Genomic DNA, 57,671 nt, shown 5'->3' with positions numbered 1-57,671 from the left:
CGACAAAGATATCTACTTGCTCCAGAAACCCTTCTCAAAAAAAGAACTGTCGATAAAGCTGAAGGAGGTGCTGAACAATGCCGGAAGGCGGTAAGGGGCAACAAGCGTTCCGTTCCTTGCAGCCAGCTCGTATTAGTATCACCGGCTTTCCCCTGCTGGTTTCGGAGTGGTAATTTTTTTCTAACACCCTTCTTGCTCGGCAGACGGCTCTCTGCCCTCTCCGTCTTTTGCTCGGTCCGAATCCCCTTCCCAGGCAACTGCCAATTCACAACACCCTTGACTGAAAAAATTCCCAGCCTACCCATTCCGCTATCGAATGCGGCAAGAAGCTCTTGACGCGTGCCCGACAACCAGGTAAATAATATTTACCATTTGGTAAACATGGTGGCCACATCTTGTCTGTCAATTTAATTATATACCTGTATCAAGGTATTTTATTTCTATACCCCTTAGGTAAGTTATATTTATCTTCTCTCCATGGAAAATCTATCCACCAGCAACCCGCCTGGCAAAATGAAGATCATCGAGGCCATGCGCACCCTGCTCGACACCCGTACCTTCGAGTCCATCACCATTTCGGAGATAGCGGTCACCGCCGGTGTCACCGAGGGCCTCATCTATAAATATTTCAAAGACAAACGCGACCTGCTTCATCACGTCCTCAAGGAACACTATGAGCAGTTCCTGGTGCAGATCGACCGGGACCTGCAGGGCATCGATGGGGCGCTGAATAAACTGAAGAAGATCATCTGGTCGTCGATCGAACGCTATGCCAATCACCGGGTGTTTGCCAGGATCATCCTCCTTGAGGTGCGCAACTCCGATGACTACTTCCAGAGCGATGCCTATGCCCTGGTCCGACAGTTCAACCGGCTGATTATCGATATCATCAACGAAGGCATTGCCGGCGGTGAAATCAGGGAGGACATTCCCCCTTCCTACATCCGCAACGCCATGTTCGGCACTATTGAACATTCGTGCCTCAACCGGGCCATTTTTAATGAGGCGGTGTCGACAAACGATGCCGCCAAGGTCATAACCGAGCTGCTTTTTAAGGGGATCCGGAAATAGCTACAACCTTGCCTTAGCTACAGCGAAGACCGTATACAACGAACTCGAACCGGTGCCTTGGCGCCGAGCGGTTCGTTGTCAACATCGAACTCAACCAAGAGGATCAGAACCATGAAAGACGTAGTCATCGTATCCGGATGCCGGACCGCCATCGGTGCCTTCGGCGGCACCCTCCGTGACCTGAATGGCGCCATCCTGGCCAGCATTACCATGAAAGAGGCGGTCAAGCGAGCTGGCATCGATCCGGTATTGATCGACGACATCCGCTACGGCTGCTGCATGGAATCTGCCGACACCCTGAACGTTACCCGGGTGGGCTCGCTGCTCGCCGGATTCCCCGAAACCGTTACCGCCGTCACCGTCAATAGGGTGTGCATCTCCGGCATGGAGGCCGCCATCTCCGGCATGGCGATGATCCAGGCAGGTATGGCCGACATTATCCTCGCCGGCGGCACCGAGCATATGTCGAGCGTCCCCTATTCGGTTCCGGCGGCTCGTTGGGGCTGCCGCCTGCAGGACCAGGGCTTTGTCGACAATCTGATCCACGCCCTGCATTGCGGCTCGCACATCATCCCCCACCCCGAGGACGGTCCGGTGGACGCAACCAAGCCGCCGCTCAGCATGTTCGTCGGCAAGCCCTATATCATGGGCCATACCTCGGAATTCATCGCCCAGCATCTGGGCATCACCCGAGAGGAGATGGACGAGGTGGCGCTGCGCAGCCATAACAATGCCGAGCGGGCCACCCAGGATGGGTCCTTTGCCGACGAGATCGTACCGGTGGAGGTGCCGCAGCGGAAAAAGCCGCCGCTCATCTTTGACAAAGACGAACATTTCCGGCCCGGCATGACCATGGATATGCTCCGCAAACTGCCGCCGGCCTTCGTGCCTGAGATCGGCACCGTCACCGCCGGCAACTCCAGTGGCATCAACGACGGCTCGACAGGCATGGTGCTGATGTCGGCCGACAAGGCCAAGGAACTCGGCCTCCAACCCATCGCTAAGATCAAGGCGGTTGCCCGGGGTGCCTGTCACCCATCGGTCATGGGCTTGTCGCCGGTGCCGGCGGTGCGTAACCTACTGAAGTCTTCCGGCCTTACTCTCCATGATTTCCAGCTGATCGAGGTCAACGAGGCCTTTGCCGCCCAATACCTCGGCTGCGAAAAGGAGCTGGGCCTCAACCGCGACATCACCAACGTCAACGGCTCGGGCATCGGCCTTGGCCACCCGGTCGGCTCGACCGGCGCCCGGATCATGGTCACCCTGATGTATGCCATGAAAAAGCAGGGCAAATCCCTGGGTCTTGCCACCTTGTGCGGCGGCGGCGGTGTGTCCATGGCCTGCGCCCTGGAAATGCTTTAAACCTGAGAAGCGATGTGCCGTCGTTGTCGGGGTTATGGCAGTGCGGCATCTAGGTCCGGAAGATCCCGGACAGCCATTCTATGTTGAGGGAAACCACCATGATACGTGAACCACTCTCGGAACAGGACAAACTTCGCTACAGCACCATCAACCAGGAAAACATCAATTTTCTGATGAACCGCAACAACCGGATCAACCGCTGGGTCATCGCCGACATGATCCGCCGGACCCGCTATCACTATCCAGACAAAACGGCCCTCATCTTCGGCGACATGAGCCTTACCTATAGCCAGCTGGAAGACCAGTGCAACCAGGCGGCCAATGCCCTGGCGGGCCTTGGGGTGCAGAAATACGACCGGGTGGCCATCCTCGCCCACAACACCCACCACCATGTCCTCACCTGGCTTGGCTGCGCCAAGATCGGCGCGGTTTACCTGGCGGTCAATTACCTGCTGCGGGACGACGATATCGCTTTCTGCATCAATCACTCGGAAAGCACCGTCTTTATCGTCGAGGACAGCCTCTACGGCAACGTCAAAGGGGTGCTTGACAAGATGCCCGGGGTGCGCCACCTCATCTGGTCCAACCAGGGGGCAGGCCAAGCGGCAATAGACGGCTTCATCGACTTCAATGCCTGGTATACCAAGGCCCCGGCCACCGAGCCCGATGTCATCCTGCGCATCGAAGACCCGGTACAGATGACCTACACCAGCGGCACCGAATCCCTGCCGAAGGGGGTCATCATCAGCAACCAGTCGCTGATTGCCCAGTATATGGGCTGCATCATCGACGGCAAATATGAAGCCACTGATATCAATATCAACGCCCTGCCCATCTATCACTGCGCCCAGCGGGATGTCTTCCTCAACCCGATCTTCTGGATCGGCGGCACCAACATTCTGATGAGCCCGGATGTCGGCAAGATCCTCGCCGCCATCGAGACCTACAAGGCGACCACCTTCTTTGCGCCGCCCACCGTCTGGATCGGTATGCTCCGTCATCCGGAATTTGGCCGCTACGACCTGTCCAGCCTGACGAAATGCTACTACGGCGCCTCGATCATGCCGCGGGAAATCCTCAAGGAATTGCTGGAGAAATTTCCCAAGGCCGGGGTGTACAATTACTACGGCCAAACCGAGCTGGCACCCTACCACCTCATTCTCAAGGCCGAAGACGCCATGACCAAGATCGGCGCGGCCGGAAAAGGCGGGCTGCATATGGAGTCGCGCATCGAGGATGAAGACGGCAAGGAGATCACCGCCGTCGATGTGCCCGGCGAGATCTGTGGCCGCGGCCCGCATGCCATGACCATGTATTTCAAGGAACCGGAAAAGACCGAGGCGGCGATGAAGGGCGGCTGGTTCCACTCCGGCGACCTGGGGGCCCTTGATGAAGATCGCTATATTACCGTGGTCGACCGGATCAAGGACATGATCAAGACCGGCGGCGAGAACGTTGCCTCCCGCGAGGTGGAGGAAGCGGTGTATAAGCATCCAGCCGTGGAAGAGGTGGCGGCAGTCGGCCTCGACCATCCCCGCTGGGTGGAGGCAGTGGCGGCGGTAATCAAGTTGAAGGCCGGCGCGACCGCAACCGAGGCGGACATCATGGAGCATTGCAAGGCCCATCTTTCATCCTTCAAGATCCCGAAAAAGATCATCTTTGTCGATGCCCTGCCGAAAACACCGACCGGCAAGATCTTGAAACGGCAGATGAGGGAATCGTACAAGGGAATTTTCCGTTAACCGTCATCCCGGATGAAGTATCCGGGACCGTCAAGAGGTATGACTATGGGGAAGAAAATAATCAACGGCGGCGAGTACCTGCTGCGGGCAGTTGCCTGTAGCGAGGTGTTCACCCCCGAGGATTTCACCGACGAACACAAACAGATCGCCCAAACCACCGAGGACTTCGTGGCGGCCGAGATCATGCCGGTCAACGGCCGGATCGAGGCTAAGGACTTCGGCCTGGTACTCAGCAAGCTGAAGGATTGCGCCGAACTCGGGCTGATGATGATCGACGCCCCGGAGGAATACGGCGGCCTTGAGCTCGATAAGGCGACGAGCATGCTGGTCATGGAGAAGATGGCCTACGCCCTTAACTTCGGCCTGACCTATATGGCCCATACCGGCATCGGCATGCTGCCCCTGATCTACTACGGTACCGCCCGGCAGAAGGAACGCTATCTCGGCAGATTGATCAAGGCCGAGATGGTCGGTGCCTATTGCCTTACCGAGCCGGGTTCCGGCTCCGACGCCCTGGGGGCCACAACCACGGCCACCCTGTCTGCGGACGGCAGCCATTATATCCTCAACGGCACCAAGCAGTTCAGTACCAACTCCGGCTTTGCCGACCTGTTTACCATCTTTGCCAAGGTCGATAAGGTGCACTTCACCGCCTTTCTGGTGGAACGCAGCTTTGATGGTCTGGGGGTTGGTCCGGAGGAAAAGAAAATGGGCCTGCACGGCTCGTCGACCCGCCAGGTCATCCTGGAGAATGCCAAGGTGCCGGTGGAAAACGTCCTGGGTGAAATTGGCAAGGGCCATAAGATCGCCTTCAATGTCCTCAATGTCGGCCGTTTCAAGCTGGGGGCGCTGTGCGTCGGCCAGATGAAGTATGCCCTTGCCGAGGCCGCCCGCTACGCCAATGAACGCAAGCAGTTCAACACACCGATCGCAAGCTTCGGGGCCATCCGCGAGAAACTGGCCGATGTCACCGCCCTGGCCTTCGCCTCGGAGTCAGTAGTCTACCGGCTTGCGGGAATGATTGATGCCCGATTGGCAGGGATTGACCGCGCTATCGACAATTATTACGCAGAATATCAAAGAGGTATTGAGGAATACGCGGCGGAGTGTGCCCTGGCCAAGGTCTTCTGCAGCGAAGCCGCCGCCAGGAGCATTGATGAGATGCTGCAGGTGCACGGCGGTTACGGATATATTGCCGAGTACCCCATCGAGCAGCTGTACCGCGATGAACGGGTGCAGCGTATCTACGAAGGGACAAATGAGATTAACCGCTTGCTCATCCCTAGCTTGTTCATGCGCAAAGGGATCAACGGCGCAAAGCTTGATCCATCATTTGATGCCGAACCTACCGGCGAATACCTCGGGGAAAAACGCCTCCTGCAAGGGATGAAAAGGGCCTACCTGGCCCTGGCTGACAAGGCCCTGCAAATATTTGGCACCAAGGTTGCCGGCGAGCAGGAAATCTTGCTGACCTTGGCCGACGCCGCCATCCAGACCTTCGCCCTGGAAAGTGCCCTGCTGCGGGCTGAAAAAGCCGCCGTTTTGGCCGGCGGTGACAAGGTGGCACTCTATCAGGCAGTAGTCAAGGTGTGTACGTTTAGAGCAAAACAGCAGTTTGCCGATGCCGCTGAAAAATGTGCAGTCTACCTTGGTGACCAGGCATTGCTAACCACAATTACAGTTGAAATTACCTACAATTCAGGCGGTCTGCTGGCCGCCAAACGGCTACTCGCCGACGCCGTCAGTCAGGCGGAAAAATACATCTTCTAAAGATATCTCTCCTAGGTTTTCCTCAGTCGGGGCTCTCGGTTTTATTGCTGAACCGAGGCCCTCGGCTTTTCTCTCTTAGCAACCACAGACGGCGTGTGTGAGTACATCCACAACCCTATTCTGCTGTGTTTCGGTTATACCCACCCACAGAGGTAAACGAATCAAACATTCAGAATGCCGTTCAGTCACATCCAGTGTCCCATGGATCCTACCGTAACGTTTGCCGGCAGGTGATGAATGCAATGGCACATAATGGAAAACAGAGAAAATACCGCTGCACTTGAGTTCATCTAGCACCATCTGCCTGCTAATCTCGGGTGCAAGCAGTACATAATACATATGAGCATTGTGTTGGCAGCCTTCGGCCACAACGGGACGGCGAACGGCTCCTTTGGATTCGAGACGTTCAAGCAAATCATTATAGCACTGCCAGCTTGCTAGGCGCTCATTTGTGATTCGATCTGCTTCCTCGAACTGCGCCCAGAGAAAAGCAGCGATCAATTCTCCTGGCAAAAATGAAGATCCCATTTCCTGCCATGTATACTTGTCGACCTCACCCCTGAAAAACCGGCTACGATCAGTACCTTTTTCTCGTATAATCTCAGCTCGTAAGGCCATCTCAGGATTATTGACCAGTAACGCCCCGCCCTCTCCAGAGATCACATTCTTTGTCTCGTGAAAGCTGTAGGCACCAAGGTCCCCGGTACTGCCCAATGCACGCCCCTTATAACTTGCCATTACTCCTTGGGCTGCGTCTTCAACGACCCTCAAATCATGGCGCTTAGCAATTGCCATGATTTCATCCATTTCACAAGACACTCCCGCGTAATGAACAGGAACGATCACACGTGTTCGCGGTGTAATTGCATCCTCAATTAATCGCTCATCCAAATTCAGCGTATCACTGCGAATATCAACGAAGACCGGAACACCACCTCGTAACACAAATGCGTTTGCTGTGGACACAAAAGTGTAGGACGGCATGATGATCTCGTCACCTGGTTGAATATCCAGCAATAAAGCCGCCATTTCCAAGGCCCCAGTGCAAGAGTGGGTAAGCAAGGCCTTCTTGCAGCCAGTTCGTTTCTCAAGCCACTCGTGACAATTCTTGGTAAACGGACCATCGCCAGCCAATCGCCCATCGAAATGGGCCTCGGCTATGTAATACAGTTCCTTACCAGTCATGTACGGCCAATTAAATGGAATAGGTTTTTCACTCATCTTAATATCTTTATTTAATGGCCAAATTCTATTTGCAGTGTTTGCTCTGGAAAATCCACGCTTGGTAAATTCGATCCCAAGACTCTTTATAGCTTCTTTGCAACAACTATCCTTGATCCACCTATGGGGAAATTTACACCTTTTTGAATAAGGGCTAGTTCAGGACTCAATAATCTAGAAAAAAGCACATTAAGCCACAGTGAGATCTTCAATTCTGCGGAGGTATTTTCGAGTTTACCAGATACTCTTTTCTGCCAAAACCTTGAAATCATCATAACTGGAAGCAGCGTCGTTATAAAAGATGTGCTCCTGATTATTCTGAACCCTGCTTTTTCTACTTTTTTATGGATATCTGCGGCAGTATAACGTCTCACGTGAAAAGCATATTCATCTGTGGGACTCCACAGCCATTCATGCTGAGGAACGGTTAGCAACATTATGCCATTAGGTTTTAGAGCTGCATACATCTGCGTGAGAACATCTTCGTCTTCCTTAATATGTTCTAACACGTCGAATGCGCCAATAAGGTCAAATTCGTTCTCGAAAGGTATATTCCTGGCATCCATCTGCATAAATTTGGCGGAAGGCAGCCGGGCAGCGGCAAACTCCAGCCCCGCCACATAGATTTCACTGCCAGACAATTTGGCCTCAGGAAAACTTTTCGATATGCAAGTCAGGACATATCCAGTACCACATCCTATCTCAAGCAATAATTGAAACGTTGGATGATAGTGTTCAATAACCCACAATATTAATTTATTTCTATATTGGAACCAGAAATTAGCATTCTCTAGTTGAGCAAGTTCCGAAAAATAATTGGGGTTAAACCCACCTCCATCAAATGCTAAATTGGGTGCATATGCATCAAAACCGTGCACAGAAGCGTCAACAACCCCACACCGTTGACAATGGGGCATTGATGACAAATAGCGGGCATCGCAGGAGAGACAGCGTTTCATTTGCTCTCCATTATTGCTGGGTTTAGATCTATAAAGACAAAGAATTTTAATGCGATGAAGAGGAAGCCGGCAACAATGAAAATTGCTATAGCCTGAATCCATTGGTGCGAATACCCAAGATTATCCACGAAAATATATAAAAGAGCGAGGTTAATGCAATACCCTAAACAGTGGGCAACACAATAGCGCAATCCTGAACTTAGTACTCTCCCTTTATGCATAAAAGTCAGCTTCCGATTTCCAATAAATCCGACTGAAGCCCCTACTCCGTATAGAAGAGTCATGGTTAACTTGGGCGCTGCTCCAAGATAAGTGGCCATCAAATAAACAAGATACCCTAACAAATTACTAAGAACGCCGACGACTGCATAGCGGATTACCTGTCCAAATGAACGTATCATCTTTTCAGCACAGTAGTTATTCATAAATTGGTTTTTCAGGTCAACCCCATTGAGCAGTATCTATAACCGTCACTGAAAAGTTGTTACGGTTGATATGATGAGAAGATAGGAGCCTTTTGCAACATGACCGTTTTCATTGAAAATCAAGGCATATGAAAACTTTTATCTCAGGCACCTGTCTAATATTCCAAGGATATATCTGTCAGCATAACGCAAAGGTTGGTAAAAAAAGACCATTTCCAAAAAGGCTCAAGTATATTGGGAAACTTTGCCCCCTCGCATGTGAGCCGACTCTGCAATCCTTATCGTGTTCGACGCCGTCGGCCATTGCTTGTGGTACTGCCGACAGGATTATCAGTTTGTATTTTCATCTCTTTTTAATGGCAGGCATGCCCAAAACCAGTTCTAGTGAAAGTTGAGATCGGGACAATCACTCAAGTGCTATTCCTCAATTGTCAGTCATATACTCCGCAAATTCGTGCTTGATATTTCAGAACGTTCTGTGGAGGTACCAATATAAACACCACCAGGTTCTGTATCAGTAAGCAACAAGGTTCCAGCGCCAATTACGCATTTTTCTCCAATTTTTATGTGGTTACGCAACGTAGCATTCACACCCAAAAAGCACTGTTGCCCAATATCAACGCCACCCGAAACTGCCACTTGAGGCGCGATGAAGCAATGATCCCTGATTATGGAGTGGTGACCAATATGGCCACCGCTCCAGAGGGTGACATTATTGCCAATAACAACAAATGGTTGAATAATACAATTCTCAAGGATAAAGCAATTCTCGCCAATATAACCTTGATTTAGGACTGTTGCGTGGGGACTTATATAGGTCGCTATTCTAAAACCCAAGGATTTTGCTGCCAGATACTTTTCCTTGCGCACTGCATTGAGTTTTGAATACCCCAAAGCAACAAAAATCTCATAGTTCTTCGGGGAATAGTGCTTTGAGATTTCCTCAAAGGCAACGACAGGCAGGTTGCAAAAAGTCGTGTCTTTTATATAGGCAGCGTCAAGTGTAAATGCGACTACTTCGTAGTCTGTATCGGTAGTGAAATAAAAATGTGCTAGCTGCGCAACATCACCAATGCCGAAAATAATCAGGGGGGATTTCATGGCTGCTTTCTCACCAGGATTGTGAAGTCATACAAACCGTAATCATGGAGGAGTGCCACGTTTTGAGAATATCGACGTTTGCAAAAGTCAAAAAGGACACACGGGTCGGCATAATAGAGATAATCGCGCATTTTGTCTTCGTCTGAATAGGAAGTCAGGCAGTTGAACGCGAAACCAAATCGACTTGTTCTGTGAAGTAAATCCAGGGTAGTCTCAAGATAAAGTCGCCATTCGTCATTTGATCTGCCCAAACGAACATTAAAAATACCACTGGCTATACAAAAATCTGCAACTTGATCAGGTTCGCTGGAAAGTATAAAGCGTGCGTGAGGTTTGTCTTTATAACGCTGCATGGCAGCTCGAATCATACTTTCGGATACATCAATCCCGAGATAGGAAAATCTCTCGTATTTATTGGCAAGAAATTCATAGAGCGTTCCATAACCACAACCCAGATCATTTAATGAAAATTCATTAAGAGAATCAATTATTTTACAGAGTTGCTCAAAACGAAGTAGCTGACTCTCCTCACTATTCCAATCAATACCGCGCGGTGTTTCTCCATATTCCGCCAGTTTGGCATTGTAGTATTCTGCAACCTCTGTAAACAGATCACGATTGTTTTTTGGCATAAATCTGCCTTACGATGGTATAAGGACGTTGCTTCGTTTCTGAGAATATTTTCGAGAGATAAATTCCAACTACGCCTATAAATGAGATAATCATTCCACCCAGAAGCCAGATTGAAGCCATAACAGATGTCCAGCCACTTAAGGGCTTGGAAAGAAACATCCATTGCACACCCAAATATCCGATACAAAGAACTGCAATCATTGAGATCGACACGCCTACATAGAAAATACCAACCAACGGTGCATTGCTGAAAGAGGTAATTGAACTAACCATCAATGACAATTTTTTGCGCACAGTATAAGTAGTATCGCTGGTGTTGTGTTTTTTTACAACCAAAGGAAATTGATCAAAGCCTGTGATGAGCAAAAGACCAGCCATAAATACTTCTCGTTCCTTGTGACACAGCAGAGCATCAACGTATCGACGGGTCATTAATCGAGCAGTAACAATATTTTCAGGTAACGCTAATCCGGTTATGAATTTGAAGAAACGATAAAACCATTGACCACTCCAACGTTCAAACCAATTGCCCTTTCGATGATCTTGGATACCGTACACGACATCACAACCTTTTTTTTGCATCTGCTTAGCAAATTCTACCAACCATTCAGGTTCTTCCTCTAAATCGCTATCAATAAGCGCAATCAATTCCCCTTTTGCGTATGAAAGCCCAGTCATCATGGCCTTGTGATGTCCGAAATTACGGGAAAGGTCGACGACAACCATATGAAAGTCGCTTTCGGCAAGCTTCGCGGCCATTTCGAGGCTATTGTCAGGAGAGCCGTCATTCACTAGAATGATTTCGTAGTCTTCATTTGCAAGCTGCCTGGCTACAGCGCTCGCTCGTTGATAAAACTGAATGATGTAGGGGGCAGATTGATAGAGTGTTGCAACTATCGAAAGTTTCATGATCACACGTACCTCATATATCGGGGTGCTTCTTTTCCGCAACTAAATAATAAATCGAGAATAGTGACTCCATGAGTGAATTCACCCCAGAACTGGGAGTATTCGGGATAGCCCGAGTACTCGAACCAAGTCAACTTGATATTCGCGTGAGCAAACACGCCTTCATCAACGTAATTCTTTGCGGCAGGCCCCGAGACGTATTCTGACCCTCCCGCCTGTTTACACAGATCGACCAGTCGCTCTGTTTTGCCATCAATCAGAGTATAATCCCATGAATTGGTAATAATGGTCTTGATACCTAGATATTTACAGATCGCCTCAATAAAGCACCGATTCAGTTGCGAGATATAATTATATGAATTTGCGGCATATAGTGCCTCTAACCATCCAGCGACTTCTTCAAAATATGGGGCGCGACGATAATTCTGGTACAACGCTTTCCAGTGCGCCGCCGCCCAGTAATTGCCATCAATCTCGGTTTCCCGAATCTTCTGGTTGAATTTTCCTTTAACCATCACGGGAACCGTCAACCATTGTACTCCTTGCGGCGTCTTGATTTGATTACGATTGCGCCAATCACGACGAGTGTATTGCATGTCGTCGTAAAGGATAAATTCATCCACGGCAGCAATCATATCGAAGTATCCTTTCCAAGGGATATAATTCGATTGCGAAATTGCTATCTTTTTCATTTGAAATTTTTTTGAATCAGAGTTCAGCTAATTTACTCAAAGTAATCAACAATTTTATTAAGGACAGGAAAAGTCTGATGGACCAGATTTATAAGAAGGATCCTGTCTCCTTGATTGCAAAGTCGCCAGACATGGGCAAAAAGTACTCTTCATATAGCGCAAATCTACCTCAACAAGAAGCAAATCTCTTGACATCATACATTTTTGGAAACAAGAGCATAAGGTTCCAAGGTTAGGTATCACCGAAAATATTGTTTTGGTTTAGATCCGGGATATCTATCAAGTATTTCTCAAGAGTTGGTTAGTTTGTTGAGAGACCAGCATCGAAAACGGACATGCCATTGCTTGAAAAAGCAACGTTTTCCAGCGTTAAGTCCCACTTGGGTTTCTCTCCATTAGACAGCAAAAACCACCTAATTCCATTGGCTAGCATAAATTTTTGCGCATCAAGCCAGTTGTCAAACGACGAAAGCTCCTTTAATATTCTCAGACGATTAGGTACAATCTCATGGACATATCGAGGACCCCTACTTTTTATACCAGGGCGCGCGATAAAGGCCGGGACACCACTCAATGATATAATCTCAATAATTGAATTGCTTACAGTAGAATTCCCTACTGATTTGCCCCCCATTGCAAATACATCCCCATGTTTGGCATGTGTCTTAATATATTCAGCAGATTCAAATGCCCCTGGTGTTATTGGATTCATGTGGCAACTAGCAGCCCAAGGCATTGCGAGAATGTTTGGGCGTGACGGATTGGCATTCCAGTTTAATAAAATGGTTACTGAAAAAAAACATATAACGAGGGTATAATTAAACATCTCGAACTTATTTTTATTAGAAAATAAATTATTTGCCAAATTATAAGCATAGGTAATCGTGTAAACGGCTATGATTACATATAGCAAAAGGAAATGACGATGTTTGTATTCGGAATAGTCACCATTACGAGCTGCCGGTGAAAAAAGCATGAGGCCGATGAAACACACAAGCAGAAACAACGGAAGTGCGTCTATTATACTAAACCCAAATCGCTTTACACTTATCCCAAAAAACAATGGGTATAGAATAAAATAAACACCAAGTATCGCCACCAGGACAATAAAAAGTTGAACAAGAGATGTCAGAAGAGGATATTCAAAAATCGAAATTTTGGATCCGTAAAAAAGAGACCATTCCAAGGCCTTCTTCAAATAGACATGAGGATAACAAAGCTCGATCCAAAGCTTATGGAGGTTAGGAAAGCAATAAAGCGCTGCTATAATAATAAATAGCATACTAATCGAAATAATTATTAGTAGACGAATGTTTATAGAAAAACGGCGGATCAATACAAGGCTTATAACAACTGGGGCAAGCAGCATAAACATATGCACTCGTATTAATACCAAGGAGAACAACAGTAGCAGTGTAAGCCATGGCAATCTGTTGTCATTGTTATTAAAATCAATGACCATCAACGCGCACACAACCATCGAAACACCAATAGCATAGCCGGAACCTGGCGCTATAAATAAAAGCCAATAAAAATCAAACCATCCTGATTGAATAAAGACCGAGGATGCGGGGAGGCAAATGATTGCTGTTAAAGCAAGCAAACCACCAAGTCGCCCCCCTAACTCAACAGCAAATGCATAGCTCCCCAGAGCGGCGACAAGGAGGCCCAATGGCAAGAGGAGCGAGGTAGAAAGCGCCAAACCTGACATGCCAGAAACTACCTGAAATGCCGCTGGAATCATGAAGGGAGCATAGTGATAAAACCCGCGACTCTCTCCAGCGAGTTCCATATCAATACCGGTAGCAAACGGACTGCCAAAAGACGCTATTGTTGCCCCATGTATGAAATAATCGCTCCAAATTGGCAACACACCTGTGTTTAATAGCGTCGTATGGCTTGAGACGGGTACTTTAGCAAGCAAGCCGATAATTATTAAAAGAACGATTGTGATAGCCACGTCACCCCAATTATTCCGAGGACGCTCCATGACTTTTTTGAAACTAAATGCGTTTAGAATGAATAATAAAGCCGCGCTTATCGCAAATGCCGATAAGGCTGAGATGTTGAACATTGAGGTCAAAGCCACCATCGGTAATGAAATCGCAACAAATCCAGCTACAAATGCCGATGGCAACCTTGCTTTAATCGTAGTTAACTGACCAACTCTTAAAGTAAATTCTCCGGCCTTTGTCAAAACAATGCAAACCACTGTAGAAAACAAAATGAGCTCGAAAGACATTTTCCCGTTGCCAAGACACAACATTGCCAGGATAAATGTACTAATTGCCAAAATAAAAATATCTGTGGATCTTCTTTTCAGGTATGTCATTATTCATTCTTGATAGGTACATTTAGATCAACTTTGAGAATTCCAAGATCTCGTTACCATTCTTTGGAATTTCGCGCAATTGTCATTTTTTTGACCTCATGAGGATATCTGTTATTCTTGAACAGATGTGGCCCCGATCATTTCTCTTATAGAAGTTGCCAAACGAAGCCCTTTTCGGGTAATCCTCAAAATGAACATGGGACGCTACAGCCCACAAGGTTTTTCGCCCTTCTTCTATTACCGACAAAGCAAACGGCTTCGAACTACCGAATACAATACAGAGATTATGCCACCTACTAAAACAGCTGCAGAAAGCATGAAAAAAAAGCGGGTTTCCTCCGGAATAGCAGAACTCGACAGGCTCCTAGGTGATCTTTATATCGGCGACAATGTTCTCTGGTACGAAGATGCCGGTAGCTTTTCCGCGGTCTTCTGCTTGCATTTCATCAAGGAGTCCCTGGCACGCAAAAAGCCCCTGATCTACGTAACCTTCGATCGTTCTCCAAAAAACGTCGTCTCCTTTCTCGGGCCGCTTGCCGAAAGCCAGAATCTCACCATCCTCGACTGCTTCACCAACGGTAAGGGCGACCGGTCGGAGGTCTTCAATAAGTTTTATGAAAAAGATGGGGCACTCTGGCCCTATCAGGTTATCAAGGTCAACGATCCGACCAATCCGACCTTTGTTGGTGAGGCTATGTATGGCTTGCATAGCAATATGGCGGGCGATGTCCACTTTATCATCGATAGCCTAACCGGTATGCAGACCCTGTGGGGCAGCGAGGAACAGGTTGTGCAATTTTATGCCAAGACCTGTCCCCGCCTCTATGAACTGGAAACGATTGCCTACTGGCTCATCGAAAAAGGCGCCCATTCCAACCGTTTGAAGGCAAATATCAATAAGATTGCCCAGGTAGCCATTGACCTCTCGGTGCGGCGTGGCAAATCCACCCTGAAGATTCTCAAGGCTGAAAAACGCAATTCGAAATTTCTCAACGAGCAGCATGAATATATCTGCGAGGACTCAGACATTGTTTTTGAGAGCCAACGCCAGGTTAAGGGCAAATTTGACCTCGGGGCGAAAATCAAGAGCATCCGCCTGATGCGCGGCCTGTCGCAGAAGCATCTTGCCGACCTCACCGGGGTTACGCCGAGTACCATTTCCCAGGTGGAAAAAAATCTTATCTATCCTTCTCTGCCGGCGCTGTTCCGCATAGCCGAAAGTCTGACCATTGAGGTTTCGGCATTCTTCAAGGACCATGGTCTCGAAAAAAATCTCTTTGTTTATCCGGCAGATCAGCGATCAACGGCAGCCCTGGAAAAATTCTCGAAAGATGATGCCGAGGCACTTTGGCTGCTGCCACCCGATATCGACAGCCGGATCGAGGCAGTCGTCATCAAAATCAATCCCGGTAAAAAACTGACGGGTCACTTTTTCGCCCACAAGGGCGAGGAATTAGGGTATTTGCTCAGCGGTCGGCTGGAGATGGTTATCGACAACCACATCCATCAGGTCAATGCAGGGGATACGGTGTTCCTGCAAAAAAACATACCGGGCCAGTGGCGCAATGTTTCGGAAGGTGTCGCGGAACTTCTCTGGTTTAAAGTACAGGGGTAAATAAAGATAGGTTTTGACCCGGCTACCGGTTCGGAATCTGCCAAACCGGTAGTCGGTGTTTATTGAAGAAATCTATTGCCGCAAGAGTGGGTTTACAAATTTCTTGCGGCAATACCTAACAGCTAGCCAAGAAGGATGTTCTTGGCGCTTTCGTTTTTAGCATCGGTTATGTAGGTGATCCCGGTTTCCTGAGCGGTTTCCCGGTTGGCCGCATAAATGTCGTTGCGGGTAATCTGGGAGACGTTAAACTTCCTTGCACCGGCAAGCAGCTGCTGTACGCCGCAGGCAAGCTTGTCAGCCATGGTCCACATGGCAATGGCCCCATAGGGGATCTTCTTCATCTCTTCCTTGCCGATCTTCTTCTGTACATCGAAATAGGATGCAAAAATATCTTCAGGAGTATGGCCAATATCGGTGACCGACTTCGGCAGAGAGTCCCAGTTGCCGTGAATCGCTGCCCTGCGCTCCGGATTGAGAGCACCCTCGATGTTGGTGCCGAGGAAGCCCGGAATCATAATTCCCCGACCCATACAAATCATCTTGGCATAGGGTGCGCCTAGGGCCAGACCTTTGAAAATACTGTCTTCCAAGGCAAAACCGCCGGCAAAGGACAGATCGACTACCCTTTTGCCCTGGGCGGCCAGGATGCTGGCATACTCGTAAGCCTTGGCATGCAGGTTTATGGAGGGGACGCCCCAACTCTGCATCATGTTCCAGGGGCTCATACCCGTTCCACCACCGGAACCGTCGATGGTCAGCAGGTCGAGGCCCGCCTCGGAGGCGAACTTGATGGCCATGGCCAGTTCTTCCATGCCGTAGGAACCGGTCTTCAAGGAAATGCGATCAAATCCAAGACTGCGCAGGTAATCAACTGACTTCATGAAGTCTTCTTTCACCAGGGCAACGGTGTCGAGGTTGGTACCGCCAAGACGGCTATGCCGCGCAAAGGACTTGATGGCGCCTTTGGCAAAAGCCTCCTGTACCTCCGGTAAGGCCGGATTGGGATCAACAACATAGCCACGCTCTTTCAGGAAGAGGGCGTAGTCAAGACTGGTGACCTGGATTTCGCCGCCGATATTCTTGGCGCCCTGCCCCCACTTCAATTCGATTATGCACTTATTGCCATATTTTTCGGCAACATACTCGGCTACACCATTGCGGGTGTCCTCGACGTTCATCTGGACAATGATCGCCCCATAGCCATCAAAGTAGCGGAGATAGATATCGATGCGCCGGTCAAGTTCCGGTGATTTTCTGATCCGGCCACCGGTGATAGTCGACTCTTTGTCAACGCCGACAACGTTTTCACCGATAACAATTGGGATACCGGTGAGGGCGCAACCAACGGCAAAGGAATCCCAGTATTTGGCAGCGATAAAGGTCGAGCCCAAGGCGCCGGTCATCAGAGGCAGACGGGACTTGGTCTTGATTTTGCCGCCGAACTCGGTGGTGAGATCAACATTGGGAAAGATACAATCGTCGGGATTATGGGTAAGACCCTCGCCAAGACCAATTGAACCATAGGCATAGCCCTGGATGCGTAAGGAATTGTAGGAAATACCGATGTGGGTGGTGTTATTGGCACCCGCTGTTACCATGCCAAAATCGCGGGGATAAAGGAGTTTTCTTCCCACCAGACTGGATTTCCAAGTCTCACATTTGCCGGCACAATCGGCACGGCACAAGGTACAAAGTCCTGATTCGGCAGCATTCCCTCGGTTGGCAGTTCCTAAAACGTCGTTAATCTTGTCAAAACGCATGAATAACCTCCATAATTCCAGAAGAGTTGTCTTTGGACAGTGCTTAATCCGCTCAGGCCTACCCATAAGCAAAAAAAAAGCATCTGCCCCATGAAGAGGAAACAGACGCCTTTGTCTTGAAATCTGAAAACCACACCCCGTTGTGTAGTCCGCAGGTATTTATTAGTGAATTTTTTAGCGCTACTTAATATTTAAGTCAAGAAAAAAGAAATAAAGGAGTGAGGAAAACACGCCGGTAGAGCACAACTAGAAAACCGCCCAGCAGCTCTTAAAGCTCATCCGACAGCACAAGGGCTTCAGCTATATCGAGCATCGATTTGCGGGTATCCATGCTCCGTTTGCGAATCCATCTATAGGCCTCTTCCCCATTCAAATTCCGGCGGTGCATGAGGATCTCCTTGGCCTTTTCTATGATTTTTCGCGACTTCAGTTCCTGCTCAATAACCCTGGTTTTAATAATGAGTTCGGTGTTATGAATTGCCACCGCAGCCTGACTGGCTACAGCGGTCAGCATATTGATATCGGTCTCCGAAAACTCATGCGGTGTTTTGGTGAAACAGTTGAGAACACCGATCACCTTGCCCTCCTTTCCCTGAAGAGGGACGCCAACCATCGAAACAAGACCAAGCTTACGGGCCATCTCTTTCTCTTTAAACCGTTCGTTTTCGAGGACATTACCTATCAACAATGGCTGCTGTGTTGAAAGCACATAGCCGACCACCCCTTCGTGCAGCTTAAGCGCACGATCTTTCATATAAACGGGATCAAGTGATTGGGTAGCTTTTAATCTCACCAATGGCGGATTTTCATTATCATCAATCAACCATAACGAACAGATCTCCACTCCGGTGACCTTTGCCGTCACCATAACGATTAGCTTAAAGAGATCTTCCAGAAATAGGTCAGAGGTAATGGCCTGACCTATATCCATCAACGCTTTGATATAGTGATCATATGTTTGTTGATTTGACTTTTCCATTATGAACTTATCGGCGAAAATTAAGAAAGGATACAACGGCCGCAGCCGTGGATCGCTGAAGCGAACCCCGGCTGTCACGCTACCATAAAGTGAGCGCAGGAAACGGCTTTTTCTAAAAAATTCGGCCGATTAGGTTATGCGGCGGAAGTGTTTATGCGTGGGGTCGCTGTCGCTCAAACCACTGCAAGCCTTCCCTGGTGATGAGATTATACTGCAGATCGGGATCGGTTTCAATCACTCCCATTCCTTCCATGCTCTTCAACACGGTCTGCAATTCCAGCAGATTCATATTGAGCTGGCCAGCGATGGTACTTGAAGGAACCAACTGTGGTTGGATTTCCTTCAAGTTGTTCATCAAGATACTAAGGACCTCAAGTTTGCGCTTGTTCATAGACATAAGCATCTCTCTATTGGTTCTGTGTTAAGTAACCTCCACCTTCTCTTTCTATTCATGTAAAATATCTTGGCTCATTGCGCAAAGAAAAAATGCTTATAAATTAATTTATACTTTGAATATTCAGCCTCACTTAATTTACAACAGATGCCCATCATCAATTATCTTGTTTGATATCTGCATATTATATTCTTTTACCGGAAGGGAACACGCTTCGTTTGAGTAGGCAAGCTGATCAACTCACCTTTATATCCGCAGGAAGATCCCTCCTTGGATTGACAAGGTATGACAAGACTCGACCGTTCATTGCCGGCAGGTCATTGTGCCATCCGAGGAGTTGTCAAAAATCGCTCAACACTTTATAAAACAGCTAGGAATGACAGGGCCACCAATATCCTTTCGGGAAATAAATTGACAGATTTGCGGTTTCCCGGTAATTCCTAACCCCGACATAAATGGGAATACACATCCCTTGCCCCAGCGGTTGTTTTCCACCGTATTTTTGATCAGTTGCCGCATTCTCCCCTTTTACATAAAGAGCGTTCATCATGAGTGAAGAAAATCAGACCCTCGTCCAACGGAAAGAAAAAGCCGATTCCCTCGCAGAGCTTGGTGTCAGCTTATATATAAACAGCTTCAAGCCGGCCAATACCGCCGCTGAACTCCTGCCCAAAGGGGCCGGCCTTGAGCCCCAGATGGCCGAACCCGGCGGGGCTGTGTATTCCGTCGCCGGCCGGGTCATGGCGATGCGCAAATTCGGCAAGGCGGCTTTCTGCACCGTCGCCGACGGCAGCGGCCAGATCCAGGTCTATGTCAAACTGGATATTCTTGGAGATGAGATCTTCGAGACCTTCAAGAAATGGGATATCGGCGACATCGTCGGGGTTGAGGGCACCTTGTTTAAAACAAAGGTGGGGGAACTGTCGATTCAGGCTGCCAAGATCTGTATGATCTCCAAATCCCTGCGCCCATTACCGGACAAATGGCATGGTCTCAGCGATGTCGAAACCCGCTACCGCCAGCGCTATGTTGATCTCATCGTCACCCCCGAGACCAGAGAAACGTTCAAAAAGCGGGTCGAAATCATTCGCCTGGTCCGGGAGCATCTCAACGCCCGCAGCTTTATGGAGGTCGAGACACCGATGATGCAGCCGATCCCGGGCGGGGCGACTGCCAAACCGTTCAAGACCCACCACAACGCCCTGAGCATGGATCTTTTCCTGCGCATCGCTCCGGAGCTGTACCTGAAGCGACTCCTGGTCGGCGGTTTTGAACGGGTTTTTGAGATTAATCGCAACTTCCGCAACGAGGGGCTTTCCACCCGGCATAACCCAGAATTCACCATGCTAGAATTCTATCAGGCCTATGCCACCTACGAAGATCTCATTACCCTTACTGAAGAGATGATTTCCGGTATCTGCCAAAAAGTAAACGGCACCATGCGCATCACCTACCAGGGAACAGAGGTCGACCTGACACCGCCCTGGACAAAGTTGACCATGGACCAAGCATTGACTGAGGTGGCCGGTATCAGCCCGGAGATTCTCGCCGACGAGGCCAAGGTGCTGGCCCTTGCCAAAGAGAAGGGCATCAAGCTCGATGACACTGCCGGACCCGGCAAGGCAAAGACCGAACTCTTTGAATTGCTGGTTGAGGAAAAGCTTATCAACCCAACTTTTATCACCTCCTACCCGACCGAGGTTTCACCCCTGGCGCGGCGCAACGACCTGGACCCCTCGGTCACCGACCGCTTTGAGCTGTTTATCACCGGCCGTGAGCTGGCCAATGGCTTTAGCGAACTCAACGACCCCAGGGATCAGCTGAGCCGCTTTGAGAAACAGATCGCCGACCGTGGCGACGATGATGAAATCCACCCCGAGCTCGACGCCGACTATATCCGCGCCCTGGAATACGGCATGCCCTCAGCGGCAGGCGAAGGCATCGGCATTGACCGCCTGGTAATGCTTCTCACTGATGCACCGTCCATCCGCGATGTCATTCTCTTTCCCCACCTCAAGCCCGAGGCTGGGCTGCAGACGGACAAAGAAGAAGGCGTCGAAAACTAGGCAACAGGAAAAACTTGATGATATTCGAATGGTTTATTGGCCTGCGCTATCTCCGGGCCAAACATCGGCATGGCTTTATCTCTTTGATCTCGCTGATCTCGGTTGCTGGGATCACCGTCGGGGTCATCGCCCTCATCGTTGTGCTGGCGGTATTTTCCGGCTTCACCGACGGCCTGCGCGACCAAATCCTGGGTGTCAACTCCCATATCATCGTCCAGCGCATGGGCGGGACGATCCAGGAATACGAACTGACCCGGGAACGCATCCGCACGGTCAGTGAGGTCACCGGCTCTACCCCTTACCTGTTCTCCCAAACCCTATTGAGCAGCGCCAGCAGCGGCACCGGCGTAGTACTACGCGGCATTGAACCGTCCACCGCCAAAAGTGTCATCAGCCTTCCCAATCAGATGACCGAAGGGTCAATCGACGACCTCATCTCCGATCCAGCCACCGGCATCCCCAATGTTATCCTTGGTAAAAATCTCGCCCAGGATCTGCGGGTGCGGGTCGGTGACCGGGTGAAACTGATATCGCCATCCGGCCCGCTCACCCCCATGGGCGTCATCCCGAAGATCAAGACCTGTCGGATATCCGGCATCTTCGAAACCGGCATGTTCGAATACGACTCCACCCTGGCCTATATGTCGATTGGCGACGTGCAGAGCTTTCTCGGCATCGGCGATGTCGTCCACGGCATTGAGGTGGCGGTGAAGAAATCGGAGCTGAACAATGCCGGTAAAATCGCCACCCGGATCGCCGAAAAGATCGGTCCGGGCTATATCGCCAAGGACTGGATGATGATGAACCGCAACCTCTATGCCGCCTTCAAGTTGGAGAAGATCGGCATGTTCATCGCCATGGCGATGATCATCCTCGTGGCCGCTTTGAATATCATCAGCGCCCTGGTCATGGTTGTCATGGAAAAGAGTAAGGATATTGCCATTCTCAAGTCGATGGGAGCAACCTCGCAGGCAATCATGCGGATCTTTTTCCTGCAGGGCATGGTCATCGCCGTGGCCGGCACGACCCTCGGAGTCGCCGGCGGTCTAGGTTTATGCGAACTGTTATCCCGCTACAAATTCATCGAGCTGCCGTCCAACGTCTACCCGATGACCACCCTGCCCATCAAGGTGCTGCCGCTCGATGTCACTATTATTGCCGTCAGTTCCATTGTGATCACCTTGCTGGCGACCCTCTATCCCTCTTGGAAGGCCTCCGCCGTCCAGCCTGCCGAGGTGCTCTCCTGATGGCTCTTTTTTCCGCGCATAATATCACCAAAATCTATGGCACCGGGGCCACCGCCCTGACAGTCCTCAACGGGGTATCGCTTTCCATCGAAGCGGGCGAAATGACCGGGGTCATCGGTGCCTCAGGCTCGGGCAAAACCACCCTCCTGCAGATTCTCGGCACCCTTGACCTGCCGAGCGGCGGCGAACTGTTTTACCGGGACCAGCCACTTCTCGCTAAATCCCCGAAAGAACAAGCCCAATTTCGTAATACCAAAATCGGCTTTATCTTTCAGTTCCACCACCTCCTCCCCGATTTTACTGCCCTGGAAAATGTCATGATCCCCGGGCTCATCGCTGGAAGAAGCAAAAAGGAGATGGCCGGGCAGGCCATGGAACTCCTTGAACAGGTTGAACTCAGTCATCGCATCCACCACAAGGTCCTCGAATTGTCCGGCGGCGAGCAGCAGCGGGCGGCGCTGGCTCGGGCCCTAGTCATGCAACCTGAGCTGCTACTTGCCGACGAACCCACCGGCAACCTCGATTCAAGGGCCGGCAACCTGGTGTTCGATCTCCTCCACAACCTTTGCCGAGAGCGTAAACTGAGTACTATCATGGTCACCCACAATACCAGCCTGGCGGAGCGGATGGATCACTGTTTCACCCTGCGGGACGGGGTATTGGAGAACACCCGTTGACCAGGGTGACAGCATCCCGTAAACCGTTTCCATATAAAAATTCACCAAGCGCTCCAACTGCAGAAAATTCCTTCGAATCACCGCGCCGATCATGTATGATTTTGCTACATGACCTGTTTCTCAAGCAACCCGGTGGTTCGAGATGCAAACGACCTTCACCAGATCCCTCCTCCGCCCGACCCCCTTCAAGGCCGGACTGGTCTCCATTATCGCCTGCTGCCTGCTGTGGTATTCCTTTGGCTACGAGAAGCCGGCTTTCTTCTCGGCCATTGACGCGAGGATCGTCGATGCGATGTTTCGGGTGCGTGGCCCCCAACCGACTTCCGGCGCGGTGATCATCGTCGATATCGATGAGCCAAGCCTTAAGGAACACGGCCAATGGCCATGGCCGAGGGATATTGTCGCTGACCTCACCCAAAAAATCTACGGAGCAGGGGCGCTGGTCCTTGGCTTCGACATCCTCTTTGCCGAAAAGGACCGAACCTCACCCACCGCTCTCCTCTCGCAATACCGCGACATTCTCAGCGGTTGCGACAATCTCGATGCCATCTTCAAGAATGCTGCAGAAAAACAGGAACTGGACCATGACCGGCTGCTTGGCAACGCCATCTCCTCTGGACCAGGGGTTCTTGGTTATATGTTCCTCTTTCGGCAAGATGGCCTGAAGACCAGTGGACGCAGCCCTTTCCCATCGCTTAATGTCAGTATCGCCGGCGAGGGAGGCAGCGAATTCTCCGACCTGAAGCTCCTCCGCGCCTATCGACCCCTCCTGAATATTCCCGAAATAGCCACCGCCTCCTCGGAGGGTTTTTTCAACGTCTTTCCGGACCAAAGTGGCACAGTACGCAAGGTGGCGCTCTTTCTCATGCAGGACGATATTCCCTACCCATCTCTTGCCTTCGAGATGTTCCGGATCGGCAGAGGAAAGCATGAGGCCCGGCTGCATCTCAGCAATATCGGCGACACGCAGCAAAAGGCGCTTTTTGGTGTTTCGCTCGGCGATGAATTTATCAGAACCGACGACCTTGGACATTTGACGATCAATTTTCGTGGCCCTTTTAACACCTTCCCCTATCTTTCCGCCGCGGATGTCATGCGGGGGATAGGCACGGAAGCCCTCCGGGGTAAGCATGTCCTTATCGGCTCCTCGGCGTCAGGTGTCATGGACCTTATCGCCACTCCGTTTTCCTCACGGGTTCCTGGAGTCGAGGTACATGCCAATGTCATTGACAATCTGGTCAAGGGCGACGAGATGATCTGGGAAAATTATACGGAAATTGGTCTGACCTATTTCATCATCATCGTCGCCGGGCTGTTGTTGGCAATCTCTTTGGTTTCTTTGGGCCCCTTCCTTGGTTATTCCGCCGGATTGGTCATTCTTGCGGCAATTGTCATCGGCAACTACCAGTTCCTGTTTCAGAAGCACCAGCTTCTTGGCATCTCCTATATTCTTGCCTCGTTGCTCGCCGTTTTCATGACTGTAACCCTGTTTAATTATTTTTTTGAAGGGAAAAGGCGGCTTTTCATCAGACGGGCCTTTTCCCATTACGTCTCTCCATCGATCGTCAACGAACTCTTGCTCAATCCCGACAAGCTCAACCTTTCGGTTGAAAGCAGGGAAGTAACTATCATGTTTTGCGACATCAGAAATTTCACAAGCCTTTCAGAAATCACTTCCGCTGCCGAGATCGGTCAATTCCTCAACCGCTTCTTTTCCCTCATGACCGATATCATCATTAACAATAACGGCATGGTCGATAAATATATCGGAGATGCGATCATGGCCATTTGGGGGAGCCCGCTTGACGACCCGCAACATGCCGCCAATGCCGTTCGGGCGGCACTGGAAATGATTGAGGCGATCGAACGGCCCGAGTCCCTGTTGCAGCTTTCCGGAAGGACAATTGAAATAGGTATCGGTATCAACACCGGCAACGTCAGCGCCGGTAATTTCGGCAGCAGCAAACGCTTTGACTATACGGTGCTCGGGGACAACGTCAATCTCGCCTCGCGAATTGAGGGCTTGACCAAATATTATAAAAACAAGATTCTCATTTCCGAGTTCACCACCAAAGACCTCCCGCAGGACATCCGCTGCCGATTCATCGATACGGTCATGGTCAAGGGCCGCAACAAGGCGGTCGACCTCTTCGAGCCGCTGCCACCGGACAGCGCATCAGGCAGCAAAGAGGAAGAAGAGCGCTATCAGGCAGCGCTGGCCAGTTACCAATCGTGGCAATTTGCCAGGGCCCTGGCCCTTTTCAGCAGCCTTTGCGAACAAAGACAGGATTGGATTTATGAAATGTACCGGGAACGCTGCCGCAATTTCCTCGTCAACCCGCCACCCGCCGACTGGCAAGGGATTCAGAACCACAACTGAGGGAGGACTCGATTATCACATACAACCCACCTACCGGCCAACAATGTCTGTCAGGTTGATAATATAATTGGCCGCATCTATTCAACATTGACAGAACCCATGATCGCGGTGTTGTGGGTACCGGAAGCGACGTTTGCCGAACTTTTAATCTTCGATTGGTTGACGACGGTCCCTTGCACTTCGGACTCTTTAATCCGGATGGAACCCATCTGGGCATTATTGTCTTTCCCTATGGCCACATTAACGGAGTCGGAGATAGTCGCCTGGTTGACGATAACCGCATTCGGACCAATGGCTGATCCACCGGTCGTCGACCCGAAGGTGGAGCCTTTTTCAATCGGATAGATCTCTGCCGCATTAAATTGGCGAGCGGCTGCGGGCGCGGTCATGGAATCGTTCACCGTCGTGCCCATGCCCGGCACCAGAAGCGCCACCGAGCCCCTGGCGTTGGAAACGTCGATGCCTTTGCCGTTGAGCAAAAACACCTCGAGTTTCCTTCCGCTCACCCTGCCGGCATACCCAGACCCCCGAATACCGATGGATGCCGCCGGAGTCTTGGCGATAAAGGCCTCCGGATTGGACTTGGTTATCTTGCCGCCAATGATCCGGAACAGACCTTCGGTAACGGTAACGTTAAATTTACCTTTCTTCCTTTCCTGCGACCAGCTGTAATCGGTTAATTTGAGGCGACTCTTCTCGCCGAGACTGACGACGGTATTGTCCTGGAAAACGATCTGCACCCGGCCTTTTTCTTCGGTGACTATAAAATCCTCGGTCGCCACCTGGTCTTTCACCTTGAGCAGCCTGGTGACCCCATCGCCATTGACTGCATACACCTCACCCTGCAAAGCCGAGACATACCCGGCGGTTGATTTTTGCCCACCATAAGCGTAGTCGCAGCACGCCAGCACCATACTGAGCAACAGCAGGCATTTTGTGAACATTTCTTCACCCCTTTTCAGTCGTATTCCCTGGCCCCGGCAAACAGGTAAAGGGCTTTATCCCTCTCGGGGGGTACAAGTGCCTTGTATCGATCATTTTCCTGGTGAGATGAACGGAGATACCCAGCATGGCATTAATAAATTTTCTCACAATGTAAATTCTATGTGGAAAAATCTCCGGTATCAAGAAAATACTGGCCACCGACATTTCTCTTAACTTTTTTTCGCTTTTTGCTATACAATCTCAGCTGCTCTCTTGTCCCTCCCCTGCTCTTTGGTAAATAGAGCCCTAAAGATCACCGGAACATCGGTATTATATTCGAATGGTATCACGCTTATGCTGCTCCATTTTGTGACTCACATGACGAGGACTATCCAACGCCCTAGCCTTTTATCATCCTCATGCACAGCACGGCATCAAAGGTGCTCAAGTAGAAAACACTGCCAGGCAACGGCATCATGATATGAATAAAAGCAACCCACCTGAGCTGTCTACAGCGACGACGAAAACCTTTTACCGGCCACGATCCATCGCGGCCACAGTCATAGGCGGGATACTCCTCACCGGAACACTTTTTTCTGCAATTTCGATCATCTCCCTTCTCGGTTTCATTGGCTTTCAACAGGTATTACTGGATCTGTCAAACCGGACTTTTCCGCAAGCAACCCATGAGGCCCAGACCTCCATTCTTCTAAACCAGCTTCTCCAACAGACTGGCTACCTCCACTCGGCCCAAGCACATTCCGAACGACGCATACTGGTTGATAAAATCAACCATCATTTTACCAAGCTTGCGAATTTCTCAGTGAGCCGAACACCAGAAATAGAGGCCGGCAACGATACGAAGCTCCAAACCCTGAAGAATATTCTTAGTGAACTGGACAATCTCGTCAGTTTGCAAATAGACCTTCGGCAAGACGTATTGACCGCCATCGCCAACTTGCTGCCACTTTTCCAACATACTTTGACGATATCAAGGGACACCCAGAATCTTGAGGGCGATGCCGCCACCTCCGCAACCGTCAAAAGCATTGTCGACCAAGCTATCGCCACCATTTCCCACGTCCAGCTGGCGGCCTCGGGGAATGCCCTGCAAAGCATTGACGAACATGTCAAGGACGTAGAAAAGACGCTTGCCGAGATGACCGCTGCCGGCCAAACGCTGCCATCGCATCTGCAGCAAACGATCACGGATTTAATTGCTCGAATCCATACAGAAACACTCGGAGATCAGGGTGTTTTAAAGCTCGCCCAACATTTTGAAAGCATCCGCGGCCAATCGGATGCCCAATACACCTTGGCCAAAGGCCTAGTAGACGAAAAGGAGGAGTCCAGCCTTGCCGGCTTTTTTCAGCTTACTTCCTCGGTCGGTTCCCAAACCCTTTTAATGTCTGATAAAGTCAAACAGCTGATACGGATTCTCTCAGCTCTTTTCATCGCCTCAATCCTTCTGGCCGTCATCTTCTTTTTTTACTTTCGCCGCGTCTTGATAGCTCGTCTCCGCCACCTCAATCGGACGGTATTGGCCATGGTTGCCGGAGAAAACAAACGTATCCCCGTTGAAGGATGCGATGAAATCAGCGAAATCACCAGATCGGTCAATTATTTTTCCAGTGAAATGTATAAGGCCAAGGAGATTGCCGAAAAATCGGCAATAGCCAAAATGGAATTCCTCGCCCATATGAGCCATGAGATACGAACGCCGATGAATGCCATCCTCGGCTTTTCCGACCTCGCTCTCAGGACCGCCAAACCTGAGGATCATCTCGATTATCTAGGGAAAATCAACAATGCATCCCATTCCCTTCTTGGTATCATCAACGCCATACTCGATTACGCCAAGATCGAGGCGGGGAAATTCACCATCGAGAACTTCCCCTTCGATCTGCGCGATGTTCTCGAAAACCTATCGACAATTATCAGCCTGAGAAGTGAGGAATCCGGACTGGAATTCTACTTCCATATCGAAGCCGAGACTCCATGCATGGTCAAAGGAGACGCGTTACGCCTTGGCCAGGTTCTTACCAATCTCATCACCAATGCCTTTAAATTTACCGAAAGCGGTTTTATCAGCCTGCATATCTCAACGCTTCCTGAGAAAGACGATGACGACAACAATATGGTGCGACTGCTTTTTTCCGTGCAGGATACCGGTGCCGGTATCTCCGATGAACAAGCGAAAAACCTTTTTCAGCCTTTCACCCAGGCTGACACATCGATCACCCGTAGATTCGGGGGGACCGGCTTGGGCCTTGCAATCTGCAAGCGCCTGGTTGAAATGATGAACGGGCATATCTATTTAGATCGCGGAGAAAGCACCGGAACCACCTTTAGTTTTTCCCTGCCGCTTGAACGCCAGGAGGATTCGCCTCGGTTCTTCTCGGCGCCTGAGGCGATAAGTGGCAAAAAGGCGATAGTCATGTCGGACACACCGCAAACCGCCACGGAATTGTCCTGCCAGCTCACCAATTTCGGTGTCACGGTCTTTCAGGCTCTGTCCTTTGATGAAGTTTTCTCCGCCCTGCATTCCCAGGGAAACCTCCCCCCCTATGATCTGGTGATTATTGATTGCCCGACCTATGGACAACGGTATCCGGAGATGCTGCGAAAAATCAAGTCATCGACCTCGAACACTGTAAAACCGGCAATATTAATGGTTGGTATGCACCGGCTTGCCACCCATTTTTCCGGGAAGTCCCTTCCGGACTGCGATCTCTTTCTCGCCAAACCGATCACCCCAGCACGATTACTGCAAGCGCTTCTCACCTTGCTAAAGGTGGAAGGAGTCTACCATCTTCCTTCCACCGACAACCAGCAAAAGACCTTCCAGCCACCACCCGGGCATCTTCAAGGAGCAAAGATTCTCCTTGTTGAGGACAACGAGATCAATCAACAGGTGGCCCTCGGTTTCCTCCACTCGGCCGGCATCGCAGTCACCGTCGCAGCTAATGGGGCCGAGGCATTGGATATCCTCCGTCGCTCGGAAGCGACGAATTTCGACCTCGTCCTCATGGACCTCCAGATGCCGGTCATGGATGGCTATAAGGCAACACAGGCGATTCGGCAATTACCCGGACCAACCGGAACCCTGCCGATAATCGCCATCACCGCCCATGCAATGCCGGAGGAAAAGGAAAAGTGCCTGGAGTTGGGAATGTCTGACTACATAACCAAACCAATCAACCCTGACGCCTTATACGCCCTCATTGCCGAGTTGCTGCCAAAAGCGGCCCTTGAACCACAGAAAAGTTCACCACAGATCTCCTCAACCCAGACAATCAACATTTTAAGGAGTCCTGCTTGTATTGATATGCAGGCAGGACTCGCCCGAATAGCCGGAGATGCTGAGCTGTACGGGGAACTTTTAAAAACATTCTTGAATACTTACGAGGGCTTTCCCGGTCGCATGCAAGAGCAGCTGAAAAACCTCGCTTTCGAGGATCTCCGGAATCTGACCCACACCCTGAAAGGGGTCAGTGGCAGTTTAGGAATGAGCAGACTTTTTTCTCACTGCGCCCAGCTTGAGTTGTCGATTAGGAGGAAGAAACTCCAGGAATGTGATTCTCTATTGGCTGACATTGGGCGAGAATCCGAAAATATCTGTGGTTTTCTCAGACCATATCTATACAATTGTCAGTCTTCGATAGCGAACTGCCAAGATACGGCGCAACAGAGCGATAACCAGGTTAAAAACCGCCAAACCCTGCTTGCCGATCTGTCCGACTCGCTAAAAAGCAATAGTTGCAGGGCCATCAAACAAATCCACCAGCTCCACGACTACCTTGAACAGGAAGACGGCCTGGTTTTTGGGAGAATAGAAAAACATATCAATGATCTGGACTTTGCCAAGGCACAACATTTACTGAATCAATGGCAAAATTCCTTATCCGGCAAAAGAGGTCTCAAATAAAACATGTCGCAAACACGGGCTGGCAGAATCCTCATCATTGACGACAGCATCGAGCACATCAAGATACTGATAAGTCTGCTAGCCGAACAACATGAGGTCTTTTTTGCAAAAAGCGGCGAAGAGGGGCTTGAGATGCTCAGCATCGTTGAGCCGGACCTGATCCTCCTGGATATTGTCATGCCGGGAATGAATGGTTTTGAGACGTGCCGGCACCTCAAGGAAAACGCAAGATGGCGGGAAACTCCGCTGATTTTCATATCGGCGCGAAGCGAGGGCGACGATGAATCAAAAGGCCTGGAACTTGGTGCTGTCGACTATATCGCCAAACCATTCAATCCGGCAATCGTCCGGGCGAGACTCAACAATCACCTGGAGCTCCGGGAAGCAAGGTGCGAACTGAAACGCCTGCATGGCCTTGCCCTCGATATCAATCCGGTCACCGGACTGCCAGGCAATAACAGCATCGCCCAGCGTATCGAACAACTGCTGCGAGGCATTCATCACGTCAGCGTCATGTATACCGATATCGACAACTTCAAGGCCTATAACGATAAATATGGGTTCACCCGAGGCGATGAGGTCATACGATTTATGGCGGAGGTGTTGAAAAAAGCAGTAACCAAGGCGGGATGTCCTGATGCATTCATCGGCCATATTGGTGGTGATGATTTTATTCTGACCGTGCCTGCCGGTTTATGCTCGGCAGTAACCCAGGACATCATTAGCAAGTTCGATCAGGACATTATCACCTTCTATAACAGGCAGGACACCGAACTGCGCTGCATTCAGGCAATAGACCGGCGCGGCCGGCCGCAGATCTTTCCGATCATGAGCATCAGCATTGCCGGAATTGATCTCAGCTATCGCCACTTCTTCTCCTATCTTGAGGTGAACGATGCCTGTACCGAGATGCAAAAAATGGCAAAGGCCATACCGGGAAGCACGGTCTGTTTTGACCAAAGACGAGAATAAACAAAGGGCCGCATCAGGTAATGCGCTCCTTGCCGGCCATCACGGCAGGGCGGGCTCCTCCTGTAATGTACCGATGTTGACCTTTCCGCTGCCAACCGGCAATTTCTTCTTCACCTCACTCCGCCGTAGAATGTCCGGCTGCAGACCGAAACGCTGAGCAACCACCACCGGATCGACCAGATCCTTGCCTACCAGATTTTTCACATCGTCGTCAACCGGTGAGGGGAGCTTTTGCTCCACCAGATATCTGGCATTCATCTTCCCGCTTAGGGCAACGGGGCCGGAGTGGTTCGTCAGATTATTCAGTGTAAGCCCGGAAAAAGGGCCAGTAATTAAAAACCGGGAGGACTGACTGGTCTTTTCCTCTCGTCCACCCTTGCCTTTAACCGTTACCTCGTACCCGCTCTCTACCTGCACATCCATCTGCCGCAGAATGGTGTCGATCGTGCCACTGAGCTGTATCCAGGCAGCCGGCGTACCGAGATCAGCCTCTTTTAAATAAAGGATGCCATCTTTGATAATGGCAGCACCTTTTGCCTCAGTGAATTCCAGACGCGGCAACTCGGCAGCAGGATCGTCTGAATTCAGGCCATTTGCCCGGCCAGCAATGACATCCGGCCGAGCCAAATCAACCCCTGCCAGGGCCCCATCCTGCATCTGCACCCTCACCTGGCCGTCGATGCTCTTGTGTATGGCCTGGAGGGTATCTCCAGCTGCCTCCATCGTTATTTCGGCGGAAAGGGTGCCATGCAATTTATCCCAACCGAACAGATCCCGCAGCAAGGGCTCTGCGGCAAGGCCCTGGGCGGCAAAAGTGGCCTGAATGGCCGGCTCATCGTCCTGCATATCGAGAGTGAGATGCGTCTCCACCTTACCCCCGTATGCGGCGTTGGCGGCAGGAGCGAAGGTAAACAGCCCATCCTTACCTTGAACCGGAATGTTCACCTCGGCAAGGGTACTGCCGAAGGCTTTTAGTTCGCCGATCTTGACCACACCTCCCAGGGCAATTTCCCTGGCTAGCCGGTGATCACTTGCCGGGCCTTCATCCCTCTTGCCTTCTTTGGTCAGATCCTTACCTGTTGGCTTAACCGACGGCAGGTAGCGGTCCAGATCGATACGGTCGAGATCAATGGTAAACCCTATTTCAGGGGAACCAGGATTCTTTGCTTCAAAGGTGAAGAAAAAATTCGAGTCATCAAGGTGACCAGTCGCTTTTTCGATAAGGATCTTCTCCTTGCCGCCTTTAACGACCATCTCCAGCGCCAATTTGGTGAAGACCTGAGGGTCGATTGCTGAAAGATCAAAAGGAAAATTGCCGGCAGAAAAAAACTCACGGGGAGAAAATGGCGAGACGATTATGGCCAATTCACTGGCCATTTTCTGTTCAGCAATCGTCCCCCGCAGCTTTCCTTGCAGGGTATTGGCAACATTGAAACTCAGGTCAACCGGCAGAGTGCCCACACCCTTTTGCATTTGTACCGGCCCGACTTTGCCATCCACGGCAACAGGCCGACCATTGAAGTTTGCCCGGCAATCGGCGGTCACCGGGTTTGTCGATGAAAAATCATTCAGCACCAGCATGATATCCTCGACTCGATAATCAATATTTTGCTTTTTATCTCGCCATGTTATCTGTCCATCAGTCACTGCCAGGAGAGTAAAGGCAAAGTGCTCGGCAAGCCCGGCCAGCACCGGCGGCATTGGCCCCTGGGTGGGAGAGGCAGACGAAGCCTTTGGGTTGAGATGCCAATTCTCCTGGCCGGAGCTGTTCTTTTCGAGATTGAGAGATAGTCCACCAACTACAAACCGGCTGAACTCAATTTTTTTCCTGAGCAGGGGCAAAATTTTTATCCGCGCCTCAAAGGTGCGGATATTCATGAATTCATCACCGCCAAACCCGGAAGGGTTGCCAAGCTTCATGTCGGAAAATGAAAGGCTCAACGAGGGAAAGAAAGTCACATTGAAATCACTACCGAGGGAAAACGGCCGTCCGCTTCCCTCCGTTACCAAAGTCTCGATTTCCGGGACAAATCTCTGCACATTAACAACAACCGGAATCAGAAAGAGGGTGAGAAGGAGGAGAATCATAAAAATCCCCGCAGGCACAACTCCATATCGTACAACCTGCTTCACCCTTCGACTCCACGACATCGCGACAGCACTCATAACAATCTTTCCTTCCTCAAATCCTCTCAGAAGGCGGCAGCAAATCCGCCGACAATACGGCAATTTCTTGCCACACCTCTGGTATCACCATGAAATGGCCAAAGAATTACTAACATATACAGATATGTCAAGTCACAAACACCTGTCCGTGCGCCGGAAAACCTTTTGCCGGTAATTTTTTTTTTAAATCGGCGGAACCTCATCACTACTCGGCAGACCAGCCATAAGCAGCGACGCATTTGACAGAACCAGCCATCATCTTTACCTTTGTTAATACAATTGCCTAAATTCACCACATATCGCGCTCACCACCATATGAGTGTTTTTGCTTGAGGAGGTTTTCATGAAATTATCAGCTGAAGCAATGGTTCTCGCCTCATTTCTAGGCGACTCGCTGGCCTTGGGAGTTCATTGGATATATGACACTGAACAGATCGATAGGCACACCGGCCGAATTACTGACCTGCTGCCACCTCTGGAAGGAAGTTACCATCAAACGAAAAAAAAAGGCGAATTTACCCACTACGGCGACCAAAGCCTGTTGCTCCTCAGGCATCTCGTCCTTCAGGGCGGGCAATTTTCCTTACCGGCCTTTGCTCGGCAATGGCGGGAATTCTTTGCCGATTATAGCGGTTATATGGATCGGGCCACCAAAGCGACACTGCAGAACCTTGAACAAGGCCGTTCTCCGGACACCAGCGGCTCCCCTTCCACCGATCTCGGCGGAGCTGCGCGCATGGCCCCTCTGATTTATTGCTACCGGGATGATCTTGAGGGTTTGTTGACTGCCATTCGAGCCCAAACAGCGTTAAGCCACAATGGGCCGGGAGCAGTTGATGGCGCCGTTTTCCTGGCCCACAGCTGTTACGCCATCCTTCATGGCGCACCGCCCCGCGAGGCGTTCAACGAGGCCCTGGCAAATGGTATCGCGGACATCGATCTTGACCTTCGACTTCGCCGCTGCCTTGACCAACCCGACGTCAGCATCCGTCAAGCGGTTAAGGACTTCGGACAGGCATGCTCAATGAGCGCTGCCCTGCCGGGAGCGGTTTACACAGTTCTTCATTCTCCTAAAGATCTTGAGGGAGCTCTCATCGAAACAGCTATGGCTGGGGGTGACTCCGCCGCCCGCGGCATGGTTGTCGGAATGCTCCTCGGCGCAGGGTTGGGGATGGAGGCACTACCTGAACTTTGGTTACAGAATCTGGCTGCTTACCAGGAGATACGAACCGCCTTGAATAAACTGCCCTAGTGTTTGGCCGGTTGCCTCTTCCGGTACGACGTATTCCCTTCCTCAACCAAGGTGAGAAGGAAGCGAAGAATGTTGAAACCTGGCATCTGCCACTTTTTGAGCTGGATGCAAAAGGATTACCAGTAACAACCTCGAATTACACTTTGGAAACGGACAACGGTTTCGCGTAACCGGAAAGCCGTTAATTTTTTACGACAAAAAACACTCCTGAATAACATCCTGAAATAGCATACTTAAATGAAAACAATAAATCGTTTTCATTTTGGCACGCACATTGCTATAAATAGGGTAATCCCACACGGGAGTTAACCAGCCCCCCCCAATCGGGTAGAATTTACGAGGTTTGTATTTTCTGCCCGATTTCTTTTTTAACGCCAGCGATTGTGCCTTCCCCTCTTTTTCTCTCTCAAGTATTTACCGGGAATAGCTGACTTGCCACATCATGTTTCCCCTATTTGGGGATAAGCTTACTCTCCTTGCAGGATTACATGTCCTGTTTAGTTATCTTTCTGGGCGAGACGTCCCCGTCGATATTCGATATAGGCCTGGCGCGAGGCGACGTAAGGATCAAGCGAGTATCTTTTCAGGTCTTCGTACAGATCCGGGTTAAGAGACAAGCTATTAACCTTGGAACTCGAATAAAGGGCAAGGTCGATGATTCGATCATCATAAACGTAGGGAAGCGGATTGGCTACGGAATCAACGGCCAAGCCAAGGGAATCCCTGATATTAGATGGCCCGACAATAGGCCAGCAAAGGTATATCCCCTCGCCGATTCCCCACCGTCCGAGGGTCTGACCGAAATCAGCGCGTTGGGGAGGAATACCAAATTCCTGACCGGCAACATCAACCAGACCGTACACACCAATGGTGCTGTTGATGAGAAACCGTTCGGTAGCCTTAAGCATCTTCCCCCCATCAGCCTGCAAGGCAGCATTTAAAAATGTTATAGGGAAACCGATGTTTTGGAAAAAACTCCCGATGCATTCTCGCAATTCTTCCGGCAAAAGCCAGCTGTACCCCTTTGATACCGGCTTCAGCACCCAGAAATACAAACGATCATTAACCTCAAAGAAAAAACGATTCATCGGCTCAAGCGGATCATAGGTCGGCACCTCTGGCGGTTCCTCTACCTCCTCCTCAATATTAGTATCCTCATCAAGGAGATCAGGAAGGGCACTCAAGGCTTTATGATGAGGAGCTGCGACCAACGAGCATGGCATCAGGAGCAGGACAACAAGAACAACAACAAATCGAGCGGTTTTCATGGCAAATTTTCGCGGTGAATAGAATGGTGATCTGGTTGATATTCTAATAATGCTTTTAGAATAAGAATTCACATGCTTTATGTGAATATTTTTCTTTAAGAGACTCTTTCAGCAGAAGGTGCTGTCAGAGATGTACTTTTCCGGCGCTATTTGAGGCTAGGGTATTATTTCGTGGAAGCTTAGTCAATCGGATAATTTTACCAGGTATTTCATTCCCAGCCGCAGCTGCAGCTGCAAAGGTAAGGTCTGGCTTGTATCAAAGAAAGAGGACGACGAGCAGCTTAGCCTTCTCTACACTATAAACATAAAGAGCGCGGCAAGAATAATGAGAAAGGTAAAGGGCAGCGCCAGGATCTTAGATGTCACATGCCCTCCGGCCAATGTCCGTTCGGTAACCTTGTAAGTTACATAAAGAGACGCAAAAAGCCCGCCTAGCACGGTGAGTATCTGCAGGACCTCGGTACTATCGACACTGATCAAGCGAAGATTGTCGTAAGAGTGCTTCATGTCGAACAGCGCCTGAATATTGGGGACAATTCTACCGGCACCACCGACAAAAAATTCCAGATGCAGGGCCATATAACCGCCGAGAATAAGAGGTATAACCCCGTAACCAAAGAGCGAGACGAGCAAATTCTTGTCAATTTTGGCAAAATGCGCCTGGATGTTCACCATGAGCGAGTAGCCAACCTGAAAGACCAGGATCAAGGCAAAAAACAACAGGCTGCCGACGAAAGTCGCCGGCACCTGAATGCCTGCATTGCCGGCAGCAGCCACTATCCAGTTGATCAATTGGAAAAACTCGCTTTGCAGGGCAAAGGGGAAAAAAATTGCCCCCAGGGAAACAATGAGAAAGCTGTCGGCCCGCCGTGGTGTCTCTAAGGTCCATAGCTCTTCCGGCGCTAGACGAAGATTCAGCTGGATTGAACTGTTATCACAGCTCTTTATGCACTTTGCGCACATAATGCAATCCCTGTTGTTATCAACAAGATAGGGATGCCGAAACATCGGACAGCCGGGAACATCACCATCACCGGTGAAACAGGAGTGATTTTGACAACGGTTCAGACAGACATGTCTGTTCGAGCGCAGTTCAACAACCGACGGCATGGCAAAAATTGCGTTCACTGCTCCCAAAGGACAGAGGTAGCGGCACCAGGCCCGTCTGGAATACAGGACACTGAAGAGGATAGAGCCCAAGGTTATAATGAGAATGATTCCACCGGTCAGATAGGGTTTGTGGTAGGCATCCCAGACCACCTCAACCCAAAAAACAAGGATACAAAGCACCGCCATGATCCAGCCGGAATAATTTTTGATAAATAGCGGCGTCTTGCGCGTCGGTTTGATAAGGTTTTGCAGTATTGTCCCCGGCACGGCAAGCGAACATACACTGCACCACGTCCTGGCCAGGAAAAAGAACGAGAAGAACATCAGCGGCCACCCGATATACCAGCCAACGGTAAGCCCGATATTTGCCTGCGGATCGGATGGTCCAAAGAAGAGAAAAAGGATGGTTATCAGCAGCACGCATCCGATAATGACCTGCGGAACCCGAGGGAAAACCCGGCTTTCAAGAAATTTCCTGATCCAGGAGATACGCAGGATATTGAATTCCCATTTACCTTCCGTCTTCGGCAATCCCAGTAAAATCTGATCGGCAAGAATTTCATCGCCAGGCGCCAACATCACCGCCCGGCGAATAACATCGGAAAGCTCGGTCAGATTGCCAGGCCAATCATAATTCATCAAAATCCCAAGTATTTCAGGAGAAACACTGTAAATTTTCTTGCCGTATTCCTTACTAAAACGCTCCAGGTAATGGACGATCAGACGGGGCAGATCCTCCTTATGGTTGCGAAGCGGCGGGACATGAAAATGCCGGCCTTGTATTAGGGTCAGCAGTTCGGGAATAATCTGCCCGGAACTCCGCAAATAGTCGAGGGAAGAGGCACTGACAAAAACCAGCCGCGACTGCATCGCCACCTGACGATTGCTGTCTATGTGATTGTAGCCGCCGCTTTCGAGAATCGTCACAAGCTTTCTCTGCAAATCTTCGTTCATCAAATGGATATTCGTGAAGACCAATGTGCCGTTGGCAGTCTGCTCAAACAATCCGGCCTGACGGGCTTGGGCAAAAGGATAGGCACTCTGTTCATGGCCAAACAATACCTGTTCGAGATGAAGAGGTTCATAATCCCTTAAATCCACTTCACAAAACTGTCCATCGGCTCTTTTACTCTGCAGATGGATTTGCCGTGCGATAATCAGTTTTCCGGTACCGGCCTCCCCGGTAAGAATAAAGGGAGAACTGCCCATGGCCAGCTGATCGATGACCGCCTGGGTCTTTCTGGCTGCCTTCGATTCGCGGATATCGTTTTGCTGCCGCCTGGCAATTCGCCGCAGGGTGATGGCCGAGACACTCGAATCCTTGAACAAAATAACGTTATCCGCTTCCGACTTGCTGGTATTCTGGCGGCGTCCTTGGCTGCTTGTCTCTACCTGATCAAGGAAGGCCACCCGGAGCCGTTCGGCGAGAATTGCATCAAGCTGCTTGTGCAGCCGGGCATTAGCGAGCAGGGTATTGCGGAAAAGGCGTTTGTCGAAACAGATGATCTCAAGGTCGGAAAGGGCCCGTACCGACAGGGAGCGCGGCTTGTCAGTAAGGATACCGGTTTCGCCGAAATGACCGCCCATGCCGATTCTGGCGACAACCTTTTCCCGCCCGTCTTCACGGCGCAACACCAGCTCAACCGTCCCGGCAACAATGATAAAGAACACCTCGCTGACATCGCCCTGCCGGTATACATACTGGCCTTCCTGGACAGTCAGCACCCGGGCGCCTCCTGCGTAGGATTCGATCTCAGCGTCAGTGACATCCTTGAAGAGGATGGACTGGCGGAGATTGAATGCGATATCTTCTCTTCTCATATATCAACCACCGGGTCCTTTACCGGACAAGTGGCCGCCGTGCGTGCCATAAACCTTCGGCTGATCAGCAGCGGTCAATTATCTTCCTTTTTGGCTAACAGCTTATACCGCAAGGCATACGTTTCGTGTGAGCAGACAAGCTGCTCAACTCAGCTTTATACCAAAGGCATACGTTTCGTGGGAGCAGCAAGCTGCTCAACTCAGCTTTATATCTCAAGGTACTGCTCAATGACATCGGCGAGGAGCGGTGCCACTGAATATACATCAAGAAAATCATCGCTTTTCCGCCCCGGGTAGGTGTCGGAGCCGAGTATCCTGGTGATCGGGCTCTGCCGAAACTTTTCCAGGGCATCGCCGGACAAAACCAGATGCGTGGCGTGGGCGAAAACCTCCTTCGCCCCGGCATCAAGGCAGCGTTTTGCCGTCTGAATGATCGAACCACCGGTACGGATCATGTCATCGCAGATTATTGCCGTCTTGCCTTTTACGACGCTTGAGACCTGGCCAACGATGGTTTTATCGGTATCATAGCGGTCCTTGTCGGCGGCGGTATGCGGGCAGTTCAAAAGACTCGCCAGCCTGGCAACTCGCTTGGAAAATCCGTAATCAGGCGAGACAAGAACGTAGTCGGTCAGGCCGCTCTTTTTGATTTTGTCGACCACCAGGTCATCGGTCCAGACATGCTTGGTGCGTACTTCACCGCCGTGCGCATGAAGTACCGCCTCCGAATGCAGGTCGACAAAGGCCGTGAAATTTGGCCTGGCCTTGAATATCTGTCTGGTCCGGGTGATTCCCTTGGGAATTTCATGGGAGCGTGGCTTTGCCCGTTCCATGGTGGAATACCCAAGAAATGGGATAATGACGCTGATGGATGCGGCATTATAGTAGATCCCACCCGAGATCAGATCAAGCAGCTCCTGATGGGAATTGTCGTTATGCGTCACCCCGAGAATGACCAGGTCCTTGCCGGCTATGGATGTCGGAAAGGCGTGGTATTGTTCGCCATCGGAGAAGCGTTTGCGAATCATCTCGGTAAACGGCATCCACAATCGCTCCGCCAACTTTTGGCCGAGTTCGGTTGATGCCTCATTGGCTACCAGAATGACATTTTCCTTGTTGTGCATGGACTCATTCCCCGTCCCCGAAAAACCGTTTATATCCTGATAATTCGGGGTTGTTACTGTTGTTTTATACCGCAAGGGCATAAGTTTCGTTTGAGCAGGCAAGCTGCTCAACTCAGCTTTAGCCTTGCAATGCCCGCACTATGGCATCGCCCATTGCAGCAGTACCGACCGCGCCCGCCTTGTTGGCAGTGAGGTCGGCGGTGAGAATTCCTTTATCAAGGGTAGCCTCGACTGCTTTGTCTATTGCCGCCGCAGCCTCACTGAGACCAAAGCTATAACGCAGCATCATCGCCGCTGAGAGGATTTGGGCTATGGGGTTGGCAATGCCCTTACCGGCGATATCAGGGGCTGAACCACCGGCCGGCTCATACAAACCGAAGTTGTCTTTGTTGAGTGAGGCGGAGGCGAGTAATCCCATGGAACCGGTAAGCATCGCCGCCTCATCGGAGATAATATCGCCGAACATATTGCCGCAGAGCAGTACATCAAATTGGTGGGGATCGCGAACCAGCTGCATGGTGGCGTTATCGACGTAGATGTGTTTCAGTTCGACATCAGGAAACTCTTTGGCAATTTCAATCACCACCTGCCGCCACAACACCATGGTGGTGAGCACATTGGCCTTGTCGACCGAGGTCACCTTACCCCGCCGCTGCCGGGCGGCTGCAAAAGCCATTCTGGCAATACGAGAGATCTCACCACGGGTATAGGCCATGGTGTCAAAGGCCCTCTCCGCCTCGCCAACCCCCTCACGGCCTTTCGGCACCCCGAAATAGATGTCCGAAGTCAATTCTCGCACACAGAGGACGTCAAAGCCGTCGCCGACGATATCCGGGCGCAGGGGGCAGGCAGAGATGAGCGATTTGAAGACCTTGGCCGGACGAAAGTTGCAGAACAAGTCGAAATGTTTGCGCAGCGGCAGAAGGGCTGCCCGCTCCGGCTGCTGCTCTGGTGGCAGACCTTCCCATTTTGGTCCGCCGACCGATCCGAAGAGAATGGCGTCACTTTTCTCGCACAACGACAGGGTCGACGGCGGCAGGGCGTGGCCATGGTTGTCGATGGCAATGCCGCCGACATCGGCCACCTGGTAGGAAAGCTGGAAATCAAACTTTTTCTGGGCACAATCAAGGACCTTGATGGCCTCCTGCATGACCTCGGGGCCGATGCCGTCTCCGGCCAGAACTGCGATCTTCTTCATTCTCTCACCTATAAAATAACTTTTATTTACTCTCAGTTACATCAAATATCCTGAAAAACCAACACATACGTAAATAGCGGCATTTACAACAGCTATTCACCGAACGGCTCACTGACTGGTAAAAACTACCAGACTGCGCTTTGCCCCGGAAAAAGGCAACACATGATCAACCACCGGTCCCAGCTTGAAGGGGGAAGTTCTCATCAGGTCGACCGCCGCAGCCAACTCCTCGCGCCACCTCGGTCCCTTCATGCAGATCACCTGCGGACCGGCCGGGGCAAACCGTTCGACCATGCGGAGAAAGGGGCCTATCTCGGTCACCGCCCGGCCGGTGATGTGGGTAAAGGCACGCTCGGATGGCAGCTGAGCCTCATCTTCAATCCGGCAAGTCAGGATTGTCACATCCCTAAGTCCGAGGGTTCGGACAATGTGCCCGAGAAAACTCACCCGCTTGACCCGCGGTTCCACCAGGGTCACCGCCATTTCCGGCCAAGCTGCCTTACATGCCAGACCGGGAAAACCGGCACCGGTGCCAATATCCAAAAGATGTGTACCATGCCCCGCCAAAAACGGCAAAAGGGTCAGAGAATCAAGAAAATGGTTCTCGATAATCTGCTCGGCGCTGGTGTCCTTGGCGATCAGATTGATCTTTTTGCTCCATTTCACCAGTTCCGTATAATAAACATCCAAGCGCTCAACGGAATGAACAGGCAAATCCAAATGTAAGTCCTTGAGGCCTGAAATCAGACGGGCCTTGAAATCGACTGTCATTCCCTAACCCTTACAGCAACCGAGGCGGCATGGGCGGAAAGCCCTTCAAGCTCGGCCAAACGCATGATGTGTTCTGCGTCCGCGGCAAGTCCCTGGGCCGAGTAGCTGATGATCGAGCTTTTTTTCAAAAAGGTTTCAACCCCGAGTGCCGAGGCAAACCGCGCAGTGCCCATGGTCGGCAGGACATGATTTGGCCCGGCGATATAATCACCGGCTGCCTCCGGGGTATTGGCGCCAAGAAATATCGCCCCGGCATGGCGGATATGGGGGATCTGCGCCCAGGGATCGGCAATCATTAATTCCAGGTGCTCAATGGCGATACTATTGGCCAGGTCGATCGCCGTTTTAAGGTCATCGGCAATGAGAATAACCCCCCGGTCAACAAGCGCGTTTCGGGCTATATCCTCACGGGAAAGGAGGGGGAGTTGTCGCTCCAGTTCGGCCACCACATCTTTCGCCAAGGCTTGATGGGTGGTAACGAGGATGGCCAGGGCCAGTGGATCGTGCTCCGCCTGGGCGAGCATATCGGCTGCAACGTTTGCGGCAGAGGCGGAGGCATCGGCGATGATCAACACCTCCGATGGACCGGCGATCATGTCGATCCGTACCATTCCCGACACCTGCCTCTTGGCCTCGGCAACAAATTGGTTGCCGGGACCGACGATGACGTCTACCCGCGGGATGGTCTCGGTACCAAATGCCAATGCCCCAATCGCCCAGGCCGACCCGGCCTTGTAAATTTCCGTGACCCCAATTTCCTGGGCGGCAACGAGAAGGTGTGGGTTGATCTTACCATCCTTGTCCGGCGGGGTGACCATCACCCGCTTCTCTACTCCGGCGATACCAGCTGGAATGCCGTTCATCAGGACCGAGGACACCAGCGGTGTTGATCCTCCCTTGCCGCCCGGAACATAGAGACCGGCGGAATCAACGGGTCGCACCAGTCGGCCGACGATTGTGCCGTCTGGCCGGGTCTGCAGCCAGGAATCTTCCATCTCCCTTTCGTGAAAGGATTGGATTCGTTGGATAGCGATGGCAAGACTTTGCCGGAAATCGGCTTCAACGAGGTCGTACGCCTCCTCCATCTCCTGCGGGCTGACCCGTAACTGGCGGACGGTCAGCTCCGGCGCATCGTATTTCCGGCCATAAGCAACAACAGCGTCATCCTTTTGTGCTCGTACATCCTGAAGAATAGCCTCGACCACCTCACGGCAGGAGCCGTCCACCGGCTGAAAACGGTTCTGGAGCCTTTGGACAAGACTGGCGCCTTCCGGACTGCTCAGGGTAATCGCGGTAATCAACATATCATTCCTCTCTATTTCAAATCGGTGCACTGCATGAGAATTGTTCTTTCTACCGCAAGGGTATACGTTTTGCTGGAGCAGACAAGCTCTTTCACTCAGCTATAAACTGCAGCAGGCCATCTGCCCTTTCCCGTCAAGTTTGGCAACAGGGCTTGCACTATAAGCTATTTAGCACAAATTATAAAGACCAGGGAGCGGCAATTCAATATTTTAGGAGAATACTTGTAGCCCTTAATCGCCTACCTATTGTCATATCGCACACCCTGCACATAGCAATTTTTCTGGGCGATCAACCTTCTTTATTTCTTCCGGAAAACTACTTACTGTTTACAAGCTAGTGGTATTATGTTTTTTTCAAATTCTCATTGAAAGCGGCCCGGTCAGAGTCTTTAGAGAAAATGCACTCTCCCTTGCCCTTTGTTCTCAACAGGAATGATTCGGCCTGAGGGCCGGGAGCACAACACATGGATTTTCAGCCAAAATGGATCGCCTGGGAAATAACCCGCCGCTGCAATCTCAAATGCGTGCACTGCCGCTCCTCATCGGAACTTGCCGCAATAGGCCATCCCGACTTTTCCTTCGACCAGGCCAAGGCAATCATCGACGATATTGCTTCCTACGCCACGCCAGTCATGGTCCTTTCCGGCGGTGAACCCCTGCTTCGTCCTGATGTGTTCGACATCGCCAGATACGGCACCAGCAAAGGCTTTCGCATGTGTCTGGCGACCAACGGCACCTTGGTGAGCGACGCCATCTGCGAGGAGATCAAGGCCGCCGAGATAAAGATGGTCTCCCTCAGCCTCGATGGTGCCAAGGCCGAGACCCACGACAATTTTCGCAATCAACTGGGCGCCTTTGACGGCACCATGAACGCCATCCGGCTTTTTAAAAAACATGCCATCCCCTTCTTAATCAATTCCTCCTTTACCGTCCGTAACCGCCTGGAAATTCCCGACATCTACCGTCTCGTCAAATCCCTCGGCGCGACCGCCTGGTACATGTTTATGATTGTTCCCACCGGCAGAGGCGAAGAGATCATGGACGAACTGATTCCCGAAAGTGTTTACGACGAGATCCTTGAATGGCACTACCAAGTAGAAAAAGAAGAAAACGAATTGCTCATGCGACCGACCTGTGCTCCCCACTACTACCGGATCGTCAGGCAAAAGGCCAAGGAAGAAGGTGAAAAGTTCAAACGTCGAAACCTGCAATTTTCAACCGGCGGCTCTAAAGGCTGTCTGGCCGGCCAGCTCATCTGCCTGATAACCGTCGACGGCGATGTTCTGCCTTGCAGCTATTTTGCCAAATCTGCCGGAAATATCATGACGACGCCTTTTCAAACAATCTGGGAGAAATCTGAACTTTTCCTTCAACTTCGCGATTTCAAAGGGTATAAGGATAATTGTGGAAAGTGCGAATATGTCGGAGTCTGCGGTGGCTGCCGGGCCAGGGCCTACGCAATGACCGGCGACTATCTCGCCCAGGAGCCTTTCTGCAGCTACGTCCCGAGACAAATTCCCTAGCATAATTCATCCTACCGAACGAGAACCTCAAGAACCCACTATGAACGACACCTTTCTCAAAGCATGCCGCGGTGAAAAAACCTCCTACACCCCCATCTGGATGATGCGCCAGGCGGGGCGATATCTCCCGGAATACCAAAAGGTTCGGGGCAAGGTTTCCTTTCTCGAACTCTGCAAAACTCCCGAACTCTGTGTTGAGGTAAGCCTCCAACCGGTGGATATTCTCGGCATGGATGCGGCAATCCTCTTCTCCGATATCCTCATTCTCATGGAGGCGATGGGCGCACCCCTTGAATTTCATGAGGGACGGGGGCCGATTTTCCACACGACCATTCGTGACCAGGCCGCCCTCGACCGACTCACCGTCCCCGATGCCGACGAGGCGACCGGTTTTGTCATGGAGACCATCCGCTTACTGCGCAAGGAACTGCGGGTGCCGCTCATCGGATTTGCCGGAGCCCCTTTTACCTGCGCCACCTACCTGATCGAAGGCGGCTCCTCCAAGGTGTTTTGGGAAACGAAAAAACTGATGTACCAGGAACCACAGCTGTTCCACAGGCTCATGGCCAAAATCACCGACAGCACCATCCCCTATCTGCAGGCCCAGGCGAGAGCCGGGGCCCAGGCCCTGCAGCTGTTTGACAGCTGGGCCGGGATCCTCGCCCCAGACGATTTTGCCGAATTCGCCCTTCCCTACGTCAAACAAATTCTCGCGGCACTACAACCCTGCAAGGTGCCCCTCATTTACTTTGCCAACAATGGCGCGACACTCCTCGAACTTTCGGCCACCTCCGGGGCCGACGTCCTCGGCCTCGACTGGCGCATTCCAATCGGTTCGGCCATTAAGATCGTCGGCAAGAAAGCGGTTCAGGGCAATCTTGACCCCTTTGCCCTCCTTCTGCCGAAAGATCAGCTGCGGGAAAAGATCAAGCTGCTCCTGGACGACGCCAAGGATGCCCATGGCCATATCTTCAATCTCGGCCACGGAATCCATCAATTCACGCCACCGGAGCAGGCAAAAATCGCCGTCGAAGCGGTTCATGAACTCAGCAGCCGCTAATTGCCGGTGAACAAAATGAGCAAAGCCCTTCCCTCCATCGCAAGATGTCTCAGCCTCTTTGATGAATATGAGATGCTCGACAACATTCGGGCCCACTCGATTCTTGTTGCCCAGGTCGCGACAAGCCTCATCGATGCCCTGGCTGCTGCCGGAAAATGCCCAGGCCCATTGCCCAACCGGCAAGAGGCCATGGCCGGCGCCCTGCTCCACGATATAGCCAAGACCATGTGTATCAAAACCGGCTGTCATCACGCGGAAGTCGGCCAACAGATATGCCTTGAGCTCGGCTACCCGGAAATCAGTGAGATCGTCGCCGAGCATGTAGTTTTAAAAAACTTTCCCGTCGACCTCTACCAAGGCGGGGTTTTTACCGCCAAGGAGATGGTTTTTTATGCCGACAAACGGGTACTGCACGACCAGGTCGTGCCTTTATCCAGTCGCCTTGACTATATCCTCAAACGCTATGGCCAGGGTAATCCTCTGAAAGAAAAATTCATTCATTTGAACTTTCAACGTACCGTCGATCTTGAAAAATACCTGTTCGGTTTTCTCGACTTCACCCCGGACGAGGTGGGAGCCAACCTGATCGCGATACAGGGAATTCTTCCTGCTCCCACAGCTAAATAACCAAAAGTTATACATTTAAGGCAAATCTGTATGGCCCCCAAGAAATCGGTTGGCAATGCCTGACTTTCTTGCCCAACCTAAAAAAATCGACCGGCAGTCGCCTTGATCAGATTGATAAAATTATCGAATTCAGATATTCTTGCCCCACGACATACGCTTCGTTTTTTTGGAAGAATGCTTCCAAACGATAGAATCTCGCCCCATGACTAGGGACCTCCCTATAAACGGGGACATGCCAGCCGCCTGGAAATCCTTTTCTGGAAAGCAATGAAGGATTTTCGGGACATGAGGTGGGCCGTATCAGAGCGAAGTGTCAACTTCTGCCGCCTGCAGCACCCCTTGGCGGCAATTCTTTAACTTACCTTCACAAGGAGGCGTTTTCATGGTTCATTTTCAGAAAATTGTTCCAGCAGTGGTTGCCGCGTTTTGTCTTACCGCCAGCGTAGCCGTAGCCAGCACCCTTGACGATGTCAAAGCCAAAGGCTTTGTTCAGACCGGTGTCAACGGCGATCTTTTCGGTTTCGGCAAGCCCGACGAAAAAGGCGTGTGGAAAGGCCTCGACGTCGACACCGCCAAGGCCATTGCCGCCGCCATCTTTGGTGATACCGAGAAGGTAAAATACACTACTGTCAGTGCTAAAACCCGGTTTACCGCACTGCAATCCGGTGAAATAGATGTCCTGACCCGCAACGGCACCCAGACCCTTACCAGAGACACCGAGCTCGGGCTGGACTTTGCTCAGCCCAACTACTACGATGGCCAAGGTTTCCTGGTTCCCAAAAAACTCTCTATTAAAAATGCCAAGGAACTGGACGGGGCCTCCGTTTGCGTCCTCCCCGGCACCACCACCGAGCAGAATGTTGCCGACTATTTTCGCCTCAATAAGATGAAGATGAACCCAGTGGTCATCGAGAACACTGCTGAGTTGTCGAAGGCCTTCTTTGCCGGCCGCTGTGATTGTCTGACTTCTGATGTCTCCCAGCTCGCAGGAATGCGCACGGTAGCGCCCAATCCCGGCGACTATGTAATCCTCCCGGAAGTCATTTCCAAAGAGCCTCTCGCCCCGGCCGTTCGCCATGGCGACAATCAATGGAAAGATATCGTCAACTATTCAGTATTGGCGATGATCGAGGCAGAAGAGCTCGGTATTACCTCGAAAAACGTCGATGAGATGCTGAAGAGCACCGATCCAAAGGTACAACGATTCCTCGGAGTTACCCCCGGCAACGGCAAGGCACTCGGACTTGACGAGAAATGGGCCTATAACATCGTCAAGCAGGTTGGAAACTACGGCGAGGTTTTTGAAAGAAACGTCGGCGAAAACACCACACTGATGCTGAAACGAGGCCTGAATGCCCTGTGGACAAATGGCGGTCTGATGTACTCGCCACCTTTCAAGTAAACAAATAAACAAGCCCTCAAAGGGAATACGTACCTTAACGAAAATCCATTCTAAGAATCACAGGATGGATTTTCCATGGTACACAAGCAACTATGCCCGGCCTTGGCTGGGCATAGTCGAATTCACAGGTGAATATGGATACAACAGCACCAGAGAAAATTCCCTTCCTGCGTGATCCGGCCAAGCTGGCGATTCTTTATCAGATTATCACCCTGCTTGGTGTCGGACTCCTCAGCTACTATCTGGTACACAACACCCTGGCCAACCTTGCCCGGCAAAACATTGCCACGGGCTTTGGTTTCTTCCACAAAGAGGCCTCCTTCGAAATCGGTGTAAAACTCGTTCAATATACCGCCGCTGACTCCTATGGCCGGGCCCTTTTTGTCGGTTTTTTAAATACCCTGCTGGTCTCTTTTATCGGCATCGTTCTGACCATCATCATCGGCACCATTCTGGGTATCGCCAGGTTGTCTTCGAACTGGCTGCTCGCCAAACTGTCGGCCATCTACATCGAGGTTCTTCAGGACATTCCAATCCTTCTGCAGCTGTTCTTTTGGTATGCCTTTTTTTACGAGATTCTTCCGGGACCGCGCCAGGCACTCAACTTTATACCGGGAGTCTTCCTGTGCAACCGGGGCTTGGTTTTTGGTATTCCCGAAGCACACCCAGCGTACGCATACGCAGCGGCTGCCCTCGCCCTTGCGGGCCTGTTGATTTTTATTATCCGCAAATGGGCGGCAAAACGTCAGGCGGCAACCGGCGAGATTTTCCCTCTTGTCCGTGTGTCCCTTGCCCTGCTGATTGGTCTCCCCCTGATCGCCTGGTACCTTGCCGGTGCGCCCACGGCAATGAACGTGCCAAAGATGTCAGGCTTCAACTTCCAGGGCGGAATCAGCATCAGCCCTGAGTTTACCGCCCTTCTCCTTGGGTTGGTACTCTACACCTCGGCCTTCGTCGCGGAGGTCGTTCGGGCGGGGATCCAGTCAGTCGGTAAGGGCCAGCGGGAAGCGGCTATGTCCATCGGCCTGAAGCCAGCGCACGTTCTCAACCTGGTTATTCTCCCCCAGGCGCTGCGCGTTATTGTCCCCCCACTGACCAGTCAGATGCTTAACTTGACCAAGAACAGCTCCCTGGCGGTGGCCATCGGCTACCCGGATTTTGTCTCCGTTGCCGGCACCACCATCAACCAAACCGGTCAGGCCATCGAAGGTGTCGCTATGATTATGATCGTCTACCTGGCCTTCAGTTTGACAACATCGGCTATCATGAACTGGTACAACAAAAAAATTGCAATCGTCGAACGATAAACGCGCCCATGGAAAAGACCACGCACAGCAGAACAGCCGACTACATCCGGCCACCAGCTACCAGCATTGGCGTCATTGGCTGGATGCGGGCCAACCTCTTTAACGGCTGGTTCAACTCAATCCTCACCTTGGCGGTCGCCTACCTGCTCTGGTCGACAATCCCGCCCTTCGTTAAATGGGCCTTTATCGACAGCTTCTGGTTTGCCGGCAGCGATCAGTGCAAGGCCGGAAGCGGTGCCTGCTGGTCGGTCATCACCGCCAATATTCGTTTTATCCTTTTCGGCTTTTATCCCCACGAGCTGCAGTGGCGTCCGTTGCTGGCAGTGGTGATTTTGATTGCACTGCTCTTTTTCAGTCAGAACCGCGGCAACTGGCGCAAGCCCCTTGCCTATGCATGGCTCATCGGCCTGTTTTCCATGGGAATATTGCTGAAGGGCGGTCTATTCGGTCTTACCGCCGTTGACAGCGACAACTGGGGCGGCCTGCCACTCACCTTGCTGCTGGCGGTTTTCGGCCTTACCGCGGCCTATCCCTTCGGCGTCATTCTCGCTCTTGGGCGGCAATCGGAGATGCCGGTTATCAAATCCTTCTGTGTCGTCTATATCGAGCTGATCCGAGGGGTGCCTCTCATCAGTATGCTGTTCATGTCATCGGTGGTTTTCCCGCTGTTTCTGCCGGAAGGAGTAACACTCAATAAAATCCTCCGGGCCCAGGTTGCCATCATCCTCTTTACTGCCGCCTATATCGCCGAGGTTGTCCGCGGCGGTCTGCAGGGCATGAACAAGGGCCAGTTTGAGGCCGCGGAATCCCTCGGCCTGAATTACTTCCAGACCATGCGGCTGATCATCTTGCCCCAGGCCTTAAAAATCGTCATTCCGCCATCGGTGAGCATTCTCATTTCGGCCTTCAAAGATACCTCGCTGGTGGTAATCATCGCCCTCTATGATCTCCTGAAGACCACCCAGACCACGCTCACCGACCCCAAATGGATGGGATTTTCCGCCGAGGCATATCTTTTTGTCGGGCTTATATACTTTATCTGCTGCTGGGCAATGTCCAACTACAGCAGACGCTTGGAAAGAGAACTCGATACCAATCTGTAACCGTTGCGTTCTTAAGCCATTACTTACAGCCAATTGATCAACCCTGATCAGAAACCGGGAAGAAAACAGATGAATCCGCAAACACCAGAACAGAAGAATATCGACAAAACCCCGATTATCGCCATTGAAAACATGCACAAGTGGTACGGTGAGTTTCATGTTCTGAAAGATGTGAATCTGACGGTGCAAAGAGGTGAGCGTATCGTCATCTGCGGTCCCTCAGGCTCGGGAAAATCAACGCTGATCCGCTGCATCAATCGCCTGGAAGAACACCAACGGGGGCGCATCGTCGTCGACGGTACCGAACTGACCAACGATCTTAAAAATATCGAAAAGATTCGCACTGAAGTCGGTATGGTCTTCCAGCACTTCAACCTTTTTCCCCATCTGACCATCCTCGAAAATCTCACCCTTGGGCCGATCTGGGTACGCAAAACGCCGAAAAAAGAGGCGGAAGAAACAGCAATGTACTATCTGAAAAAGGTCCGCATCGCCGAACAGGCAAAAAAATTCCCCAATCAGCTCTCGGGAGGACAGCAGCAGAGGGTGGCCATCGCCCGCAGCCTGTGCATGAAACCAAATGTTATGCTCTTTGATGAACCGACCTCAGCCCTTGATCCAGAAATGGTCAAAGAGGTTCTGGACGTTATGATCAGCCTTGCCCAGGACGGCATGACCATGCTCGTTGTCAGCCATGAAATGGGCTTTGCCAAAAGTGTCGCGCACCGGGTGCTCTTTATGGATGGCGGCGAAATCCTCGAACAGAATACCCCGGAAGAATTCTTCTCTCACCCTCAACACGACCGGACGAAGCTTTTCCTCAGCCAAATCCTCGATTGAACGATTCTTCTCCTCGGAAAAAGGCTTACGGATGCTTCGATTCCAACTCCCGCATAACACGCTCGTACCACCGCTGTTGTTCCCGGGGAGCGTAACGATTCGAGGTTGCCTCGTCAAAATCGCTGTGAAGCCGGAGGGTTTTCTCCTCCGCCTCGGCTAACCACCGGTCAAGAACCGCTGACAATCGATTGGCAGCGGCCTCTGAGTCTTCTGCACAGCCGGAGAGCTGCTCGGGCTCCTTTGCCGCACGCTGATTGAGTTGCCTTGCTGCGATCTCCATTAAGGCAAAGTGTACCTGTTCGTGCTGCAGCACATACCCAACTTGCACTTCGGACAGTGCCGGACTCCACCAGCTTCTTTCAGGAATCATCACTGCCTCAAAAGCCAGGTTTTCTGCCCGGCCGCATAGCTGCTTTTTCCCTCCGCTTTCAAACGAGGTAACGGCAATACTTCCCCCGGGCCGAGTGCGAATGGCGGCCGTTGTATGGGCATTAAGATGCTCCCCGTGGTCTCGCAGGTCTTCAGGAAGTTCCACGGCCCGAAAATCGCCAATGGTCAGGGTACGGTAGGTAATAATCTGAGCAGGAAGTATGCCGTCACTTACCTCGCCACGCGGCTGGCCATAAGACGGCAATCTGCTGCAAGCTGCAACTAAGAGTACCAGGAGCAGTGTAACCAGCTGAAAATTCTTACCCATAGTGGAAGACCCCTTTCCTCTCACCACAACAATGTTGAATTCCGTTCTTTTATGGTTTCGATTTGACTCTTTGCCTGCAAATCTGTAACATCATCATTACATACAGATACCCTAAGCGCTCTTTGCGCTCTTTATACCGCAAGGGCAAAAGTTTCGTTCGAGCGTACAAGCCGCTCGACTCAGCTTTATACCGCAAGGGCATAAGTTTCGTTCGAGCGCACAAGTTGCTCGACTCAGCTTTATACCGCAAGGGCATAAGCTTTGTTTGAGCGTACCTGCTCAACTCAGCTTTAGTTCCTCGCCCATTTGCCGAGTACTTTGACTATGTCCACACCGACCTTTGCCGAGCTACAACTGCAACTCCTACAAGCACAAAAACGCATAGCCGAACTCGAGGAAGGCATGGCGGATCTCTCGCGCTCCGTCCTGATCGCCCGCCAACACCTTTCTCTGTGCGGGCAACAGCGCGAGGAACTGGTCATCAGCCGCAATAAATACCGCAAGCTCTTCAACTACGCCAACGATGCGATGTTTGTCATCTCCTTGGATCAAGGCAGTCCTAACTACGGGCTGTTTTCCGATGTCAACAACGTCGCCTGCAAAAGGCTGGGGTACACTCGCGAAGAACTGTTGGCTATGACCCCTTTCGACATCAGCGATGGCCAGAATGAAGAGTATGACAGCCAGCTTGTTGTCCGCCTGAGCAAAGAGGGCAGCGCCACCTTCGAGACCACCTACCTGAAAAAAGACGGCACCCGGCTTCCGGTTGAGATCAGCGCCCTCCGCCTGACCATCGACGGCAAAGAGCTGTATATGGCCATCGCCAGAGATATCACAGAAAGGAAATTGGCGGAAGAGGCCCTGCGGAAAAGCGAAAATCTTTACCGGCTGCTGGCAAACAACGTCCATGATATCATCTGGACCACCGATAATGAACTAAAACCTCAATATGTGAGCCCATCTTTCAGCCACCTCTTGAGCTTTCCGCTGGAAGAAGGTGTCGCCGCCATACATCGGCATATAATCCTTACTTCGCCTTTTATCGCTGACACCTCACAACTCCTTACTCTCAGCGAAGACCAGCCGCTACACTGGGAGTCGAAGATACAAACGGCCAAAGGCGATTGTGTATGGGTGGAGAGCATCGCCACACCTCTGCCGGGAAACTCCGACCAATTTGCTGGCATCATTGGCGTAACTCGGGACATAACCTCAAGGAAGAAGATCATGATAGAACTTGAGGCCGCCAAAGAACAGGCTTTTGCGGCGAGCAGGGCTAAATCGGAGTTCCTTGCTCATATGAGCCACGAGGTTCGCACTCCGATGAATGGGGTGCTGGGAATGCTGCAACTCCTGAAATTAACAGCACTTGATGATGAACAGCAAGACTATGTCAAAACCGCCATGGAGTCGGGGAAAAGCCTGCTGACAATTATTAACGATATTCTCGACTACTCGAAAATTGAGGCAGGCAAACTGCAGATGAACCCGGAGGAGTTCAAAATCCGGGAGATGCTGAAGACCCTGATAGCCTCCTTTAAGACTGCGGTCAACCCACAGAAGGTTAAAATTAACCTATCAGTGGACCCAGAGGTGCCGGAGTATCTTGTTGCCGACCATGTGCGCATTCGCCAGATCCTCTACAATCTTGTCGGCAATGCCATCAAGTTCACCGACAAAGGGCATATAGACATCAGTCTGCGGCTATTGCGCGACATCGATGCCAACCAGGTTCTGTTAGAGTGCACCATTGCCGATACTGGGATTGGAGTTCCCGGTAATATTGCCAATAAACTTTTTGAACCTTTCACCCAAATAGAATCGCCACGGCAAAAAAAGATTCAAGGAACAGGACTGGGGCTCAGCATCGTCAAGCTGCTGGTTATGCAAATGAACGGCACTGTGCAGTTGCAAAGCAATGAGGACAAAGGAACGACGGTAACCTTCACCCTGATCGCCAGCAAAGGACGTGCCAAACCTGCTTCACAAGCCTTACCTATTCCCAGTGCTCTGCTTACCAGCCCGCATCGCCGCCTTTCCGCCCTTATCGTCGAAGACGAGCAGATCAACCAAAGGATTCTCCAGGCTATTCTCACCAAACTCGGCCATTTGACAACCCTTGCCGACAATGGCTATATGGCTCTCGACATTCTTCGCAGCAAAGACTTCGACATCATCCTCATGGACATCCAAATGCCCGAAATGGATGGCTTGGAAACGACAAAAATAATCAGAAACTCTGCGGAGTATTCGCACGTCCACAACATCCCGATCATTGCCCTGACCGCATTTGCCATGGCCGGAGATAAGGATAAGTGCCTGAATGCCGGCATGACCAGCTATCTGGCCAAGCCGGTCGATATTAAAAGCCTAGAAAAGCTCCTGAAGCAATTGCCCGCCGACCGCTGATAGTCAACATCATTGCCGGTCACCCCCCTCTGGCCCAACAAACCATTTGTTTGATTACTGACACCAAAAAAAAATCCCGACTTGCCGGATAGCAAGTCGGGATTGGATACCACCTAGATTTTCAAGACATTATCTGCTACGCCAGTTGGTTCTACCGCTCTTGAAATTGGACAGCGGCAGATTTTGTTGTCCAACGGCAACAATCTCGCCGGTACTGGTTTGGATATAGGCATTTACGGCATTTGGTCCACCACCTGTCTGCAAACTTGGGGTTGTCGCCAGACCTTTGCCAAGATTCAATCGGTCTCTGACAATCAGTTTCGAATGCATATCGACGTCAGTGCCGAAAACGCTCTCATGCCATGCGGTGCCGGTTAAGTAGTAAACTCCGTACAGGTAGCTAACTCCTTCTGCCTGACACAGATCGGCGAACGGCCGATAGCTGGTATAGGTTACCAGACCTCCCAACAAAGTAGGCATGCCAAGCGATCTCTCGCGCAGGTCAGTGAACTCCCGGTACCAGCCATCAATACCGACGGTCGTATCATTTGTCCCGCCGCAGGTTTCACCCTTGATATACTGCTCCAGTTCGGAGAAGGCATAATAAGGACCAAAGGCATCGGTCTGACCAGATGGTACAGGGGTAAGCTGCGGGAAGCTGCAGTTAGCACCATCATAACAATACAAGAAGTCACCGTTAAACTTGGTGATTTGCGTTGGATCACTCTCAATGACCTTGGCTAGGTCTGATCTAAACAGGCCTTGGCTTCCTGGACTGGCGCCTGGGTTAGTGGCAATCGGCATGGCCCCGCCGTCAAGCCACCATTCCACCTCATTCCAGGATGTTTCACAGTTGCTGGTGAACGGCTCTTTCACTCCGAAGAAATACTGTGTCGAGGTGTCGGTTTTGTCCTCTGGCGCGTAGAAACGGCCCGTGCCGAAATATATCCAGAAATTGCTTCCGTCATGGCCAATATTTGGGGCGGCGGCAATTGGCCCGTGGGCATCCAAGAGCTTCTTGAGTTGCCATGATTCAGGATAGGTATATGCCTGCTTGCCAGTGGAAGGATTTACACTCCTGGTCACCAAACGGAACAATCGCCCATCACCATCCCAGAAGGTTCCTGTAGCATCAAAGTCAGCGCCATCCACGGTACCGAAATATACTGCATCAGTTTTGTACGGCGCACCGATACCGGGTATTGCACTGCCGCGAATATCGAAATCGACTGTCACCATATCCCCGATAAAGCTTGCAAGCCCTCCGGTATTATCAGCATCAATCAGCTTGCGGCCAAAGTGAGCAGGGGCAAGGGCACTCGCACTTGTCTTCGGCTCGGTATTTGGAATACGGAAGGGCTTACGGCTGGTAGAATTGTAGTTGCCATTGCCGTTCACTGCCCAGTTGACACCGGTCAGGGCATTCAGTGGGATAGTCGCCACCTTTCCTCGATGCTTCATTACCTCCTCGGCTGTGGGCACAACGGCGGGCACCACCACTTCAGGGGGATTAGTCCCTTTGACCGTGGTTGGTCCATTGCCAATCACCAGGAACCATTCGGAATTCCCCAAATCATTACGCATGGCAACAACTGACGGCATTCCGGTGGTGTACCCCATGCGGGCAAACAAATCCTCATCGGCTGTCCCATCCGCTGCGTGGTCCGCCTTATCGGTGGTCATGGTCATTTCTGCCAAAACCTTTGGAGGCCGCTCCGGATCAGTAACATCGAGAACAAAGTATGCCGAGATAAATTCGCGATTGTCGGTAATCGGCGCTGCCGTATCGGCGAGCGTCGGTGCGCCGCCAAACCTCATATATCCAACGAGAATGGTTCCCCATCCACCAGGATGCACCGCATCATCCGGGAAAATCCGTACATCAAAAACCCTGGGAGGTGCATCAACAAAATACTTATGAACATAGGCGGGATCACTGAGACACTTCAGGTGCGGCTGCAGGTTGTACGGCACATACGCCCACAATTCATCGCCAAGAGCCGGATAGGCCAGGGAGGTGATGGCATTGTAGGGTGTGGCCGAACTGCATTGATTGGTTGGCGTCCGTTGATCTTCACGGCAACCAAGGAACTTATTAAGGCCGGCTTGATAAAATCCGCCGTTTATCGCATGGAGCATGCCGTCATTGCCGCCAAAGTAGATAACATGGCGTCGATCGACATATTTTTTATAGAAGGTAGCGTAGCTTTGGTCGTTGTAGACAAGGTGGTATCCTTCCGCCGGTCTTGCGACGAGGGTCGGGGTCGAATGAATAACATCGCCAAGTCGCCATGGCGGGCTATTTACGGCCGTGGGCTCGCAGCTGGGATATTTCCGGCACCTATAGATATAATCCCGAACCCCGTTTTTGTTGACGTCCTCAGCAGGTTCGAGGACCCCGTTACCATTAACGTCTGTTTCGTAGACATCATCGCCACGCAACCAATTGATAAGATTATCGAATTCGGTGTTGTCGGCTACGTTGAAATCACTGAGGAATGAATTACGAGGCTGTACCGCATTGGCGACACTCAAAGGAACGGCGTTCATGCCGGGAACGAGCGGCAGAACCTCCTCAAGATCGGTTTTCCCATCGCCGTCATCGTCCACACCACCGAGGCCATCGAAATTGGAGTCGACGCGGCCATCGTTATCGAGATCGTTCCAGGTAAAGATATACCGGCTGTTGGTCGAGTAATTCCACGTCCCATCGGCTAAGGTTGTACGATTAACAGCGGTATTGGATACTGTATCCAGTTGAACCTTGGCCGACCAGAGATAATCATCGAAATCGCGTAACTCGACTGCAACTGCGGGGGTCGGAGGTGCATAGTCCGACTTGACGCAGGTCCCGGTGGTGATTACCGACGAATTAAAGCAGACCTGGGTAGAATTGGTTATCTCGTTGAAAAATGTGATAACCCTCCTGTCGCCATCAAGAACACCGTTCTCCGTGGGAGTGCCATCGGCGGCTCGTGGATAGAAATCTTCACCGTCATCAAGAACACCGTTGCCGTTGGTATCCTCTGACCATAATTCCCCTTTTGTCGCCGGGTTGTTGGCGCTGAAATCGTCCCACAAAAGACCATGCTCGTCGATGAAGAAGGCATGGACATCACCTGCCCACGATAAGGGCTCCTTGCCAATGCCACGATCAATTTTTGGCCAGAAAATCGCTTGGTAAACACCACCCTCACCGCTTCGTGAGCTGGAGATTACCGAGGCTGCGGAACCCGCGGAGGTCCTGAAAAGAATATCAGATAAAGCCGTTCTGAGGTTTGCCTCGAGCTGTGCAGGGTCTTCACCGGTAAGCAGGGTTGTGCCACCGTTTGTCGCGGCATTTTTCATGATGGTGGCAGGATTACACTCGCTGGTTGTACCATTATCCCGGGGAACACCAGTAACGACCATGTAGGTTGCGATATTCTGCTTGTCATGAAAAACACCATCATCACTTTGCAGAGCTGGGATAGAGTATATACCTGCCAATTTGGACTTTTGACCGAAATATGTGAGGTCATCCAAGAAGG

Annotated in this window: 42 protein-coding genes (2 of these 42 cut by a window edge); 21 read left to right on the top strand and 21 right to left on the bottom strand. The window is 51.2% G+C overall.

Annotated features, from left to right (window positions below; translation table 11 throughout):
• The 5 genes from OEL83_18790 to OEL83_18770 form a co-directional block, all read left to right on the top strand.
• Nucleotides 1-94 carry the 3' end of a response regulator gene (locus OEL83_18790; protein MDK9709095.1) on the top strand. 2,180 nt of this gene lie to the left of the window's left edge, so 94 of the gene's 2,274 nt are visible here — the last part of the coding sequence; its start codon lies off the left edge, out of view; it ends in the stop codon at nucleotides 92-94.
• A 383-nt stretch (nucleotides 95-477) separates the two neighbouring features.
• Complete coding sequence (locus OEL83_18785; protein ID MDK9709094.1) at nucleotides 478-1,071, top strand: TetR/AcrR family transcriptional regulator; 594 nt, start codon at nucleotides 478-480, stop codon at nucleotides 1,069-1,071.
• 111 nt (nucleotides 1,072-1,182) lie between these two features.
• Complete coding sequence (locus OEL83_18780; protein ID MDK9709093.1) at nucleotides 1,183-2,433, top strand: acetyl-CoA C-acyltransferase; 1,251 nt, start codon at nucleotides 1,183-1,185, stop codon at nucleotides 2,431-2,433.
• Nucleotides 2,434-2,531: 98 nt separating this feature from the next.
• On the top strand, nucleotides 2,532-4,175 hold the full coding sequence (locus OEL83_18775; protein ID MDK9709092.1) for an acyl-CoA synthetase: 1,644 nt from the start codon (nucleotides 2,532-2,534) through the stop codon (nucleotides 4,173-4,175).
• A 45-nt stretch (nucleotides 4,176-4,220) separates the two neighbouring features.
• Complete coding sequence (locus tag OEL83_18770) at nucleotides 4,221-5,945, top strand: acyl-CoA dehydrogenase family protein (GenBank protein MDK9709091.1); 1,725 nt, start codon at nucleotides 4,221-4,223, stop codon at nucleotides 5,943-5,945.
• A gap of 75 nt (nucleotides 5,946-6,020) precedes the next feature.
• On the opposite strand, the gene rffA is transcribed toward OEL83_18770, so the two are convergent.
• From rffA to OEL83_18730, 8 genes are all read right to left on the bottom strand, one after another.
• A complete protein-coding gene (gene rffA / locus OEL83_18765; protein MDK9709090.1) occupies nucleotides 6,021-7,166 on the bottom strand; it encodes a dTDP-4-amino-4,6-dideoxygalactose transaminase in 1,146 nt (381 codons plus the stop codon).
• Nucleotides 7,167-7,252: 86 nt separating this feature from the next.
• Nucleotides 7,253-8,125 carry a class I SAM-dependent methyltransferase gene (locus OEL83_18760; GenBank protein MDK9709089.1) on the bottom strand — a complete coding sequence of 291 codons (873 nt, stop codon included), beginning with the start codon at nucleotides 8,123-8,125 and terminating at the stop codon, nucleotides 7,253-7,255.
• Nucleotides 8,122-8,550, bottom strand: coding sequence for a GtrA family protein (locus OEL83_18755; GenBank protein ID MDK9709088.1), 429 nt, complete (start codon nucleotides 8,548-8,550; stop codon nucleotides 8,122-8,124). Before OEL83_18755 ends, OEL83_18760 begins: the two co-directional genes overlap by 4 nt.
• 435 nt (nucleotides 8,551-8,985) lie before the next feature.
• Entirely contained in the window at nucleotides 8,986-9,651 is a 666-nt protein-coding gene (locus OEL83_18750; GenBank protein ID MDK9709087.1) for an acetyltransferase, read from the bottom strand.
• Nucleotides 9,648-10,283 carry a class I SAM-dependent methyltransferase gene (locus tag OEL83_18745; protein ID MDK9709086.1) on the bottom strand — a complete coding sequence of 212 codons (636 nt, stop codon included), beginning with the start codon at nucleotides 10,281-10,283 and terminating at the stop codon, nucleotides 9,648-9,650. The genes OEL83_18750 and OEL83_18745 overlap by 4 nt, the downstream gene beginning before the upstream one ends.
• Nucleotides 10,264-11,193 carry a glycosyltransferase family 2 protein gene (locus OEL83_18740; protein MDK9709085.1) on the bottom strand — a complete coding sequence of 310 codons (930 nt, stop codon included), beginning with the start codon at nucleotides 11,191-11,193 and terminating at the stop codon, nucleotides 10,264-10,266. Before OEL83_18740 ends, OEL83_18745 begins: the two co-directional genes overlap by 20 nt.
• Nucleotides 11,194-11,195: 2 nt before the next feature.
• On the bottom strand, nucleotides 11,196-11,885 hold the full coding sequence (locus tag OEL83_18735; protein MDK9709084.1) for a WbqC family protein: 690 nt from the start codon (nucleotides 11,883-11,885) through the stop codon (nucleotides 11,196-11,198).
• A 301-nt stretch (nucleotides 11,886-12,186) separates the two neighbouring features.
• Nucleotides 12,187-14,217, bottom strand: a complete 2,031-nt coding sequence (locus OEL83_18730) for a hypothetical protein (protein MDK9709083.1) — start codon at nucleotides 14,215-14,217, stop codon at nucleotides 12,187-12,189.
• Nucleotides 14,218-14,533: 316 nt separating this feature from the next.
• Between OEL83_18730 and OEL83_18725 the strand changes: the two genes are divergently transcribed.
• Nucleotides 14,534-15,832 carry a helix-turn-helix domain-containing protein gene (locus OEL83_18725; protein ID MDK9709082.1) on the top strand — a complete coding sequence of 433 codons (1,299 nt, stop codon included), beginning with the start codon at nucleotides 14,534-14,536 and terminating at the stop codon, nucleotides 15,830-15,832.
• A 122-nt stretch (nucleotides 15,833-15,954) separates the two neighbouring features.
• On the opposite strand, the gene OEL83_18720 is transcribed toward OEL83_18725, so the two are convergent.
• The 3 genes from OEL83_18720 to OEL83_18710 all read right to left on the bottom strand — a co-directional run bounded on the left by OEL83_18720 (nucleotide 15,955) and on the right by OEL83_18710 (nucleotide 18,962).
• Nucleotides 15,955-17,592, bottom strand: coding sequence for a glutamate synthase-related protein (locus tag OEL83_18720; GenBank protein MDK9709081.1), 1,638 nt, complete (start codon nucleotides 17,590-17,592; stop codon nucleotides 15,955-15,957).
• A gap of 268 nt (nucleotides 17,593-17,860) precedes the next feature.
• Nucleotides 17,861-18,571 (bottom strand): GAF and ANTAR domain-containing protein, encoded by a 711-nt coding sequence (locus OEL83_18715; GenBank protein MDK9709080.1) that lies wholly within the window; start codon nucleotides 18,569-18,571, stop codon nucleotides 17,861-17,863.
• 151 nt (nucleotides 18,572-18,722) lie between these two features.
• A complete protein-coding gene (locus OEL83_18710; protein ID MDK9709079.1) occupies nucleotides 18,723-18,962 on the bottom strand; it encodes a hypothetical protein in 240 nt (79 codons plus the stop codon).
• Between the two features lie 551 nt (nucleotides 18,963-19,513).
• Between OEL83_18710 and lysS the strand changes: the two genes are divergently transcribed.
• From lysS to OEL83_18690, 4 genes are all read left to right on the top strand, one after another.
• On the top strand, nucleotides 19,514-21,031 hold the full coding sequence (gene lysS / locus OEL83_18705) for a lysine--tRNA ligase (GenBank protein MDK9709078.1): 1,518 nt from the start codon (nucleotides 19,514-19,516) through the stop codon (nucleotides 21,029-21,031).
• A 17-nt stretch (nucleotides 21,032-21,048) separates the two neighbouring features.
• On the top strand, nucleotides 21,049-22,278 hold the full coding sequence (locus OEL83_18700) for a lipoprotein-releasing ABC transporter permease subunit (protein ID MDK9709077.1): 1,230 nt from the start codon (nucleotides 21,049-21,051) through the stop codon (nucleotides 22,276-22,278).
• Nucleotides 22,278-22,955 carry an ABC transporter ATP-binding protein gene (locus OEL83_18695; protein ID MDK9709076.1) on the top strand — a complete coding sequence of 226 codons (678 nt, stop codon included), beginning with the start codon at nucleotides 22,278-22,280 and terminating at the stop codon, nucleotides 22,953-22,955. The genes OEL83_18700 and OEL83_18695 overlap by 1 nt, the downstream gene beginning before the upstream one ends.
• Before the next feature lie 142 nt (nucleotides 22,956-23,097).
• Nucleotides 23,098-25,335 (top strand): adenylate/guanylate cyclase domain-containing protein, encoded by a 2,238-nt coding sequence (locus OEL83_18690; protein ID MDK9709075.1) that lies wholly within the window; start codon nucleotides 23,098-23,100, stop codon nucleotides 25,333-25,335.
• A gap of 77 nt (nucleotides 25,336-25,412) precedes the next feature.
• Here the strand turns inward: OEL83_18690 and OEL83_18685 are convergent, their stop codons facing one another.
• Nucleotides 25,413-26,279 (bottom strand): FecR family protein, encoded by an 867-nt coding sequence (locus OEL83_18685; protein MDK9709074.1) that lies wholly within the window; start codon nucleotides 26,277-26,279, stop codon nucleotides 25,413-25,415.
• A gap of 461 nt (nucleotides 26,280-26,740) precedes the next feature.
• On the opposite strand from OEL83_18685, the gene OEL83_18680 reads away from it, so the two are divergent.
• Together OEL83_18680 and OEL83_18675 are read left to right on the top strand one after the other, a co-directional pair.
• Nucleotides 26,741-30,187 (top strand): response regulator, encoded by a 3,447-nt coding sequence (locus OEL83_18680; GenBank protein ID MDK9709073.1) that lies wholly within the window; start codon nucleotides 26,741-26,743, stop codon nucleotides 30,185-30,187.
• Between the two features lie 3 nt (nucleotides 30,188-30,190).
• On the top strand, nucleotides 30,191-31,159 hold the full coding sequence (locus OEL83_18675; protein ID MDK9709072.1) for a response regulator: 969 nt from the start codon (nucleotides 30,191-30,193) through the stop codon (nucleotides 31,157-31,159).
• 39 nt (nucleotides 31,160-31,198) lie between these two features.
• On the opposite strand, the gene OEL83_18670 is transcribed toward OEL83_18675, so the two are convergent.
• Entirely contained in the window at nucleotides 31,199-33,325 is a 2,127-nt protein-coding gene (locus OEL83_18670) for an AsmA family protein (protein MDK9709071.1), read from the bottom strand.
• Between the two features lie 343 nt (nucleotides 33,326-33,668).
• Between OEL83_18670 and OEL83_18665 the strand changes: the two genes are divergently transcribed.
• Nucleotides 33,669-34,577, top strand: coding sequence for an ADP-ribosylglycohydrolase family protein (locus OEL83_18665; GenBank protein MDK9709070.1), 909 nt, complete (start codon nucleotides 33,669-33,671; stop codon nucleotides 34,575-34,577).
• 497 nt (nucleotides 34,578-35,074) lie between these two features.
• Here the strand turns inward: OEL83_18665 and OEL83_18660 are convergent, their stop codons facing one another.
• From OEL83_18660 to hisD, 6 genes are all read right to left on the bottom strand, one after another.
• Complete coding sequence (locus OEL83_18660) at nucleotides 35,075-35,845, bottom strand: VacJ family lipoprotein (protein ID MDK9709069.1); 771 nt, start codon at nucleotides 35,843-35,845, stop codon at nucleotides 35,075-35,077.
• A gap of 291 nt (nucleotides 35,846-36,136) precedes the next feature.
• A complete protein-coding gene (locus OEL83_18655; protein MDK9709068.1) occupies nucleotides 36,137-38,776 on the bottom strand; it encodes a sigma 54-interacting transcriptional regulator in 2,640 nt (879 codons plus the stop codon).
• Between the two features lie 206 nt (nucleotides 38,777-38,982).
• Nucleotides 38,983-39,900 (bottom strand): ribose-phosphate diphosphokinase, encoded by a 918-nt coding sequence (gene prs / locus OEL83_18650; GenBank protein MDK9709067.1) that lies wholly within the window; start codon nucleotides 39,898-39,900, stop codon nucleotides 38,983-38,985.
• A gap of 118 nt (nucleotides 39,901-40,018) precedes the next feature.
• Nucleotides 40,019-41,098: a 3-isopropylmalate dehydrogenase gene (gene leuB, locus OEL83_18645; GenBank protein MDK9709066.1), complete on the bottom strand. Its 1,080-nt coding sequence runs from the start codon at nucleotides 41,096-41,098 to the stop codon at nucleotides 40,019-40,021.
• A gap of 108 nt (nucleotides 41,099-41,206) precedes the next feature.
• Nucleotides 41,207-41,869, bottom strand: coding sequence for a 16S rRNA (guanine(527)-N(7))-methyltransferase RsmG (gene rsmG, locus OEL83_18640; GenBank protein ID MDK9709065.1), 663 nt, complete (start codon nucleotides 41,867-41,869; stop codon nucleotides 41,207-41,209).
• The gene (gene hisD / locus OEL83_18635; GenBank protein MDK9709064.1) at nucleotides 41,866-43,173 is read right to left on the bottom strand and encodes a histidinol dehydrogenase; all 1,308 of its coding nucleotides are present in this window, start codon (nucleotides 43,171-43,173) and stop codon (nucleotides 41,866-41,868) included. The genes rsmG and hisD overlap by 4 nt, the downstream gene beginning before the upstream one ends.
• 464 nt (nucleotides 43,174-43,637) lie before the next feature.
• Between hisD and OEL83_18630 the strand changes: the two genes are divergently transcribed.
• From OEL83_18630 to OEL83_18600, 7 genes are all read left to right on the top strand, one after another.
• The gene (locus tag OEL83_18630; GenBank protein ID MDK9709063.1) at nucleotides 43,638-44,696 is read left to right on the top strand and encodes a radical SAM protein; all 1,059 of its coding nucleotides are present in this window, start codon (nucleotides 43,638-43,640) and stop codon (nucleotides 44,694-44,696) included.
• 40 nt (nucleotides 44,697-44,736) lie between these two features.
• Nucleotides 44,737-45,756 (top strand): uroporphyrinogen decarboxylase, encoded by a 1,020-nt coding sequence (gene hemE / locus OEL83_18625; protein MDK9709062.1) that lies wholly within the window; start codon nucleotides 44,737-44,739, stop codon nucleotides 45,754-45,756.
• Between the two features lie 15 nt (nucleotides 45,757-45,771).
• On the top strand, nucleotides 45,772-46,383 hold the full coding sequence (locus OEL83_18620) for an HDIG domain-containing protein (protein ID MDK9709061.1): 612 nt from the start codon (nucleotides 45,772-45,774) through the stop codon (nucleotides 46,381-46,383).
• Between the two features lie 382 nt (nucleotides 46,384-46,765).
• Nucleotides 46,766-47,785 carry an amino acid ABC transporter substrate-binding protein gene (locus OEL83_18615; GenBank protein ID MDK9709060.1) on the top strand — a complete coding sequence of 340 codons (1,020 nt, stop codon included), beginning with the start codon at nucleotides 46,766-46,768 and terminating at the stop codon, nucleotides 47,783-47,785.
• A 134-nt stretch (nucleotides 47,786-47,919) separates the two neighbouring features.
• Nucleotides 47,920-49,092: an ABC transporter permease subunit gene (locus OEL83_18610; GenBank protein MDK9709059.1), complete on the top strand. Its 1,173-nt coding sequence runs from the start codon at nucleotides 47,920-47,922 to the stop codon at nucleotides 49,090-49,092.
• An 8-nt stretch (nucleotides 49,093-49,100) separates the two neighbouring features.
• On the top strand, nucleotides 49,101-50,195 hold the full coding sequence (locus tag OEL83_18605; protein MDK9709058.1) for an amino acid ABC transporter permease: 1,095 nt from the start codon (nucleotides 49,101-49,103) through the stop codon (nucleotides 50,193-50,195).
• 114 nt (nucleotides 50,196-50,309) lie between these two features.
• Entirely contained in the window at nucleotides 50,310-51,035 is a 726-nt protein-coding gene (locus tag OEL83_18600; protein ID MDK9709057.1) for an amino acid ABC transporter ATP-binding protein, read from the top strand.
• Nucleotides 51,036-51,060: 25 nt separating this feature from the next.
• Here OEL83_18600 and OEL83_18595 read toward each other — a convergent pair whose 3' ends face one another.
• A complete protein-coding gene (locus OEL83_18595) occupies nucleotides 51,061-51,732 on the bottom strand; it encodes a hypothetical protein (GenBank protein MDK9709056.1) in 672 nt (223 codons plus the stop codon).
• A gap of 324 nt (nucleotides 51,733-52,056) precedes the next feature.
• Here OEL83_18595 and OEL83_18590 point away from each other — a divergent pair, with 324 nt between their 5' ends.
• Nucleotides 52,057-54,141, top strand: coding sequence for a PAS domain S-box protein (locus tag OEL83_18590; GenBank protein ID MDK9709055.1), 2,085 nt, complete (start codon nucleotides 52,057-52,059; stop codon nucleotides 54,139-54,141).
• A 129-nt stretch (nucleotides 54,142-54,270) separates the two neighbouring features.
• Here the strand turns inward: OEL83_18590 and OEL83_18585 are convergent, their stop codons facing one another.
• Nucleotides 54,271-57,671 carry the 3' portion of a hypothetical protein gene (locus OEL83_18585; GenBank protein ID MDK9709054.1) on the bottom strand. 2,404 nt of this gene lie beyond the right edge of the window, so only the last 3,401 of its 5,805 coding nucleotides appear in the window; the start codon falls outside the window, past its right edge; its stop codon occupies nucleotides 54,271-54,273.

This window comes from Desulforhopalus sp., from assembly GCA_030247675.1.
Lineage (GTDB): Bacteria > Desulfobacterota > Desulfobulbia > Desulfobulbales > Desulfocapsaceae > Desulforhopalus_A.
The sequence above is the reverse complement of the archived record's forward strand: the minus strand, read 5'-3'. Positions and strand labels throughout refer to the sequence as shown.

Coding starts and splice junctions, on each gene's coding strand:
- OEL83_18680 (MDK9709073.1), top strand. CDS start 26,741: ATGAATAAAAGCAACCCACCTGAGCTGTCTACAGCGACGACGAAAACC.
- OEL83_18720 (MDK9709081.1), bottom strand. CDS start 17,592: ATGCGTTTTGACAAGATTAACGACGTTTTAGGAACTGCCAACCGAGGG.
- OEL83_18710 (MDK9709079.1), bottom strand. CDS start 18,962: ATGAACAAGCGCAAACTTGAGGTCCTTAGTATCTTGATGAACAACTTG.
- rffA (MDK9709090.1), bottom strand. CDS start 7,166: ATGAGTGAAAAACCTATTCCATTTAATTGGCCGTACATGACTGGTAAG.
- OEL83_18755 (MDK9709088.1), bottom strand. CDS start 8,550: ATGAATAACTACTGTGCTGAAAAGATGATACGTTCATTTGGACAGGTA.
- OEL83_18665 (MDK9709070.1), top strand. CDS start 33,669: ATGAAATTATCAGCTGAAGCAATGGTTCTCGCCTCATTTCTAGGCGAC.
- OEL83_18610 (MDK9709059.1), top strand. CDS start 47,920: ATGGATACAACAGCACCAGAGAAAATTCCCTTCCTGCGTGATCCGGCC.
- OEL83_18590 (MDK9709055.1), top strand. CDS start 52,057: ATGTCCACACCGACCTTTGCCGAGCTACAACTGCAACTCCTACAAGCA.
- OEL83_18620 (MDK9709061.1), top strand. CDS start 45,772: ATGAGCAAAGCCCTTCCCTCCATCGCAAGATGTCTCAGCCTCTTTGAT.
- OEL83_18725 (MDK9709082.1), top strand. CDS start 14,534: ATGAAAAAAAAGCGGGTTTCCTCCGGAATAGCAGAACTCGACAGGCTC.
- hisD (MDK9709064.1), bottom strand. CDS start 43,173: ATGTTGATTACCGCGATTACCCTGAGCAGTCCGGAAGGCGCCAGTCTT.
- OEL83_18745 (MDK9709086.1), bottom strand. CDS start 10,283: ATGCCAAAAAACAATCGTGATCTGTTTACAGAGGTTGCAGAATACTAC.
- OEL83_18655 (MDK9709068.1), bottom strand. CDS start 38,776: ATGAGAAGAGAAGATATCGCATTCAATCTCCGCCAGTCCATCCTCTTC.
- OEL83_18750 (MDK9709087.1), bottom strand. CDS start 9,651: ATGAAATCCCCCCTGATTATTTTCGGCATTGGTGATGTTGCGCAGCTA.
- prs (MDK9709067.1), bottom strand. CDS start 39,900: ATGCACAACAAGGAAAATGTCATTCTGGTAGCCAATGAGGCATCAACC.
- rsmG (MDK9709065.1), bottom strand. CDS start 41,869: ATGACAGTCGATTTCAAGGCCCGTCTGATTTCAGGCCTCAAGGACTTA.
- OEL83_18695 (MDK9709076.1), top strand. CDS start 22,278: ATGGCTCTTTTTTCCGCGCATAATATCACCAAAATCTATGGCACCGGG.
- OEL83_18675 (MDK9709072.1), top strand. CDS start 30,191: ATGTCGCAAACACGGGCTGGCAGAATCCTCATCATTGACGACAGCATC.
- leuB (MDK9709066.1), bottom strand. CDS start 41,098: ATGAAGAAGATCGCAGTTCTGGCCGGAGACGGCATCGGCCCCGAGGTC.
- OEL83_18630 (MDK9709063.1), top strand. CDS start 43,638: ATGGATTTTCAGCCAAAATGGATCGCCTGGGAAATAACCCGCCGCTGC.
- OEL83_18715 (MDK9709080.1), bottom strand. CDS start 18,571: ATGGAAAAGTCAAATCAACAAACATATGATCACTATATCAAAGCGTTG.
- OEL83_18595 (MDK9709056.1), bottom strand. CDS start 51,732: ATGGGTAAGAATTTTCAGCTGGTTACACTGCTCCTGGTACTCTTAGTT.
- lysS (MDK9709078.1), top strand. CDS start 19,514: ATGAGTGAAGAAAATCAGACCCTCGTCCAACGGAAAGAAAAAGCCGAT.
- OEL83_18780 (MDK9709093.1), top strand. CDS start 1,183: ATGAAAGACGTAGTCATCGTATCCGGATGCCGGACCGCCATCGGTGCC.
- hemE (MDK9709062.1), top strand. CDS start 44,737: ATGAACGACACCTTTCTCAAAGCATGCCGCGGTGAAAAAACCTCCTAC.
- OEL83_18660 (MDK9709069.1), bottom strand. CDS start 35,845: ATGAAAACCGCTCGATTTGTTGTTGTTCTTGTTGTCCTGCTCCTGATG.
- OEL83_18775 (MDK9709092.1), top strand. CDS start 2,532: ATGATACGTGAACCACTCTCGGAACAGGACAAACTTCGCTACAGCACC.
- OEL83_18615 (MDK9709060.1), top strand. CDS start 46,766: ATGGTTCATTTTCAGAAAATTGTTCCAGCAGTGGTTGCCGCGTTTTGT.
- OEL83_18730 (MDK9709083.1), bottom strand. CDS start 14,217: ATGACATACCTGAAAAGAAGATCCACAGATATTTTTATTTTGGCAATT.
- OEL83_18700 (MDK9709077.1), top strand. CDS start 21,049: ATGATATTCGAATGGTTTATTGGCCTGCGCTATCTCCGGGCCAAACAT.
- OEL83_18785 (MDK9709094.1), top strand. CDS start 478: ATGGAAAATCTATCCACCAGCAACCCGCCTGGCAAAATGAAGATCATC.
- OEL83_18740 (MDK9709085.1), bottom strand. CDS start 11,193: ATGAAACTTTCGATAGTTGCAACACTCTATCAATCTGCCCCCTACATC.
- OEL83_18670 (MDK9709071.1), bottom strand. CDS start 33,325: ATGAGTGCTGTCGCGATGTCGTGGAGTCGAAGGGTGAAGCAGGTTGTA.
- OEL83_18770 (MDK9709091.1), top strand. CDS start 4,221: ATGGGGAAGAAAATAATCAACGGCGGCGAGTACCTGCTGCGGGCAGTT.
- OEL83_18735 (MDK9709084.1), bottom strand. CDS start 11,885: ATGAAAAAGATAGCAATTTCGCAATCGAATTATATCCCTTGGAAAGGA.
- OEL83_18760 (MDK9709089.1), bottom strand. CDS start 8,125: ATGAAACGCTGTCTCTCCTGCGATGCCCGCTATTTGTCATCAATGCCC.
- OEL83_18605 (MDK9709058.1), top strand. CDS start 49,101: ATGGAAAAGACCACGCACAGCAGAACAGCCGACTACATCCGGCCACCA.
- OEL83_18690 (MDK9709075.1), top strand. CDS start 23,098: ATGCAAACGACCTTCACCAGATCCCTCCTCCGCCCGACCCCCTTCAAG.
- OEL83_18685 (MDK9709074.1), bottom strand. CDS start 26,279: ATGTTCACAAAATGCCTGCTGTTGCTCAGTATGGTGCTGGCGTGCTGC.